52 protein-coding genes and 3 pseudogenes (1 of these 55 running past the window's edge) are annotated in these 57,509 nt (G+C 62.4%); 32 read left to right on the forward strand and 23 right to left on the reverse strand.

From position 1 onward, the window contains the following. Positions 1-266: 266 nt before the first annotated feature. On the reverse strand, positions 267-524 hold the full coding sequence (locus tag V3587_RS23260) for a helix-turn-helix transcriptional regulator (protein WP_283377612.1): 258 nt from the start codon (positions 522-524) through the stop codon (positions 267-269). A 95-nt stretch (positions 525-619) separates the two neighbouring features. On the opposite strand from V3587_RS23260, the gene V3587_RS23265 reads away from it, so the two are divergent. Both V3587_RS23265 and V3587_RS23270 read left to right on the forward strand, forming a co-directional pair. After that, complete coding sequence (locus tag V3587_RS23265; RefSeq protein ID WP_166502868.1) at positions 620-1,207, forward strand: helix-turn-helix domain-containing protein; 588 nt, start codon at positions 620-622, stop codon at positions 1,205-1,207. Continuing rightward, positions 1,188-2,429 (forward strand): tyrosine-type recombinase/integrase, encoded by a 1,242-nt coding sequence (locus V3587_RS23270; protein ID WP_283377611.1) that lies wholly within the window; start codon positions 1,188-1,190, stop codon positions 2,427-2,429. Before V3587_RS23265 ends, V3587_RS23270 begins: the two co-directional genes overlap by 20 nt. 20 nt (positions 2,430-2,449) lie before the next feature. Here the strand turns inward: V3587_RS23270 and V3587_RS23275 are convergent. The 4 genes and pseudogenes from V3587_RS23275 to V3587_RS23290 all read right to left on the reverse strand — a co-directional run. Further along, positions 2,450-2,668 (reverse strand): annotated as a pseudogene (locus tag V3587_RS23275) (sigma factor); the annotation flags it as partial. A gap of 140 nt (positions 2,669-2,808) precedes the next feature. Further along, the gene (locus V3587_RS23280; protein ID WP_283377610.1) at positions 2,809-6,846 is read right to left on the reverse strand and encodes a lipid II flippase MurJ; all 4,038 of its coding nucleotides are present in this window, start codon (positions 6,844-6,846) and stop codon (positions 2,809-2,811) included. Further along, complete coding sequence (locus V3587_RS23285; protein ID WP_058037556.1) at positions 6,843-9,197, reverse strand: DUF6049 family protein; 2,355 nt, start codon at positions 9,195-9,197, stop codon at positions 6,843-6,845. Before V3587_RS23285 ends, V3587_RS23280 begins: the two co-directional genes overlap by 4 nt. Next, positions 9,194-9,766, reverse strand: a complete 573-nt coding sequence (locus V3587_RS23290) for an NUDIX hydrolase (RefSeq protein ID WP_030537486.1) — start codon at positions 9,764-9,766, stop codon at positions 9,194-9,196. The genes V3587_RS23285 and V3587_RS23290 overlap by 4 nt, the downstream gene beginning before the upstream one ends. Before the next feature lie 111 nt (positions 9,767-9,877). Here V3587_RS23290 and V3587_RS23295 point away from each other — a divergent pair, with 111 nt between their 5' ends. Then, positions 9,878-11,329, forward strand: a complete 1,452-nt coding sequence (locus tag V3587_RS23295; protein ID WP_003942535.1) for a CCA tRNA nucleotidyltransferase — start codon at positions 9,878-9,880, stop codon at positions 11,327-11,329. Here the strand turns inward: V3587_RS23295 and V3587_RS23300 are convergent. The 4 genes from V3587_RS23300 to V3587_RS23315 all read right to left on the reverse strand — a co-directional run bounded on the left by V3587_RS23300 (position 11,313) and on the right by V3587_RS23315 (position 15,543). Beyond that, positions 11,313-12,620, reverse strand: a complete 1,308-nt coding sequence (locus V3587_RS23300) for an MFS transporter (protein ID WP_161121371.1) — start codon at positions 12,618-12,620, stop codon at positions 11,313-11,315. The genes V3587_RS23295 and V3587_RS23300 overlap by 17 nt on opposite strands. A 23-nt stretch (positions 12,621-12,643) precedes the next feature. Further along, a complete protein-coding gene (locus V3587_RS23305; RefSeq protein WP_283377609.1) occupies positions 12,644-14,281 on the reverse strand; it encodes an acyl-CoA dehydrogenase family protein in 1,638 nt (545 codons plus the stop codon). Next, on the reverse strand, positions 14,265-14,888 hold the full coding sequence (locus V3587_RS23310; protein WP_283377608.1) for a TetR/AcrR family transcriptional regulator: 624 nt from the start codon (positions 14,886-14,888) through the stop codon (positions 14,265-14,267). Before V3587_RS23310 ends, V3587_RS23305 begins: the two co-directional genes overlap by 17 nt. 88 nt (positions 14,889-14,976) lie before the next feature. Next, entirely contained in the window at positions 14,977-15,543 is a 567-nt protein-coding gene (locus V3587_RS23315) for a TetR/AcrR family transcriptional regulator (protein ID WP_030537483.1), read from the reverse strand. 161 nt (positions 15,544-15,704) lie between these two features. Here V3587_RS23315 and V3587_RS23320 point away from each other — a divergent pair, with 161 nt between their 5' ends. Further along, positions 15,705-17,051, forward strand: a complete 1,347-nt coding sequence (locus V3587_RS23320) for an MFS transporter (protein ID WP_256670284.1) — start codon at positions 15,705-15,707, stop codon at positions 17,049-17,051. Positions 17,052-17,075: 24 nt separating this feature from the next. Here the strand turns inward: V3587_RS23320 and V3587_RS23325 are convergent, their stop codons facing one another. Continuing rightward, complete coding sequence (locus tag V3587_RS23325) at positions 17,076-18,017, reverse strand: NAD-dependent epimerase/dehydratase family protein (RefSeq protein WP_283377607.1); 942 nt, start codon at positions 18,015-18,017, stop codon at positions 17,076-17,078. A gap of 134 nt (positions 18,018-18,151) precedes the next feature. Between V3587_RS23325 and V3587_RS23330 the strand changes: the two genes are divergently transcribed. The 3 genes from V3587_RS23330 to V3587_RS23340 are packed head-to-tail and all read left to right on the forward strand — an operon-like array spanning position 18,152 to position 19,780. Further along, positions 18,152-18,847: a TetR/AcrR family transcriptional regulator gene (locus tag V3587_RS23330; protein ID WP_003942494.1), complete on the forward strand. Its 696-nt coding sequence runs from the start codon at positions 18,152-18,154 to the stop codon at positions 18,845-18,847. Positions 18,848-18,900: 53 nt separating this feature from the next. Next, complete coding sequence (locus V3587_RS23335) at positions 18,901-19,506, forward strand: YqgE/AlgH family protein (RefSeq protein WP_003942572.1); 606 nt, start codon at positions 18,901-18,903, stop codon at positions 19,504-19,506. Between the two features lie 55 nt (positions 19,507-19,561). After that, entirely contained in the window at positions 19,562-19,780 is a 219-nt protein-coding gene (locus V3587_RS23340; RefSeq protein ID WP_058227431.1) for a hypothetical protein, read from the forward strand. Here V3587_RS23340 and V3587_RS23345 read toward each other — a convergent pair. After that, positions 19,773-20,753, reverse strand: a complete 981-nt coding sequence (locus tag V3587_RS23345) for a bile acid:sodium symporter family protein (RefSeq protein WP_003942582.1) — start codon at positions 20,751-20,753, stop codon at positions 19,773-19,775. The genes V3587_RS23340 and V3587_RS23345 overlap by 8 nt on opposite strands. A 4-nt stretch (positions 20,754-20,757) precedes the next feature. Beyond that, complete coding sequence (locus V3587_RS23350) at positions 20,758-21,927, reverse strand: MFS transporter (RefSeq protein WP_058037560.1); 1,170 nt, start codon at positions 21,925-21,927, stop codon at positions 20,758-20,760. 162 nt (positions 21,928-22,089) lie between these two features. Here V3587_RS23350 and V3587_RS23355 point away from each other — a divergent pair, with 162 nt between their 5' ends. Next, a complete protein-coding gene (locus V3587_RS23355) occupies positions 22,090-22,785 on the forward strand; it encodes a FadR/GntR family transcriptional regulator (protein ID WP_030537479.1) in 696 nt (231 codons plus the stop codon). On the opposite strand, the gene V3587_RS23360 is transcribed toward V3587_RS23355, so the two are convergent. Together V3587_RS23360 and V3587_RS23365 are read right to left on the reverse strand one after the other, a co-directional pair. Further along, a complete protein-coding gene (locus V3587_RS23360) occupies positions 22,754-23,713 on the reverse strand; it encodes a DUF1648 domain-containing protein (RefSeq protein WP_283377606.1) in 960 nt (319 codons plus the stop codon). The two genes, V3587_RS23355 and V3587_RS23360, sit on opposite strands and share 32 nt — an antisense overlap. A 5-nt stretch (positions 23,714-23,718) precedes the next feature. Continuing rightward, positions 23,719-24,210, reverse strand: a complete 492-nt coding sequence (locus V3587_RS23365) for an SdpI family protein (RefSeq protein ID WP_081558901.1) — start codon at positions 24,208-24,210, stop codon at positions 23,719-23,721. Positions 24,211-24,311: 101 nt separating this feature from the next. Here V3587_RS23365 and leuS point away from each other — a divergent pair, with 101 nt between their 5' ends. The 3 genes from leuS to V3587_RS23380 all read left to right on the forward strand — a co-directional run bounded on the left by leuS (position 24,312) and on the right by V3587_RS23380 (position 29,509). Then, positions 24,312-27,158: a leucine--tRNA ligase gene (leuS, locus tag V3587_RS23370; protein WP_162114253.1), complete on the forward strand. Its 2,847-nt coding sequence runs from the start codon at positions 24,312-24,314 to the stop codon at positions 27,156-27,158. 422 nt (positions 27,159-27,580) lie between these two features. Next, on the forward strand, positions 27,581-29,086 hold the full coding sequence (locus tag V3587_RS23375) for an MFS transporter (RefSeq protein WP_030537475.1): 1,506 nt from the start codon (positions 27,581-27,583) through the stop codon (positions 29,084-29,086). A gap of 63 nt (positions 29,087-29,149) precedes the next feature. Continuing rightward, positions 29,150-29,509 carry a hypothetical protein gene (locus V3587_RS23380; protein WP_283377605.1) on the forward strand — a complete coding sequence of 120 codons (360 nt, stop codon included), beginning with the start codon at positions 29,150-29,152 and terminating at the stop codon, positions 29,507-29,509. A 748-nt stretch (positions 29,510-30,257) separates the two neighbouring features. On the opposite strand, the gene V3587_RS23385 is transcribed toward V3587_RS23380, so the two are convergent. Continuing rightward, positions 30,258-30,443, reverse strand: a complete 186-nt coding sequence (locus V3587_RS23385; protein ID WP_042451762.1) for a hypothetical protein — start codon at positions 30,441-30,443, stop codon at positions 30,258-30,260. Beyond that, positions 30,440-30,658 carry an antitoxin VbhA family protein gene (locus V3587_RS23390; RefSeq protein ID WP_042451760.1) on the reverse strand — a complete coding sequence of 73 codons (219 nt, stop codon included), beginning with the start codon at positions 30,656-30,658 and terminating at the stop codon, positions 30,440-30,442. Before V3587_RS23390 ends, V3587_RS23385 begins: the two co-directional genes overlap by 4 nt. Before the next feature lie 232 nt (positions 30,659-30,890). On the opposite strand from V3587_RS23390, the gene V3587_RS23395 reads away from it, so the two are divergent. Further along, complete coding sequence (locus V3587_RS23395; protein WP_161121368.1) at positions 30,891-32,111, forward strand: hypothetical protein; 1,221 nt, start codon at positions 30,891-30,893, stop codon at positions 32,109-32,111. 837 nt (positions 32,112-32,948) lie between these two features. Here the strand turns inward: V3587_RS23395 and V3587_RS23400 are convergent. Both V3587_RS23400 and V3587_RS23405 read right to left on the reverse strand, forming a co-directional pair. After that, positions 32,949-33,155, reverse strand: coding sequence for a helix-turn-helix domain-containing protein (locus V3587_RS23400; protein WP_411742245.1), 207 nt, complete (start codon positions 33,153-33,155; stop codon positions 32,949-32,951). Positions 33,156-33,164: 9 nt separating this feature from the next. After that, positions 33,165-33,430: pseudogene (locus V3587_RS23405) on the reverse strand (recombinase family protein); the annotation flags it as partial. Positions 33,431-33,825: 395 nt separating this feature from the next. On the opposite strand from V3587_RS23405, the gene V3587_RS23410 reads away from it, so the two are divergent. From V3587_RS23410 to V3587_RS23430, 5 genes are all read left to right on the forward strand, one after another. After that, positions 33,826-34,485, forward strand: coding sequence for a response regulator transcription factor (locus V3587_RS23410; protein WP_283377601.1), 660 nt, complete (start codon positions 33,826-33,828; stop codon positions 34,483-34,485). Further along, the gene (locus V3587_RS23415; RefSeq protein WP_161121367.1) at positions 34,482-35,684 is read left to right on the forward strand and encodes a sensor histidine kinase; all 1,203 of its coding nucleotides are present in this window, start codon (positions 34,482-34,484) and stop codon (positions 35,682-35,684) included. The genes V3587_RS23410 and V3587_RS23415 overlap by 4 nt, the downstream gene beginning before the upstream one ends. Continuing rightward, complete coding sequence (locus V3587_RS23420; protein ID WP_161121366.1) at positions 35,681-36,715, forward strand: hypothetical protein; 1,035 nt, start codon at positions 35,681-35,683, stop codon at positions 36,713-36,715. The genes V3587_RS23415 and V3587_RS23420 overlap by 4 nt, the downstream gene beginning before the upstream one ends. Positions 36,716-36,934: 219 nt before the next feature. Next, a complete protein-coding gene (locus tag V3587_RS23425) occupies positions 36,935-37,612 on the forward strand; it encodes a hypothetical protein (RefSeq protein ID WP_283377600.1) in 678 nt (225 codons plus the stop codon). Positions 37,613-37,677: 65 nt separating this feature from the next. Further along, the gene (locus tag V3587_RS23430; RefSeq protein WP_317829764.1) at positions 37,678-40,167 is read left to right on the forward strand and encodes an RCC1 domain-containing protein; all 2,490 of its coding nucleotides are present in this window, start codon (positions 37,678-37,680) and stop codon (positions 40,165-40,167) included. Between the two features lie 417 nt (positions 40,168-40,584). On the opposite strand, the gene V3587_RS30710 is transcribed toward V3587_RS23430, so the two are convergent. Next, positions 40,585-40,905: a Pycsar system effector family protein gene (locus V3587_RS30710; RefSeq protein ID WP_442973150.1), complete on the reverse strand. Its 321-nt coding sequence runs from the start codon at positions 40,903-40,905 to the stop codon at positions 40,585-40,587. Here V3587_RS30710 and V3587_RS23435 point away from each other — a divergent pair. The 4 genes and pseudogenes from V3587_RS23435 to V3587_RS23450 all read left to right on the forward strand — a co-directional run. After that, positions 40,900-41,064, forward strand: a pseudogene (locus tag V3587_RS23435) (IS30 family transposase); the annotation flags it as partial. The gene V3587_RS30710 and the pseudogene V3587_RS23435 sit on opposite strands and share 6 nt — an antisense overlap. A 71-nt stretch (positions 41,065-41,135) precedes the next feature. Next, on the forward strand, positions 41,136-41,507 hold the full coding sequence (locus tag V3587_RS23440) for a DUF3024 domain-containing protein (RefSeq protein WP_442973151.1): 372 nt from the start codon (positions 41,136-41,138) through the stop codon (positions 41,505-41,507). Positions 41,508-42,314: 807 nt separating this feature from the next. Continuing rightward, entirely contained in the window at positions 42,315-43,352 is a 1,038-nt protein-coding gene (locus tag V3587_RS23445; RefSeq protein ID WP_283377598.1) for an RCC1 domain-containing protein, read from the forward strand. A gap of 1,475 nt (positions 43,353-44,827) precedes the next feature. Beyond that, entirely contained in the window at positions 44,828-45,058 is a 231-nt protein-coding gene (locus tag V3587_RS23450) for a hypothetical protein (protein ID WP_230793348.1), read from the forward strand. Between the two features lie 251 nt (positions 45,059-45,309). Here V3587_RS23450 and V3587_RS23455 read toward each other — a convergent pair whose 3' ends face one another. Next, complete coding sequence (locus V3587_RS23455) at positions 45,310-45,468, reverse strand: hypothetical protein (RefSeq protein ID WP_283377597.1); 159 nt, start codon at positions 45,466-45,468, stop codon at positions 45,310-45,312. Positions 45,469-45,659: 191 nt separating this feature from the next. Here V3587_RS23455 and V3587_RS23460 point away from each other — a divergent pair, with 191 nt between their 5' ends. The 6 genes from V3587_RS23460 (at position 45,660) to V3587_RS23485 (ending at position 50,633) form a co-directional block, all read left to right on the forward strand. Beyond that, positions 45,660-46,340, forward strand: coding sequence for a hypothetical protein (locus V3587_RS23460; RefSeq protein WP_283377596.1), 681 nt, complete (start codon positions 45,660-45,662; stop codon positions 46,338-46,340). Positions 46,341-46,405: 65 nt separating this feature from the next. Continuing rightward, the gene (locus V3587_RS23465) at positions 46,406-46,780 is read left to right on the forward strand and encodes a nuclear transport factor 2 family protein (RefSeq protein ID WP_003942502.1); all 375 of its coding nucleotides are present in this window, start codon (positions 46,406-46,408) and stop codon (positions 46,778-46,780) included. 1 nt (position 46,781) lies between these two features. Next, entirely contained in the window at positions 46,782-47,738 is a 957-nt protein-coding gene (locus tag V3587_RS23470) for an alpha/beta fold hydrolase (RefSeq protein WP_149357876.1), read from the forward strand. Positions 47,739-47,771: 33 nt separating this feature from the next. After that, the gene (locus V3587_RS23475) at positions 47,772-48,728 is read left to right on the forward strand and encodes an SMP-30/gluconolactonase/LRE family protein (RefSeq protein ID WP_007729077.1); all 957 of its coding nucleotides are present in this window, start codon (positions 47,772-47,774) and stop codon (positions 48,726-48,728) included. A 55-nt stretch (positions 48,729-48,783) separates the two neighbouring features. Beyond that, positions 48,784-49,842 carry a Dyp-type peroxidase gene (locus V3587_RS23480; protein WP_042447536.1) on the forward strand — a complete coding sequence of 353 codons (1,059 nt, stop codon included), beginning with the start codon at positions 48,784-48,786 and terminating at the stop codon, positions 49,840-49,842. Continuing rightward, positions 49,839-50,633, forward strand: coding sequence for a family 1 encapsulin nanocompartment shell protein (locus V3587_RS23485; protein WP_003942478.1), 795 nt, complete (start codon positions 49,839-49,841; stop codon positions 50,631-50,633). Before V3587_RS23480 ends, V3587_RS23485 begins: the two co-directional genes overlap by 4 nt. On the opposite strand, the gene V3587_RS23490 is transcribed toward V3587_RS23485, so the two are convergent. From V3587_RS23490 to V3587_RS23500, 3 genes are read right to left on the reverse strand one after another with little or no spacing between them, the layout of a single operon-like run. Further along, complete coding sequence (locus tag V3587_RS23490) at positions 50,622-50,948, reverse strand: hypothetical protein (protein WP_030537467.1); 327 nt, start codon at positions 50,946-50,948, stop codon at positions 50,622-50,624. The genes V3587_RS23485 and V3587_RS23490 overlap by 12 nt on opposite strands. After that, positions 50,945-51,769, reverse strand: coding sequence for a DUF692 domain-containing protein (locus V3587_RS23495; RefSeq protein ID WP_161121357.1), 825 nt, complete (start codon positions 51,767-51,769; stop codon positions 50,945-50,947). The genes V3587_RS23490 and V3587_RS23495 overlap by 4 nt, the downstream gene beginning before the upstream one ends. Positions 51,770-51,815: 46 nt before the next feature. Then, a complete protein-coding gene (locus tag V3587_RS23500) occupies positions 51,816-52,286 on the reverse strand; it encodes an Lrp/AsnC family transcriptional regulator (RefSeq protein WP_042447206.1) in 471 nt (156 codons plus the stop codon). Between the two features lie 154 nt (positions 52,287-52,440). Between V3587_RS23500 and pdhA the strand changes: the two genes are divergently transcribed. The 5 genes in view from pdhA to V3587_RS23525 are tightly spaced (at most 24 nt apart) and all read left to right on the forward strand, a layout consistent with a single transcriptional unit that may run on beyond the window. Then, complete coding sequence (gene pdhA, locus V3587_RS23505; RefSeq protein WP_007729066.1) at positions 52,441-53,568, forward strand: pyruvate dehydrogenase (acetyl-transferring) E1 component subunit alpha; 1,128 nt, start codon at positions 52,441-52,443, stop codon at positions 53,566-53,568. 2 nt (positions 53,569-53,570) lie between these two features. Beyond that, a complete protein-coding gene (locus tag V3587_RS23510) occupies positions 53,571-54,575 on the forward strand; it encodes an alpha-ketoacid dehydrogenase subunit beta (RefSeq protein ID WP_283377595.1) in 1,005 nt (334 codons plus the stop codon). After that, on the forward strand, positions 54,572-55,795 hold the full coding sequence (locus tag V3587_RS23515; protein WP_054186857.1) for a dihydrolipoamide acetyltransferase family protein: 1,224 nt from the start codon (positions 54,572-54,574) through the stop codon (positions 55,793-55,795). The genes V3587_RS23510 and V3587_RS23515 overlap by 4 nt, the downstream gene beginning before the upstream one ends. Then, on the forward strand, positions 55,795-57,189 hold the full coding sequence (lpdA, locus tag V3587_RS23520; RefSeq protein ID WP_283377594.1) for a dihydrolipoyl dehydrogenase: 1,395 nt from the start codon (positions 55,795-55,797) through the stop codon (positions 57,187-57,189). Before V3587_RS23515 ends, lpdA begins: the two co-directional genes overlap by 1 nt. A 24-nt stretch (positions 57,190-57,213) precedes the next feature. Further along, a protein-coding gene (locus V3587_RS23525) for a Glu/Leu/Phe/Val dehydrogenase dimerization domain-containing protein (RefSeq protein WP_054186858.1) crosses the window boundary here: on the forward strand, positions 57,214-57,509 show its 5' portion. Its footprint extends 808 nt past the window's final position; the window shows 296 of its 1,104 coding nt (coding positions 1-296); it begins with the start codon at positions 57,214-57,216; its stop codon lies beyond the right edge, outside the window.

A 57,509-nucleotide genomic window follows, 5' to 3' on the forward strand; every position in this document is an offset into this window, starting at 1 on the left:
TACCCTCATCATCGAGGGCATCGAAGCGGCTGAGCTCGACATCAACGCTCGTGTGTGGCGCAACTTTTCCGATAGTCCTCACGGCTACCACGGTGTGGACGCTCTCACCTGAGGGCACATCCGAGAGAACCTCGGCAACGGTAGGGATAGTTGGTAAACTCATCAAAGATCTCCTGCTTCGTAAGGGTTGTTGGGGATTTGAACGGCATTGGCTGCAAATGGGACGGCAATCCCGCAGTCGGTGCCGTTTTTACGTTGGCTGGCCACTAAGCGACACCGCCGCGGACACCGTTGGATTCCTGGGCTACGAGCCATTCCTGCAGCTTGGAGAGCTTGTAGACCACTCTCGACTTTCCCTGTACATGCGACTCGGGACCAATGCCCTTAGCGCGGTAGTAGCGAAGCGTGCTGACTGGAATGCCTGTCTTCTCGCTGACCTGTTTGGTGTTGAGGTACTGCTCCATCTGGAAGGCCACGTCCGCGTGAGTTCGGGTTAGTGGACCTGAGAGTTGAACTTCTGTCATTGTTTTTCCTTCTCGTGGCAGATGACTATCCTCCTAAAGGTTTAGCACGCCTCAACGCTGGTCGCAACCTCTCGTTGCTGATAGCGTTTCCTTCTATGGGAAATGACGAAAAGGCAGGCTCGGTCGAGGATTGGTTCGGCCGCCGGGTTCGTGAAGAGAGGGAGTTGCGAGGGTGGACGCAGTTTGAACTCGCGGAAAGACTTAGGCGGCAAGGCATCTCGCTGCATCAGTCGGCGATTGCCAAAATCGAGTTGCGTGACGTAGATCGACCACGAACCATCCGATTAGATGAAGCAAAGGCTCTATCGGAGGCCTTCGGAGTCGACCTCGCTCAGATGCTCCTCGATTCCCCGGGCGCTCGTGCACATCACCTGGCACGAAAAATTCGATACTGGACTGAGGCTCAGGTGGAGGAGTTTCAATTCGCGGAGGATCTAGCACTTGAACTGCGCGATTTACTCTCGGACATCGAGAGGATGAGCGGGGCAGAAGAACGGAAGAGGATCGAGTTCAAGCTTTGCGCAGACGATTTCTTCAAGCTGGCAGACGGCGTTGCGCCCGCGATGAGTCGACTCAGTTCAAAGTTGCGCCACCCGGGACGCCGAATGGGGTTCGACCTCGAACGGTTTGGCGTGAACAAAGACAATGTTGAATCGAACGCCGATGCAGACCCCGAAGCGTAACCGACGTGCCGGCGTCGAGGATCTGTGGCGAGACCTGAAGAAACCTCGTCCACTACTTGACGACGACGGCAATCAACTAGTCAATGACGATGGGACGCCGCAAACGACGCTACGGCCGAAGCTGTACGGCATCGGAAAGCGTTGGCGCGCTAGGTATGTCGATGATAACAGCCGCGAGAGAACGCAACGATTCGATCGCAAAGTTGATGCCCAGAAGTGGCTCGACGACATCGTTGCGAGTCAGGTCACCGGCAATTACATCGACCCTGTGCGCGGTCAGATCACCTTCGGCAGCTTCTATGCCGAGTGGGCGCCGCGTCAGGTTTGGGTGCATCACACGCGTCGTGAGAATGACCGTCTCGACAGAACTGTTCCGTTCCGCGATGTAGCTATGTCCGATTTGCGGGCCAGTCACTTCGAGACGTGGGTCAAGGCAATGCAGGATCAACCATTGGCGCCGTCGACGATCAAGTCTCGGATGATGAATGTGCGAGCCATCCTCAAGGCGGCAATTCGCGACAAGGCGCTGGCCGTCGATCCGAGTCAGGGGGTCAAACTTCCACGCACTCGGCGTGCTGAAGCGGCAATGAGCATTCCGACCAGCGAGCAGGTGGGCCAACTCATCTCGAATGCCGAAGATCGGTTCATGCTCTTCATCGCACTGTGTGCGTTCTCTGGCGCGCGCTCGGGTGAGACGTCAGCCTTTCAGGTCGGGGATTTCGACTTCCTGCGCCGGGAGATTCACGTCGAACGCCAGGTGCAGCGAATCCGGAGCGGCGTTGTGGAGATCCGCCCACCCAAGTACGGCAGCGAGCGCACGGTAGCTGCACCCAAAGAACTGATTGACATGGTGGCCGAGCACATCCGCCTTCATGTTCCGGGTGACGATCCGAAACGCTGGATCTTCGAGGGCCTTAACGGGAACCCAATGGAGCACAACATGGTCGGCGGGCGCTGGCGTAAAGCTAGGGCCGCTGCAGGCGTTACGGAGGTCAAACTGCATTCTCTACGGCACTACTTCGCGTCAGGCCTGATCGCGGCCGGCTGTGATGTGGTGACCGTCCAGCGGGCACTAGGTCACTCGTCCGCGTCGGTCACGCTCGACACCTACAGCCACCTGTGGCCGAAGGCGGAGGACCGTACCCGCAAGGCCGCCAGCGGACTCTTTGATGAGGCGCTCGGCGCTACTGCGTACTCTCTGCGTACCGAAGGGCGCATTTAGGCTGTTGACCTGGTATTCCAGGCATTGACCACGATGGTGTGGAGCCAACTACGCACCGCCGCGTCGCCGCGGAACTTCGCTGCCTTGCGGTGCGCGGAGAGCAGACCCTCCTGGAGTGCGTCTGCCGCGTCCTCGTCCGAGTAGCTCGTACGCCGGGCAACGTGCCATAGATGATCCTGATGCCTGGTCAGTAGTTCACGGAACGCATGCCGATCGCCCTCGACATGAGCAGTCAACAATTCGAAATCCGTCGCCTCGAGATTATTGTTCTCGAAACTTCTGGATTCGAATTTTCCGGCTCCGCCCCCGGTGCCCCCCCGATAACTGTGCACGGGCGGATATTAGCCCAGTCGGTAGGTTTCAGAAGGGCCAAGGGCGATCACTTTGCCGCAGTGAATGCAATCTCCGAGATGGATGTCTGGTTTTGTCCGGATTCGGTGCTGAGCTGGGTAATCCAAACCAGGACATACTGACCCGAGCCGTCCGACGTGACTGGAATGTCGGTCACGCCGTTCTTCAGGACACCCGATCCGATTTCCTTGGTCTGATCCAGCGAAGTATTCGCAGAAGGGGCAGAACGGATTTCAACGACGGTTCCCGGCGAATCAGACGTGATCGCAACGTTCTTCAGGTTGGCGGCATCGGCAAGCGTCACCATCAGGCCGACACCGTTCTTCAGCGATGGGAACGGCTGGAAGTACGAATCCGACGACCATGCGGTGGCCGGATTGCCGTCGATGGCGTTCTTCGCTGTTGCCGGCTGATCCGGCGTTCCCTGGGGTGAGAACACCGTTACGGCCGAGGAAGCTACCGGAACGGTTGCTGCCGCCGGTGCGGGCGCCGGTGAATTGTTCTCGGGCGCAGTGGCTTCGGTGGTCAGTCCGAAACTCTGCTCGCTGAGCGGGGTGTCGTTACTGCCACCCGAGAGGAAACTCGCTACCCACACCACAAGGAGAATCAGGACGATCACGGTGAAGACACCGAGCGCCGTCAGTGCCGCGAGCATCCGCGTCGACTTCTTCTTCTCGGCCTCGATGGCTTCGGGGTCGTTCAGTGCATGACCCGACGCACCCTGTTCGCGGTGGCCGAGACGAAGTGCCGGAATCATTTCCGTCTTGTCGTTGACGACGGACGCCTGATCGAGGATGTGCTGCACGGTGGCAGCAGTGCGGATTCCACTCTCCGACTGCAACGCTCGAACCGCAACGGCCGAGATGTCGAACGGAACCTCCGGACGGACGACGCGAGGCTCGACGATGTTCCCGTCGGCGCCGCGGCCGGCGGGAAGCAAACCACCGACGGGACCGGCGGACGGATCGGCGAGCGGCCAGCGCGCCGTGATGAGCGAGTACAGCATGGCGCCGAGACCGCGGACGTCGCTGGTGGAATCGGCGTCGGCAAGCGTCGCCGGGAACGCCAGTACGGCGTCACCGTTGATGCTGATGCGAACGCGGTCCGGGTGATCGATGGACAGCGCACCGCCGGTGCGGTGAGCAGCTTCGGCAGCCGCCGCGAGGGCGCGGATGGCGCGGGCTGCACCGATCGGCGACGGCGTCGTCTCGGCCATCTCACGCAGCGAGCGGCCGGGAGTCCATTCGGCGACGACGATGCCGCCCGAGCTTCCGCGGACGACGTCGAGGACGCGAGCCAGACCGGGCGAGTTGATTCGTCCCAGGCGCAGAGTGCGTGAGAGAACTGCCTGCGGTCCGGACTGGCTGTCGTCGTCACCGCGCTGATCGGCGTCGACGAACGTCAGGGCTACTTCACGGTCGAGCTTGACGTCGAGAGCTTCCCAGAACTGCAGTCCGCGGGTTCCGCCGTGCGGCGCGAGCAGACGGTAGCGTCCGCCGGCGACAGATGCGCCCGGGATGAGCTTCGGTCCACGGGGCATCGGTCGCTGGGCCGGTCGTGATGCGGATCCGGCGGCAGGTGTGCGAGGTGCAGTGGGCGGTGTCTGAGCGGCAGCCGTCTTCTGAGATTCGGGTGCCTTCTTGTCCGGAGCAGGCGTCTTCGGCGCGGGTGTCTTCGAGACAGGTGCTGAAGGTGTCTTCGACACGGGCGCCGAAGGTGTCTTGGACACACTGACCGGAGGTACCGGCGGAGCGGCCTTCTGCACCGGCGGCTGCGGCTTCTGACCCTGCGGGCTTTGGCCCTGCTGCGGTCGCTGTGCGGGCTGCTGTGACTTCTGACCCTGCTGTGACTTCTGACCCTGCTGTGGCTTCTGGCCGGCAGATGCGGAGGAACTCGTGGATGCAGGTGTGCCCGACGATGCCGTTGACTTCTGTTCGGACGCTTTCACGGCAGAAGTCCCGGCACTCTTGTTGCCGGAAACGTTGTCGTCGCTCACCCTCGCTCCTTCTCCATCGATAGCCCGTCCCCGAATACGCGCGGGTTGCGATCCTGTACGCCCATGACCAGGGTACGGGAGCGCACCCGGTCGTTCTTGCTCGTTTGATTCCGTTCTGATTGCAGGAATCAGCTCGGTGACGTCGTCGTCGGTGTTGTTACGTGTGTCCGGTTCGGCGCGACCTGTCAGTGAACGAATCTTGCGGGAGACCGCAACCGTTACCGACAGGACTTCCGGAACCTTCTTGAAGTAGAGAATCGTGAAGGTGATCGCGAGCATCAGGATGCCGCCGACGGCGACGCGAACCATCGAGCCGGGTCCGCCGAAACGCTCGGTGAGTTGATCGAATCCGAGGACCCGGTCGACCGCGAGCATGGTCAACGACCCGGCTAGCGAGGCGAGTACGACGGACCAGACTGTCTTGCCCACGTTGGCCATCTGCAGGTTTCCGAGGCTGCGGTGCAGGAGGTACCCGCCGATGACGGCGCCGGTGATGTATCCGAGACCGTTGGCCGCACCGAGCAGGATCACGACCTGATCGCTGTTGGATGCGAAGACCGGAGCGAGCGCCGAGAAAGCGATTTTCACTGCAGTGATGCCGAGAACGATCCACGTCGGCGTCCAGGCCTGTTCGCGGGCGTAGAACACTCGAAGTTGGATCAGGACCAGCGCGTACGGAATCAACGTGAATGCCGACCAGCTCACGGCGGTGCCGAGTCGTTCGGCCTGTTCGGGTCCGAAGCGGCCGTAACCGTAGAGCGCTTCACCGACCTGCGGACCCATGAAGGTCAGGAACATGATGATCGGAACCAGCGTGATCATGGTCAGACGCGTTGCGACCGACAGATCGTCCACGACGGCCGGGGTGTCGTCGGCAGCAGCGTTGCGGCTCAGGCGCGGCATGATCGCCGTCAGAACCGTCACTCCGAGCACGCCGTACGGGAGCTGCAGGAGCAACCAGGCCTGGCTGTAGATGGCAGGGCCGGCTTCGTCGGCGTGGGAGGAGATCTTGGTCGCGAAGATCATGCCCATCTGGCTGATCAGGACGTACAAGACGATGGCGACGGCCATGCCGCCGAACTGGCGCAGGCGGTCGTCGAGACCCCACAGCGGCTTGAGCGAGATCTTCTCGCGGCGAAGCGCGGGGATCAGGCTGGCTGCCTGCACGATGACGCCGATGGTGATGCCGATACCGAGGGTGAGCAGCTTTGCATCGCCCATCGAGACCGGATCAAGCGAGATCTCGCCCGGAGTCAGGCGGTAGATCACGAGCACCACGAGGACGACGACGTTGTTGAGTACGGGAGCCCAGGCTCCGGGCTTGAAGATCTGCCTGGTGTTCAGAAACGCTGTGAACAGTGCCGACAGCCCGTAGAACAGGATCGCCGGCAGAAGTAGATACGACAGCGCCGTGGTCAGGTCGGTGCTGACCTTGCCGTCTTCGGACAGGAAGACGTATTTGGTGAGTACGGGTGCTGCCAGGGTCGCGAGCAGCGCGGCCATGCCGAGTAGAACGAGCGACGCCGTGAAGAGGCGTCGGACAAACGCTTCGCCGTGATCGGCGTCCTCCCGCTCGGCGCGAACCAGCACGGGGACGACGATGGCGGTCAGCACGGCGCCCAGAACCAGTTCCGCGATCATGTTCGGAATCTGGCTGGCGACGGTGAACGAGCTGGCGATGGCGGGGCCGAGGACCATCAGGATCATCAACTGCTTGGCGAATCCCGTGATGCGGCTCGTCAGCGTCGCGATCGCGATGGAACCCGTTGCCGCGAGGAGTCGAGAGTTCGTCTCCTTGCGTTCCCCGACCTGGACATGGGCGTCGGTGTCGAACTCGTCCGACGTGGTCGTCTGCCGGTCGGCGAATTCCATCTCGGCTTCGCGGTACCGGGGGTAGTCGCGGATCACCGGGATGGTCATGGTGGGTGCGTCGTCGAAACGTGCGTCCGGGTTGACCGGCTGGATCGGGTAACCGCGCTCCCACGGTGGCATCCGAGGATGCGAGCGGGTCGTGGCACTCTTGCGGGTGATCGCCGAGCGGCGACCCTCCTCGGGTGGATTCCCGGTCATGAGCGTTCGTACCCTTCATCTGCTGGGTCCGGCTGACCCTTGAATCGATGCCACAGCCGTCGCCCTGCCAGGAACAGCAGCAACCCTCCCGCTGTCGCCGTCACGGCGGCCAGGGGACGACCGTACGCATTCGACCGTACGGTCACGCTGGTCGGCGTACCCAATTGGCGGCCATCTGTCGTGGTCAGCGAGAAGTTGACTTCCAGCTTGCGAGAATCGTTCATTTCCGCGGGCACAGTCAACTGTCGGCTACCTCGCGGCGGAAGCTGTTTGGGACCGATGTCACTGATCTGCATCTCGGGTGGGGCTTCCACACGCAGGTCGACGTTGATGGCGATGGGCAGCTCGTTGCGCGCCACCAGCAGGAGCGGACTCTGCCCCGACGCAAGGGTGTAGACGCCGCCCGGCGACACCACACTGACGGCCCGGTACATCCCGTCGACGGCTTCGGTGACGTTGTCGGCGCGGATGGTCGCAGCGCGCTCCGCCCGATTGACCGAAGCGGAGTCGACGTTGCGGCGATCGGCCAAGGTCATCGAACGGAGTAGATCTTCGCGGAGCGGCGCCGTGAATCCCCGGGGGGTGAGCGAAGCCGCCGGATCGTCCACGAGCGAAGCTTCGAGCCCGTCGATACGCGGAAGTTGGGTGGTTGCGGTCTCGACGACGGACGTTTGCGGACCGTCCTGGGTAGCCCGGTCCGGGTAGTCGAGAGTGGCGGCGTCCGTCGCGCCCGGTTGCCTGCCGAGCAGTGCCGGCAGGGCCTGAGGTGAGGCGAGCCCGGACCGGATGAGGGTCGCGAGCATCGAGAGCACCGCCGTGGCGTCGTTGCTGTCGGCGGTCCACAGTTGCGGCGGCGCGAAGATCTGATTGCGCGGCAGCGACGTCGGCGTCAGCGCGGCCCAGGCCATCGCCCCCAGCGCGTCCTGACGCCGGGCGCTGCGCGATTCGATGTCGATGGTCGGCGCGGTGTCGTCGGGGATGTACGACGGGACCTGCGGCTCCGAGCCGGTGGCGGCCAACGCTGCTGCCGCCGAGGTGTCGAAGGCAAGCGCGTCGAGTGAGCCGGTTATCCGCGACGACAGCTGCGGAGCTGCCGAGTCGACGGAAGTGTCAGCCACCATCGCTGTGGTGGGATTCACGCTCAGCACCTCTGCGGTGGCCGAGTCGAGGACACCCGAATCCGGCCAGACGAAATCTCGCAGTGAGGTCACGCCGAGGATGTTGTCGACGATGTCCGCCGGCCGTGTGAGCGCGGTAGCCGTCAACTCCGGATTGGCCACCGAGGTGACCGCGGCGAGATCGGACTGCGCGAACGGAACCGCCGTCGTGCACATCGAGGACGCGAGGGTCTTCACCCGGCCGAGCCACTGGTTGGCGGCGTCGCTGCCGCGGCCTTCGTGCGACGGCCCGGTGGGGTCGGACGAGTTGTCGGCCACGAGGTATCCGCGAGTCATGTTCTCGACGGTGATCAGAAGGTCGGGGTCGATTGCCAGGCAGAGCGCATCCGTGACGCGTCGATCGGTATCGCTCTCGGGCTTGGTGGCGTTCTCCACCGCATCGACCAACGCGTCCAGACGGCCGCCGTCGGAAAGTTCGGTGGCAAGTTCGTCGTCGATCAGGCGTACGGGCTCGTTGACCGCGCCCGGGATTCCGCCGACGAGTCGTGGCGCGTCGGCCAGCGGCCACATGAGCGTGACGCCGATCGGGGCGGACGTGTCGGGGGGAACGACCGCCGTGGCGGACGAACTGGGGGTTCCGGCTGTGGCGTTCGATTCGGCTGCGGCCGGCACACCGAGGACGGGGAGCAGGAAGCGTGCGTCGTCGAGTCGGGCGGCACCGCCGTACTCCGGGGTGCCGTTCACGTTGACGAGCATCGGGTAGACGCCCGGTTCGGTGATGTCGAGAGACAACCCGGTAGTGCTCCGCAACGGCAAGGTGAGCGTGAACTGCTTGGACTGGCCGGTGTCGAGGGTGGTGGCAACGGTGTCGAATTCGCCGACCGTGTCGAAAACGGCCTGGTCGAAGTCGAGTGCTGCGCGCACGTCCGAACTGGAGTCGATCGCGGGAGCGCGTTGCAGCCTCACTCCGACGTCCTCGACGGGACGGTCACCGACGTTCTTCACCGTCCCCTTGACCACGACGTTGCGGTCGCTGGTGGTCGTCACCGTGGTCGGTGCGGTGGAGTCGATGGTCAGCTGCAGAAATTTGGCATCGTTGGTGTTTCGCGCCGGGGCGCGCTCACTGGGCTGGCTGGACGGCGCTGCCCATGCGACGGCCGTCGTTGCAGGCCCGAAACCGACAGCGGCCATCACCAGAGCGGCCACACCGGCCCGCCGCAGTGCCATTCTCATCCGGCGTCCGGTTCCTTCGGGCGCTGTTCTTGCCGTATTTCCGTTCGCGGCATCTCGGCGATCATCTGGGACGCGAGTTCTGCGAGTTTGCGCTCGTCGGCGTATGCGAGGCGCGAGTGCAATTCCGTCAGCGGCACCCAGGCGACTTCGGTGACCTCGATGTCCTCGTCGGAGAGTTCACCGCCGAGAAAGCGGAGGAGGTAGTGGTGCACGGTCTTGTGGACGCGTCGACCTTCGGTCACGAACCAGTAGTCGATGCTGCCCAGCGGTGCCAGGACGGTTCCCTGGATACCGGTTTCTTCTTCGACCTCACGCATCGCGGTCTGCTCAGCGGTCTCACCTTGTTCGATATGGCCCTTCGGTAGCGACCAGAGCAGGCGTCCGCGGCGGTCGGTTCGGCCGATCAGTGCAGCGCAGAGGCGTTCCGGGGGTCCTCCCCAGCCGTCGACGACCAAGCCGCCCGCAGAAGTTTCACGGACGGTTCGCATCAAAGGTTTATCGGGGTTGCCGACGGCAGGTCGACGCCGCGGGTTGCGGCGACTCCTGTTTGTTCGTTCGGCACCAGACACCTCATCGATACTAGTTGGCGTTGCAGCGTTGCCCGGTAACCCGCGCAAAGCGGTCTATCGCGTTCGTATGCGCGTTCTGCTATTTGCGCACCTTAAGTAAGCTCCTTTCACGTGACTGTCCCTACCTCCGACGCTGATCGCCGCCTACGACTGCTTGCCGACGCCACTGCAACGCTCGGCACGTTGTCCGACGTGTTGAACCCGCTCGGTGAGCGTTTTGCTGCGGCCGGTCACGAGCTGTTCCTGGTGGGTGGCAGTGTTCGCGACGCGATCCTCGGCCGCTTCAGTGGCGATCTGGACTTCACGACGGACGCCAGGCCGGAGAAGGTTCAGGCTCTGCTCAAGGGCTGGGTGGACAAGCAGTGGGACACGGGCATCGAGTTCGGGACCATCAGCGCCATCAAGCACGGCCAGGAGATCGAGATCACGACCTTCCGGGCCGACGCTTACGATCGCGTCTCTCGTAATCCGATAGTCGAGTACGGCACGACGTTGGCCGACGATCTGGTGCGCCGCGATTTCACCGTCAACGCGATGGCGATGAAGATCGGCGCGGACGGTTCCTACACGTTTGTCGATCCGCTGAACGGCATGGACGCGCTGTTGGCCGGAGAGCTCGATACGCCGTCGGCGCCGGAAAACTCGTTCAACGACGATCCGCTGCGGATGCTGCGTGCTGCCCGGTTCGTCTCGCAGCTTGGTTTCACGTTGAACAATCGTGTTTTCGAGGCCATCAAGGAGATGGCGTCGCAGATCGAGCGGATCACCGCCGAGCGTGTGCAGGTGGAGCTGAACAAACTGATGCTGGGCATGTACCCGGTGGACGGCATCAACATGATGGTCGACTCCGGACTGGCTGCATACGTGCTGCCCGAGGTTCCGCAGATGAAGCTCGAGATCGACGAGCATCACCAGCACAAGGACGTCTACCAGCACTCCCTCACGGTGCTCCAGCAGGCGATCGATCTCGAAGAAGGCGATCCGGACCTTGTATTGCGTTGGGCAGCACTGCTTCACGATATCGGAAAGCCGGATACCAAGCGTAACGAGCCTGGCGGTGGGGTCAGCTTCCACCACCACGAGGTGGTCGGCGCCAAGCTGGTGCGCAAGCGCATGCGGGCACTGAAGTTCTCGAAGCAGATGGTCGACGACGTCTCACAGCTCGTGTTCCTGCACTTGCGTTTTCACGGCTACGGCAAGGGACAGTGGACCGACTCGGCGGTGCGGCGGTACGTCACCGACGCGGGCGAGCTGCTCCCCCGCTTGCACAAGCTCGTGCGGGCCGATTGCACCACACGCAACAAGCGTCGCGCCGCGCAGCTGCAGGCCACGTACGACGACATCGAAGAGCGGATCGCGCGCATCGCCGAGCAGGAAGACCTTGCTCGGGTGCGTCCGGACCTCGACGGCAACGCCATCATGGAACTGCTCAACATCCCGGCCGGCCCGCAGGTGGGCAAGGCATGGACGTTCCTCAAGGAATTACGTCTGGATCGCGGCCCGCTCGAGCGTGACGAGGCCGAGGCCGAACTGCTGAAGTGGTGGGCTACCCAGCAGGGCTAGTTTCTCGTTTCTTGCGGTTGATCAGCACCGCTGACAATCCGGCGGCATAGACACCCGCACCGGCAACGGCCAGGCCGACGCTCTTGCCGTCGGGTGCGATCACCGTCGACGCTGCCGCGATCGCACCGATGAACGCGACGTTGAACACGGTGTCCTGCAGGGCGAATACCTGACCACGACGGTCGTCGTCGATGTCGATCTGCATGGCCGCGTCGCCGCTGAGTTTCACGGACTGGCCGGCGATGCCGAGCAGGAAAGCGGCAATCAGCAGCGACCCCTGAGTCAGCGTGGTCACGAAGACGAGCTGGACGAGAACCGCGCACACCAGGGCGTAGGTGATCGTCCGTGAGCGACCGATCCGCGGGATGAGGAACGGTGTGATCAATGCCGCGATCAGCATTCCGATTGCCGTGGCGCCGACGGCGACACCGAATCCGGCCATCCCTCCGGGTAATTGGGAGCCGTTCGAGGTGTCGCGTAGGACCAGCACCATGATGAGGGTGTTGATGCCGAAGCAGATGCGGTGCGCTCCGATTCCGATCATCGCCGTGGTGACGCCGGGCGCCTCCCAGACAGCGGTTGCCCCGGTGCGCAGTCCGGCCGTCACCGAACGGACGGCACTGGCGCGGACCACTTCGTCGGCGACCGGACCAAGTGAGCGGGCGGTGAACCTGGCCGCGGCGAGGGCCGCGATCATCGATCCCAGTGCTGCGATGGCCACGGCGGCACCTGACGCTCGATCCCCCGCGCCGATCATGCCGATGATCGCCACCGCTGCCGAAGCACCAAGAGCGGCTACCACCGAACCAGCCGTTGTGAGAACGGAATTGGTTGCCACCAGCCACGATTGTCGGACGACCTTCGGCAGGGCTGCGGATACGCCTGCCCCGACAAAGCGGCTGACCCCGATCGCAGCAAGCGCACACGTCAACAACAGAGTGTCACCGCCGCCGGCGACCAGCAGCACCGCGGTGGTCAGGATGAAGAGCCCGCGGAGCACGCTCGCCCACAGGAGCACCAGGCGGCGGTCCCAACGATCCAGCAGAGCGCCGGCAAAGGGGCCGATCACCGAATAGGGAAGGAGCAGTACGGCAAAGCCGGCCGCTATCGCCACCGGATCGGTTTCGCGTTCCGGGTTGAAGAGGATTGCGCCGCCGAGCGCGGCCTGGAACATTCCGTCGCCGAACTGGCTGGAAAAGCGGACGAGCGCCAGCCTTCCGAGGCCGGGTGATTCACGCAGGGTGTGCAGTACGCGCTGCCAGGCCTCGCGGCGGTTCGAGGCTCGGTTCATAAGCGGAAACTGTAGTGGGTGGGTCAGGCGCCGATCTTGACGGTGGCCCGCTCGAGGATCGGCGCGACGTCGACGCCCCTCGGCAGCGTTCCGAACACACTCCCCCAGCTGTTTCCGAGCCGACTCGCGCAGAACGCGTCGGCCACCGCGGGGTGCCCGTAGCGGAGCAACAGCGAGGCCTGCAGCGCGAGCGCCATGTCGCCGACGATCTTTCGTGCCCGGTATTCGATGTCGTCGAAATCGCCGAAAGCCGCCTGGAGATCCCGCACGGCCTGATCGAAGTGGCCGTCCACTCCACTGGCTCGTTTCAGCTCGTCGAAGAACACCTGCAGTGTTTCGGGTTGCTTGGCCATCGCCCGCAGTGTGTCGAGCGCCGCGACGTTGCCGGAACCCTCCCACACCGAAAGCAGCGGAGCCTCGCGATAGAGGCGCGGCATCCGGGATTCCTCCCCGTATCCGTTTCCGCCCAGACACTCGAGTGCCTCGGCAGCGTGGATCGGTCCGCGCTTGCAGACGAAGTACTTACTCACGGCCAACGAAATGCGTCGTAGTGCGCTGGCGTGGGCATCGCCTGCGGTTGCGCGGTCGGTCAGAGCGGCCAGCCACATCGCGACGGTGGTCGACGCTTCCGATTCCACCGCCAGATCTGCCAGAACGTTTCGCATCAAGGGTTGGTCGATCAGGTTGGCGCCGAAAGCACTTCGATGATTCGCGTGGTGAACTGCCTGCATGGTGCCGACGCGCATGCCGGTGGCCGTGCCGATCGTGCAGTCCAACCGGGTCATGTTGACCATCTCGATGATGGTGCGCACGCCCCGGCCTTCCTCGCCGACCATCCATGCGAGAGCGTCGCGGTACTCGACCTCACTACTCGCGTTGGAATGATTGCCCAACTTGTCCTTCAGACGCTGCAGGAACATGTTGTTGAGCGAGCCGTCCGGCAGGACCCGAGGCAGGAAGAAGCACGACAGACCGCCCGGCGCCTGGGCGAGGACGAGGAACACGTCCGACATCGGCGCGGAGGTGAACCACTTGTGGCCCGTCAGCAGGTAGCTGCCGTCGGATTGTGGCACTGCCCTTGTGGTTCCGGCACGAACATCCGAACCGCCCTGTTTTTCCGTCATCGACATACCGGCGATCAATCCGGGTTTGGTGAGGGGAGCTTTCAGCGCCGAATCGTAGTGCCGCGTGGTCAGGAGGGGTTCGTACTGCGCGGCCAGATCCGCGTTGTGCCGCAGCGCGGGGATCACGGCGTACGTCATGGAGATGGGACAGCCGTGGCCGGCATCGGTTTGACCCCACACGGCCATCTTCGCGGCGCGGACGAGGTGTGCGTGTCGATTCGGGTCAACCCACGGAGCGCCGTGCAGTCCCAATTCCACTGCGGTGCTCATGAGTTGGTGATAGGCGGGGTCGTAACGGACCTCGTCGATGCGGTTGCCGTAGCGGTCGTGGGTTCTCAGAACAGGTGGGTGCTCCTCGGCCAGATCGCCCCACTCCTGGGCCTGAGCACTGCCGGCGCGGATCCCGACGCGATGAACCTCTTCGAGTGCATCCGATGCGCCTTCACGGTGGAGTGCCTCGAGGATCGGCGCGTATTCGGCTGCGTCGTAATCGATCAGGGGCGGAACCTGATTGGTGACTTCATGCGTGGGTGTCATCGAAGCTCCCTAACGATCGAAGGGTGAGGGCGAGAATGGCGTCGATCGCAGCGGGATCGGTGGTGCCTCCGCGCAGTGGAAGGATCAGGGCCTCGCCGATTGCCCCGACGATGCACGCTGCCGTCAGAGTGGCGTCCTGTGGCGGTATCTCACCGGTGTCGACTGCCGAACGAATTGCGGTGGCCAGGCAATCGCGGAACGATTCGCGAAACATGAGACGCTGTTCGTCGACGAGTGGGTCCACCGGTTCCACCAGCAGGGCATAGGCGAGAACCGGTGCGCGCATGGCACGTTCGGCGAAGGTCCGAACAGACGCTGATACCGCGGAGCGGTGGTTGCCTTCCAGACTTCGGGCATTGTCTCCGGCGTCCCGAGCTGCGGATACCTCACGGCTGCAGACTGATTGGAACACTTCGGCGAACAATTCGCCCTTGCCGTCGAAATGTCGATACAGCGTCCCGGTGCCGACGCCGGCGTTCTTGGCCACCGCGGCGATGGAACATCCCGCATAGCCGTGGGTTGCCACTGCCGTCGTGGCGGCCTCGAGCAGCCGGGCGCGTTGTGCGTCCAATCTTTCCTGTACTGCCGGAGTGCGGCGATAGGCCATGTGAAGAAGTGAACACCCGTTCCGTTCTTGCGTCAAGAGTTGACTGGAGCAGAACGGCGACATGGCCTACTGGAGCATCGTTGAACTTTTACACGCAAACCCCGTGGGTGAGCATTTCGATCAGCCCGTCGGCCGCCTTTCGAAACGGTTCTTCGGATTGGGCAGCACGAGCGAGGACGTAAGCACCTTGCCGCACTGCGAGAATGGTGGTGGCGAGAGCTTCGATGTTCGCATCGGGACGGATTTCACCGTTGCTGCGCCCGTCTTCGAGTGTGGATGCGATGTTCTGTTGAATCCACACGAACATGGTCTGGATCGGTGCTCGCAACTCGTCGTTGGATGCGACCTCGGAGTCTTGGACCAATCTCCCGAGCCGACACCCGCGGAGGACGTGTTCGTCGATCGTGAGGAAGGCAGCGATCTTGTCGACGGTCGTCTCGCCGGAGCTGAGTCGTTCGGTGATTTGCGCTTGTAGTTCGCGCCCCATGAGATGCTCTGCGGCCACCGCCAGGTCCGCTTTCCCCTGGAAGTGGTGGTACATGCTGCCTTGCCCGACGTCAGCCATTTTCTGCACGGCACGTGGGCTTGTTCCGGAGTAGCCACGCTCCCACAACAGTTCTTGCATGCTTGCGATCAGCCGTTCCGCGCTACCCATACAGACATTGTACCTATGGGTATGTACAGTCTCTGTGAAAGCTGTTGTACTTGCAGGTACAGAAATTCCGGAGACGGGGGCCTCCTATGGGCACGAGCAACATCTCTGCTGACAGCTCGGTCGGTGACGCAGTCTCCGGCGGCACGAAACATACTGCACCAGTGAGTGCTTCAAGGGTTCAGGCACTGGCGCTGACTGCGGTTTGTCTTGGATTCTTCATGATCCTGTTGGACGGGAGCGCTCTCAACATCGCGTTACCGGCAATCGAACGCGACATCGGTGGCTCCATTGCCGCTTTGCAATGGTTGGTGAACATCTACACGGTTCCTCTGGCCAGCCTGTTGCTCACAGCGGGAGTTCTGGCGGACCGAGTCGGTTCCCGCAGTGTCTTCCTGTGGTCGTTGGGCGGCTTCACGGCGGCTTCTCTGTTGTGCGCAATAAGCCCGAACCTGGGGTTGCTGATGGCATTTCGTTGCCTGCAAGGTATTGCTGCTGCCGGGCTTCTTCCAACGACACTGGCGATCATTGCACGCACCTATCCGGATCCGATCGCGCGTGCCAAGGCAATCACGATGTGGGGTGCAACGGGCGGAATCGCATTGGTAGCAGGGCCGATCGGAGGAGGCCTGCTCACCGAGTTCATCGGTTGGCGCTCGATCTTCTTCGTCAATGTCCCCATCGGCGTTCTAGCCCTCTGGCTGTGCTGGCGGCATGTCCGTGAAACCGCGACGCGCGATGCGGAATCCTATGACGTTCCCGGGCAGGTCCTCGGCATCGCCGGACTTGCCCTTCTGGTAGCCGGTTTGATCGAAGGCGGCTCCCGCGGGTGGGGTGATCCGTTGGCGCTGGCGTTGCTACTCGGATGTGTGCCAACGCTCGTCGGGTTCTTCGTCGTCGAGGGCCGGACCCGGCATCCGGTTCTGCCGCTGTCGATCTTCCGTAAGCCGGCGTTCTCTGCATCCATAGCGAACGGATTCGCCTTCCAATTCGGGGCCTACGGCATGCAATTCATGCTCGCGATATTCATCCAGTCCTACTGGGGCTCTTCAGCGCTGCGGACAGGACTGTTCTTTCTGCCGTTTGCAGTGTTGTGGACGTTCGGAACGCTGGTCCTCAATCGCGTGTGGGCAGGTCGCGGTATGTGCTGGCTCCTGACTGTCGGTGCTTCCACTGCTGCGATCGGCGCGCTCCTGTGCACCGCGATCGGGGACAGCGATACCTGGCCTGTGGTGATGGCGGGGACCGCCCTCGTCGGTCTCGGGTGTGGTGTGTTCGGCCCCAGCTGCAATGGAACGGCCATGGCAGTGATCGACAAATCGTTCGCCGGACTTGCCTCGGGGGTACTGAATACCTCCCGTCAAACGGGCATGGCGATCGGCGTCGCGGCCCTGGGCATCGCTCTGAGTGCGTCGAACTCCGTTGGTGGGGTACGCATCGGGATGATCTTCGTTGCAGCGTGTTTCGTGGCCATCGCCGCTCTCAGTCGACGCTATCTCACGCAGATCTGAGTGATGCCCGGCCCACCTGCAGGTTCAGGCAGCAGCGGCGCGAGCCTGTTCCGCGCGCCACCACGCGACGGTCTCTTCGGCGGCCTGATCGAGCGGCGTCGGCGAGAGTCCGAGCAGCACTTCGCTGGCACTCGAGTCCATGACGAACGGCTTGGTGAACTGGTAGTTCATCTCCGCGAGTTCGCGGCTGTCGGTGTTGATCTTGCCGACGGCGTCGAGCACCCAGGCGGGCAGGACACCCACCTTGGCGGGGGATGCCCCGGCGGCGCGGGCGAAGGCCTCGGCGATCTTGCGCTGAGTGAGCGCGGGGCCGGTGGGTGCGTGGAGGACGGAGTTCCAAAGTTCGGGGTTGTGTGCCGCCGCGATCATCGCTGCTGCGAGATCGGGGATGTAGGTGAAGGAGTGCGGCTGATCTGCGGAACCGATGACACGAATCTTCTTACCTGCCATGACTTTCGGAACCACGCGCTCGCCGGCGTGGGCAGTGCGGACGCGGGGACCGAAGAAGTCCGAGGCGACGACGCTGACGGTGGGTGTTGCAGAGGCCTCGCGAGCACGCAGCAGCGCGGTGCGCACTCCGCGCTTGCCGCCGGTGGCGTTGCGTGGATCGGATTCGGTCATCAGGGTGTCGGAGTTGTAGGCGTAGAGGCTTTCGGGGAAGAGCACGACGGCACCGATGGATGCGGCCGCGTCGAGCACAACCTTCTCGGCCGCCGGGAGTTCCCGCTCCCAATCGGCTGCGTTGTAAGCAGCGTGGATGCAGTGGTAGATGGCCGTGGCGCCCTCGCTGACCGAGCGCAGGGCCTCGGCATCCGAGACGTCGACGCGTCGGCGGTCGATCAGCGGGTGCTCGGGCCCGCTGCCGGACCTGGTCAGGAGCCGGACGTTGATTCCCTGCTCGGCGAGCTGTAGTGCGACGGCGGATCCGACGGGTCCTGCTCCGGTGACGATTTCGAGGTTCGACATGGTGTGCTCCTTCTTGTTTCGAGTGAACTGAGAGCACTGCTCTCGTTTTCAAGAATGCACCTGCACCCGAGCGCTGTCAAGAGCAGTGCTCTCTTTTGTTGATGCTGCTCTCGGGAATGGGGCAAGATGGACTCATGGTTGGAACTCCCCGTGAGCGGGCGCGCGAACAGACGCTGCAGGACATCACCCGTATCGGACGCGAGCATCTCGCTGCCGTCGGCGCTGCCGCTTTGTCCCTGCGTGCCGTCGCGCGTGACCTGGGAGTCGTGTCCTCAGCGGTATACCGCTATGTCGCCAGTCGGGACGAACTGCTGACCTTGCTGGTGGTCGACGGGTACACGGAACTGGGCGCGGAAGTGGACGCCGCCGTGAATGCGGTTGCAGCAGAAGATTTTCGCGGACAGTTCATTGCTCTCGGGCGCGCCGTTCGGAGCTGGGCGATCCGGGAGCCGGCCCGCTACGGTCTGTTGTTCGGCAGCCCCGTCCCCGGCTACGACGCTCCGGGCGAGCAGACCACCGGCCCCGGCACCCTCGTCGTGACCCGGCTGATCGGGATCATCGACGCCGCCCATCGCGCGGGTTCACTGACGGTGCGAGAGGGTCCGGGCCTGAGTGACACGTTGGCAGCGGACCTCGAGGGAGTGCGGAATGAACTGGGTACCGACCTGCCGCCGGATGCCGCCGTGCGCGCAACTCTCGTCTGGGTATCGCTGTTCGGTTCGGTGAACTTCGAGGTGTTCGGGCAGTACGGAAGCGATACGTTCACCGACGCGAGCGAGATTTTCGAGCGGCATTTGGCACTACTTGCCGATGTGGCGGGTCTGACCTGAACACGCTTGTGTCTCGTTCCTCCGCGCGCAGTTGTCGGTGAGATGATGTCCTTGTGGCGCACGCAGAAGAACCCGAGGATCGAATGGCCTGGATAGAACCGGAGGTTCGTCCGGGCAGTTTGTTGGTGTCGTCGACCGATCTCACGGAACCCGCATTTCGCCGCACCGTCATCTACATGATCGAGCACAACGACGCCGGGAGCCTGGGCGTCGTCGTCAATCGGCCGAGTGAGACGGCCGTGCAGAACGTGTTGCCGCAGTGGTCACCGCTGACCGCGCATCCTTCGGCCCTGTACATCGGTGGACCCGTCAAGCGTGACTCGGCGCTTTGCCTGGGCATCGCTCGCAACGGTGCGCGGATCGACGGCGTCGCCGGCCTGCGGCGGGTGGACGGCAAGGTAGTCATGGTGGATCTGGACTCGGACCCGGAGGTCATTGCTCCTCTGGTCGAAGGGATCCGCATTTTTGCCGGGTACTCGGGTTGGACTCTGGGCCAGCTGGATTCGGAGCTCGAGCGTGAAGACTGGATGGTGATCAGCTCGCTGCCGTCGGATGTGCTGACGCCGCCCCGAGTCGATGTCTGGGCACGGGTGCTACGACGCCAGCCGCTACCCGTGGCGATGCTGGCCAGCCACCCCATCGAGGTGGAACGAAACTGACTTGTCGGAGGTCGATGATATTCCTGTGTCATCGTTTTCGAGAGAGGTGGCAGCAATGATCGCTGAGCGTCAGATCCAGTGCGCGGATTGTGTTTCGGATGTCGATCACTGCCACGATTCTTTGCTGCGGCATGCCGACGGATCACTCGAATGCACCGGCGCGAACTGCGTCGACTTGGCATCGGTCCGCCATGCGCTGTCCATCGATTGTGCTGAACTGCAGGGCGGTTGTGGCTGCGTCGACGCGACCCGAGGCGAGTTGCTCGCTAGCTGACGCTGACCGGATCCCGATTCGCGAAGCGTTGCGCCATCGCAGCACACACGATCAGTTGGATCTGATGGAAGATCATCAGCGGCAACACGATCAGGCCGACGGGCTGGCCCGCGAACAGTACAGCCGCCATCGGTAGTCCCGTTGCCAAGGACTTCTTCGACCCGCAGAAGATGATGACGATCTGATCGGGAAGATCGAACCCGAGCTTGCGCCCCGCGAGAGTGGTCACGCCGAGAACCAGCGCGAGAATCAGGCAGCACACGATTGTGAGGATCACGATCTGCCAGATCGTGATGGTGCTCCAGATCCCCTCTTTCATGCTTTCGCTGAAGGCGGCGAAGACAACGAGGAGGATCGATCCGCGATCGACGTACTTGGTGGGTTCGGCGTACTTCTGCAGCCATCCGATCACCAGCGGGCGGATCAGCTGACCGACGATGAACGGGATCAGCAACTGCACGACGATGTCGAGGATCGACGAGAAGTCGACCGTCGCCTGGCCGGTGGTGTTCATCAGCAGAACCACCAGCAGCGGTGTGACGAAGACGCCGATCAGGTTGGAGAACGACGCACTGACGATCGCGCCCGCGACGTTCCCCTTGGCGATCGAGGTGAACGCGATCGAAGACTGAACCGTCGACGGAACCAGGCACATGTAGAGGATGCCGGTGTAGAGCTCGTCGCTGATCAGCGTCGGTGACAGGAATCGCAGTGCTAGGCCGATCAGTGGGAACAGCACGAACGTCGCGGCGAGGACGACGGTGTGCAGTCGCCAGTGCTTGACGCCCTTCCAGGCTTCCTGCGGCGAGAGTCGTGCGCCGTAGAGCAGGAACAAGAAGCCGATGGCGATCTTGGTGGCCCAGTTCAGAATGCTCTCCGCGGTACCCGATACCGGGAACACACTTCCGAGCACGCCGGCGATGATGATGCCGAGGATGAACCCGTCTATGTAGAACCTGCTGAGAAACTTCACCTGGCTAAGGATAACGGCGAGCTTCAGCGGGCTCTCGAGCCCCACGAAGGTTGAAGCCCATCACCGCCAGGCACAGCAGCGTCCCGATGATCGACAGCTCGATGATGGCCGTCTGCATTCCCTGGAGGGTGATGGCGATACCCGCGATGATCGACGGGATCGCCAGTCCCGCGTAGCTGACGGTGAAGAACGCGGCCAGAACTCCGCCGTGGCTCTCGCGGGCGTGGGTCCGGGCGGCGGCGTTGACGCGCTTCATGCCGCCGGCAAACGCCAGACCGTGCCCGGCGCCGACCACGACGGTGATGACGCCCAGCAGTGCCAGGCTCGGGACGAGGTCGACCACGAGGAGGCCGATCATTCCCAGAGCGAGGATTCCCAGGCCGGCGGTGACGGACGTGCGCGGGTCCATGCGGCTTCCGCCGAGTTGCGCGACCACCGAGCAGATCATCACCAGTGCGGCCGCCCCGCCGCCGAGTAGAAGGTTGTCGATGTTCAGCAGGCTGGTCATCCACGACGGGACCACCGACTGGAAGAGCCCGACCGCGCCCCACGACAGCGCGACGGCGAGCGAGCTGAGCCAGAAAGTCTCGCGAATAGTGGCGGGAACATGTGGCATTTGGAAGAACCGCTTCGGGCGTGTGACGTCCCCGATCCGCGGAAGTAGCAGCAACACGATCAGTGCCGGGATGAACGCGACGAGGAAGATCAGATACGGCAACCGCAGCGGTTGTGGAAGGTACTGGGCGATTGCACCGGACACGAGTGGTCCGAGCGCACCGCCCAACGCGCCCGTCACCGTCGATACGAGCGCTGCTCGTCGGTGATCGAACTTCGGTTCCTGCTCCACCAATGCGGCGCTGCCCGCCGCACTGGCCGCGCCCACCGCGATTCCCTGGGCAATCCGGCCGACGAACAACCACACCGTCGCGTCGGCAAATGCCAGAACGAGCGTGCCGACGACGCTCAGAGCGAGTGCAGTAAGGAGCACGGTGCGTCGGCCGAGGGCGTCGGACAGCGGTCCGAAGAACAGCAATGCCGGAACGAGGCCGGCGACGTAGACGCCGTAGATCAGCGTCTGGATGGTGGGCGTGAATCCGAACTCGGTCCGGTACAGCCCGTAGACGGAGGTGGGCATGTTCGCGCCCAAGAGGATCACGGTGAGGACGTAGCCCACGCCGTAGAAGTGTCGATTGGTGCGGCGTGTGCGTTCTTCGGTGGCGACAGCTGTGGCGGACGTGGGAAGCCCCTCCTGAAGACAGAGTGCGAAAATACATGGGTCGTCCTACGTATCGTAGGTGAGTGGAATGATCGCCGCTAATGCTGTGAGGATGAGCTGATGACCGTTGTTCGCAAAGAGTCCGCGTACGAGCAATCCCTCGACTGGATGCGCACGCAGATCTCCGACGGCGTCTGGACAGTGGGCAATCGTGTTCCGACCGAGCCGGAGCTGATGAGTGTTCTCGGCGTCGGCCGGAACACCGTGCGCGAAGCGATCAAGACATTGACCTCGACGGGAGTTCTCGAGATCCGTCGCGGATCAGGGACCTTCGTGCGCGCTCGGACCGACATCGGCGGACTGCTCGGCAAACACGCGTCCGTCGACGAGATGAAATACGTCTTCGAAGTGCGTCGTGCGCTCGAGATGGAAGCGGTCCGGTTGGCGTGTGAGCGTCGCAGCGACGACGACGTTCGGATACTTCGTGAACTGGCCGCCAAGCGTGATGTCCCAGCGGAGAACTTCGTCGACGTCGATCTCGCGTTTCACATTGCCGTTGTCGATGCCGCCCACAATCCCGTGCTGAAAGATCTGTTTGCCGGAATCCTCGAAACAGTTCGAGCCACCTACGAGGTGACCGAAGGGGTGCATCCGCCGTCGCTGACGTCTTCGCATCATCAGGGAGTTGCCGAAGCCATCGCCGAACGCGATGTCACCAAAGCCAGGGCTGCGGCGTGTGGGTATCTCGAGAAGACTCAGGAAGCGATCGGTTCAGGCTCGGCGGTTACCGAGTCCGGGCGTCGGCCAATCGATTGAGTGACCCCGCGATGTCTTCGGCTTCGGGTGTCGTGATCGTGAGTCGGTCGCCACAAGCGAACGTGATGACCACCGCTGGTCCGGTGCGGGTGACGACGCCGTAGTTACGACGACCCTTGGTCTTGAGTCCCCAGCCGCCGAAGTCCGCGAACGGTTTGATCTCCGCGACGTCGGCTCCGACGACTTCCTCGATGCCGTAGGTCATCGCAGCCATCCCCATGTTGATCACCCGGATTTCCCGTTCGTCGACGATCACCCGGAAGCGAACCAGGCTGACGACGAGCAGTCCGAGTGCCCCGAAGATGAACAGCGGCCAGAGTGACCGCATCGCCAACGCCATGATGACTCCGGGCGCCAGAGTGATCGCAGTGAGGATCACCGACCCCTTGGTGCTGAATCCGACGTCGTCGGAGATGGGGAGAGCGCAGCGGCTTCGCGGCAACCCGGCCGAGGGTTCGATCGTGGCAAGAGTGCGGACGCGGTAGTCACGCAGGAAGGAGGCGCCGATCCACCCCAGCACCCCGCCGATGACAAAGCCGACACCGAGAGACCACAGCGGGAGTGACGTCGTGGATGGATCGGTGACATCGAGTTGGGTGTAGAGCAAAGCGAAGTTCACTGTCGTGATGAGCCCGACCACGCTCAGCCCGACAACCAACATGAATCGGCGCATCATCAGCATCGCGGGAGCAAGAGCAGCAATCGCACTCAGGCCGCCACCGAAGAGCAGCGTCAGAAGTGCAATGGTCCAGGCGTTGGCCGACGGGGTGGAGAAGCCGTCCGGCGAGGTGGTGGTCCAGTGAGTCGCGATCTGTTCCGGGAGGCGGGGCTCCCAAATTTTTGTCAGGACGAAGCCGAAGACCGCACACAACAGCGGAACGACTAGCCCGAATACGACCCCGGCCGGGTCGACCACGCGATGTTTCACGTGAATCAATGAGCCGGCTGGCAAGCATCCTTGAGCGCGCAGGCACCGCAGGAAGCGGTGCCGCAAGCGGCAGCGTTCGCCTTGGCCTCGGAGGTCTCCGCCACCGGCTCGGCGACAGGCTCGGAGTGTCCGCCGCAGTTGCAGTCGTTACCGCATCCGCTCTGCTGCGGGAGTGCGGCGGCAGCGCGGGCGCCGATGCCGCCACCGAAACCGGCAGTGAGGACGGCGACGACGACGGCGATGATCGCGACGGCAATGCCGAAGACTCCGCCGATGGTCAGTGCTGCGACTCCGCCGATGACCAACATTCCAGCGGCCGCGAGCATGGTCGGACCGGCCACCTTGTTGGCGAGGGCGAACGACTCCTCGCTCCGCAGGGAATCCTCGGTGCGGACACCGGCCCAGCGGTTGCGCGGGAGTTTGCCGATCAGTCCGGCGACAGCAACTCCACCGACGGCGACAGCGAGCACGAATAGCACCACAGCGACAACGATCACCCATATAGGATAGGCGCGAGTGGAGTTGATGGTATGCCCGGGTCGTGCAGGCTCTACCCTGGTTATCGGTATTTCCGTCAGCCAAGTAGATAGCGACCACAGTGACCGAGTCTCCGCAGTCCCCCGATTCACCAGCCGACGCAACTCCGCAGCACCGCTACACCGCGGAGCTCGCCGGCCAGATCGAGCAGCACTGGCAGGACCGCTGGAGTGAGGAAGGCACGTTCAACGCGCCCAATCCGGTCGGTCCGCTCTCCTCGCCCGACGGTGTTCCCGCCGACAAGCTCTTCGTGCAGGACATGTTCCCGTACCCCTCGGGTTCGGGTCTGCACGTCGGTCACCCGCTCGGATACATCGCTACGGACGTCTTCGCGCGCTTCCATCGCATGCAGGGCCGCAATGTCCTGCACACCCTCGGTTACGACGCCTTCGGTCTCCCGGCCGAGCAGTACGCCGTGCAGACGGGTACCCACCCACGGACCACCACCGAGTCCAACATCGCCAACATGAAGCGCCAGCTGCGACGCCTGGGTCTGGGCCACGACGAGCGTCGTAGTCTCGCGACGACGGATGTCGACTTCTACCACTGGACGCAGTGGATCTTCCTGCAGATCCACGGCGCCTGGTACGACAAGGCTGCCGGCAAGGCGCGTCGTATCTCCGAGTTGGAAGCCGAGTTCGATTCCGGTGAGCGCGCTCTGGAAGACGGACGCGAGTGGGCTTCGTTGGACGTGGCCGCGAAGGCCAAGGTTCTGGACTCGTACCGCCTTGTCTACCAGTCGGATTCGATGGTCAACTGGTGCCCCGGTTTGGGTACCGTCCTGGCCAACGAGGAAGTCACCGCCGACGGTCGTAGTGACCGCGGAAACTTCCCAGTCTTCCGTAAGCATCTCCAGCAGTGGATGATGCGCATCACCGCGTACTCCGACCGCCTGGTCGACGACCTCGAGTACCTGGATTGGCCGGACAAGGTCAAGGCCATGCAGCGCAACTGGATCGGACGCTCGTACGGTGCCGAAGTTACCTTTGCTGCAGGCGAGTACGGCGTCGATGTGTTCACTACCCGTCCGGACACGCTGTTCGGCGCCACCTACGTGACGCTGGCTCCTGAGCACGACTTGGTGGACAAGCTCGTCGCGGACGAGTGGCCCGAAGGTGTCGACGCGCGCTGGACTGGCGGTGCCACGACTCCGGCGGAAGCTGTTGCTGCATACCGTAAGTCGATTGCCGCCAAGACCGACCTGGAGCGCCAGGAAAACAAGGAGAAGACGGGCGTCTTCCTCGGTTCCTACGCCGTCAATCCGGTCAACGGACACAAGGTTCCGATCTTCATCGCCGACTACGTTCTGACGGGTTACGGCACCGGTGCGATCATGGCAGTTCCGGGACACGATCACCGTGACTGGGAGTTCGCGAACGCGTTCGGTCTGGATATTCTCGAAGTTATTGCCGGTGGCAATGTTTCGGAGGCTGCGTACTCCGGTGACGGCCCGCTGGTGAACTCCGACTACCTCGACGGTTTGGACGTAGCCGAGGCCAAGGCGACCGTCATCAGTCGCCTCGAGGAGAGCGGCCAGGGCAAGGGCACCATCCAGTACAAGCTGCGCGACTGGCTTTTCGCGCGTCAGCGTTACTGGGGTGAGCCTTTCCCGATCGTCTACGACGCGGACGGCAACGCACACGCTCTGCCGGATTCGGCTCTGCCCGTGGTGCTTCCGGAGGTCGAGGACTACGCACCCGTGTCCTTCGATCCGGACGACGCCAACTCCGAGCCCTCTCCCCCGCTGAACAAGGCGACCGACTGGGTCAACGTCGAGCTCGATCTCGGTGACGGTCTGCAGACCTACCATCGCGACACCAACGTCATGCCGCAGTGGGCAGGTAGCTCGTGGTACCAGCTGCGCTACATCGACCCCACCAACCAGGACGCCTTCTGCGACCCGCAGAACGAGGCGTACTGGACGGGCCCGCGTCCGGAACTGCACGGCCCCAACGATCCCGGTGGAGTCGACCTGTACGTCGGCGGCGTCGAGCACGCAGTGCTGCACCTGCTGTACTCGCGCTTCTGGCACAAGGTTCTGTTCGACCTGGGCTACGTGTCCTCGAGCGAGCCGTACCGCCGCCTGTACAACCAGGGCTACATCCAGGCATTCGCGTACACCGATGCCCGCGGCGTCTACGTGCCGGCAGAAGAGGTCGTCGAGCGGGACGGCAAGTTCTTCTACGAGGGTGCCGAGGTCAACCGCGAGTACGGCAAGATGGGCAAGAGTCTGAAGAATGCCGTTGCGCCGGACGAGATCTGCGCCGAGTTCGGTGCAGACACCCTCCGTGTGTACGAGATGTCGATGGGTCCGCTGGACACCTCGCGTCCGTGGGCTACCAAGGACGTCGTCGGTGCTGCGCGATTCCTGCAGCGAGTGTGGCGCGTCGTCATCGACGAGGAGACCGGCAAGCCCCGTGTCACCGACGAAGCTCCTGGTGAAGAGACTTTGCGTGCGCTCAACAAGGCGATTTCCGGTGTCATCGAGGATTACACGGCGCTGCGCGACAACACGGCCGCCGCGAAGCTGATCGAGTACAACAACCACCTCACCAAGGCGTTCCCGGGCGGTGCGCCGCGTGCTGCTGTCGAGCCGCTGGTGCTGATGCTCGCTCCCCTGGCGCCGCACCTCGCGGAAGAGCTGTGGTCGCGTCTGGGTCACACGGAATCCCTTGCGCACGGACCCTTCCCGGCAGTCGAGGAGAAGTGGCTCGTCGAGGATACCGTCGAGTACCCGATCCAGGTCAACGGCAAGGTTCGTAGCCGCATCAGCGTCCCGGCGGATGCCGATCGCAAGGCTGTCGAAGAGATTGCGCTGGCCGACGAGAAGATCGTCGCTCTGCTCGAGGGCAACGCACCCCGCAAGGTGATCGTTGTGCCGGGCAAGATGGTCAACATAGTTCTGTAGGGCCTTCGGCCCCTGTGCGCCGTTTTGGTAGTTACCGCTACCGAAACGGCGCACAGTCGTTTCTGGGGATGATTCCCGACGTTGACACCGAGGGGGAACCTCAAAGGCGGGATCGTCAAGTACGGGTTTCGGTATTTCGAAGATGGGAATGGCTCCACGTTCAAGTTCGAACCGAAAATCGTTGCCGTTGCTCATAATCCAAAGCCAGGTTCGAGTTTGTGACGCCAATCAGTCGTTGTCCTGAATGTCCCGCTCCACGGAACATTTGGTAGCGCGTGTTCGATGTGAGGGCTGTGATGCACGTAACACGTTGCCGAGAGCGGTAGCTGTCGTTCCACTGCACTTCCCCGCAAGGCCCCCGTCGGCGGTATTCGACAGGGGGTCAATCGAATTTGTAGGTGTCCCGAAAGGATCTTCCAGCCATGGCGTCTCACGTCCACAGCTCCGGTTCGTCTCCTAGTGCGCCCGAACCGACATCGATACCGGAGCGTTGGACTCCGCGACTGGTGTTCTCTCTGGCGTCGATCGTTCTACTTCTCGAGATGCTCGCGGTGAGCTACATGATGATTTCCACTGCGCTGCCGGCCATCTCGGCGCATTATCAAACGACGCAGGGAGCTTGGCTGCTCACGTCGTTCTTGCTGCTGGGGGCGGTCGCGTCTCCTCTGCTCGGAAAGCTCGCCGACATGTACGGCAAGCGAAAAGTCCTGCTCTTGGCGGTCGCCGGCGCAGCGGTCGGATCCTTCATTTCGGCGGTTGCGCCGAGCTATGCCGTCCTGATTCTGGGCCGGTCATTGACGGGTCTTCTCGTTCCCTGCCTCTTCCTGAGCTACTCCCTCATTCGAGATGTCTTCCCGCCGAAAACTGTTGCGCTGGCAGTCAGTATCGCGACTTCCGGTATGGGTCTGATCGCGATTCCGGCCCCGTTCGTCTCCGGTTGGTTGATCGACAACCACGGGTTCCGGAGCATCTTCTGGTTCTTTGTCGTCGGGCTGGTTCTCCTCGGCGGCATGATCTTCGCTTCGACGGCGGAATCGACTGTCCGACTTCGCTCTTCGCTGGACCTGATCGGCGCGGTACTGCTCGGATCGGGCATCGCCGGAATTCTGATCGGCGTCAGCTTCGGACCGACCTGGGGCTGGAAGAACGGTTCGACACTGGCCTACCTGATCGGCGGCGTCGCACTGTTGGTGGCTTGGGTTGCCTCCGCCCGAGCCATCCGAGAGCCCCTGATCGACCTGCGCTACTTCGGCAAGCGTTCGGTGATGCTCACTGCCGTCGGTGCCGGGTTCTGCTACGGCGCGTCGGGAGTCTTCACGATTCTGCTGCCGATGATGGTGATGACCCCAGCAGTTCTCGGCCTGGGATACGGATTCGGCGTCACGGCAGAGGGATTCGCGATCTTCCAGGCGCCGCTTGGCGGCATGGTGGTGGTCGGTGGTTTGATCGTGGGCTTCCTCGTGGGGCGCAACATCCGGCCCCGTCTGCTGATGATCATCGGAATGATCCTCATGGCAGTCGGATTCACGTTGACGGCAACCATTCACGACAACAAGCCTCTGCTCATCATCTTTGCCGGAATCTTCGGTGTCGGTATGGGTATGGGCTACGCCTCCATCCCGAACCTGCTCATCGAGGCAGTGCCGCCGCAGTTGCAGGCAACCACGGCGAGCATGGTTGCGGTCTTCCAGAGCATCTTCCCCGCAGTGCTTCCCGTCATCGCCTTCACGGTCTTGAACTCGCACATCGCGATGGCGATGGAGGGCGCTGTCTTCTACACCGACGAGGGCATGCGTATCGCGTTCCTGATCGGTGCTGCTGCAGCAGTTCTCGGCGCGATCGCAGCCGTGTTCCTGCCGCGAAACATCGTCCAGATCGGCGCAGAAGACGGTGTGCAGCAGGAGACGTCCCTCCTCCCTGCTCACTGATCGGAAATGCTGCGCGTGTAGATCCGGGCTGACAGGATTGGGTGTAACGACGAAAGGACTCCCATGACGTTCGCGGATCTGGACGGCGATGAACTGTGGAGTTACCTGACGGAGCGTTCAGGATTGCCCGGCCCGCGCGCGAACCTTGGGCTCATGCTCGAGTTCGCGCGCGGCGCCGATGACGACGACATCCTGCTGGCGGCGGAGTCCGAGGACGAATACATCCGCTGCTGTGGGATCGTCGGGCTCGGATTCATCCTTGTTCGTTCACGCGACAAGGCTGTTCTGAACAGTCTGACGGAGGCAACCACCAGTGCGTCGTGGCGTGCACGTGAAGCTGCCGCGATGGCCGTTCAGGCGATAGGTGACACGGATCCGGAATTATCGGCGGTGCAGGGAAAGCCAGGCGGGCGGTACGCGTGAAGTCGCCGAGTTCACCGCCTTCGGCGGACTCCGCCGAAACCTGCGGCCGGGTGTCGGTGAGCGCTTTGTCCAGCAATACTTCCAGGCGGTCTGCTCGGGTGGTGGATTGCTTGTAGAAGCGTGCGTGAACGAATTTTGTTCGCAGTGACCGGTTTTCGGTGAACTGCGTGACGTCGAGTTCGTACCCGGCGTGGCGGGCGAGTTCGGAGAAGAACACGAATTGTGTTCTGGTGTTCCTTCTCTGAAGCTGTGGATGGTGTTGATTTCTCCCCAGTGTTCGGCGAGGCCGGATAGGAATTCTTCGCGGTCTCGGCCGCGCAGGCGATCGTGTTGGCGAGTCGACGAAATTGGAGGTTGGCGGCATCGGCAATGGCCGGGGCTGGGTAGTAGCCGTAGTTCACCATGGGCGCGAGGATCGCTGGCGGGTAATAGACGAAGGCGGGTCCGGCCTTTTGCGCATCTCGCTGAGCGGGCCCGTGCGTTCTTATACGGCCCAGTCGTACACGTCCTGAAAGAGTGCTCGGTGGATGGCTTTGAGTTAGTTGTGTCGAATGAACCGCGAATGGGGTCGAGTTTGCAGCGACCAGGCGCACAGACGCGGCGCGCTCTTCGAACAGTCGGAGTTTGTCGGGATCGGTGGTTCCGTAAGGTCGGTTGCGCTGGTCAGATTGTTGCGTAGAACAGTTGTTCCGGCGATGTAATAGTCATCCCAGGAACGAAACCATGGAGTTTTCCGCGGGAAGGGACGTCAGTACCCCAGTTCGCGGCGAAACGCGGCGACTTCTCCTTCCGGGGTGCGAGTTTTGGAAGCGACCCGGCGAGCGGCCGCTTCATCGGCCGGGGTGAAAGTTCCGCCGGCCAGGCGAATTCCCGCTGCGGCGAACTTGACGGAATCTTCGATGTCGCGAGAGGCGGATTTGCGTGCTGCGGTCATGGGCGCTGCTCCTTGCGTTCGTTCAATGCTGCGGCGAGGGCAAGTTCGACGGCTTCGTCGCCGGTGATTTCTCCGCGTAGTTGTCGGCGTCCGATGGCGATGTCCGCGGCGGTGGGCTCCATGTCCGCCATGCGGTGACCGGCTGTGGCGGCGGCGATCGCGCGGTCGATCTGGGCTTCCGTCAGGCGTGGTTGCGGGTTGGATGCGGTGCTCACCGGTGCTCCTTCGCCGTCGCAGGGGACAGTGCGGTCACACAGAAGGGATCTATTCCCTATATAACCTGATCATTGCTATTTTCCTGCGGCATCCGGGACTCACGGAGGCAGTCGGAACCGGTTCCCTGGCTGTTCTGGCGGAGCTCGTACGGGCGATGTCAGTGGAGCAAGGCAGAATGCCATGAGAAGAACGTGAATATGCATTCGCATGGGCGGGTGGAAGGAGTCGCACGTGGGTGACCTGTCGCCGATCGAGCCGGACGGGCTGGGCATCGAGGACTCGATGGAGCTGATGGTCATCGACGACGAGCTCGGTACCGCGCTTGTCGGTACCGAAGATGCCATTGCGGCCTTTGCGCTCGAGTGGGACACAGCGCTCTCACCTGTCCCGATCGACTCCGGCACAATGTTGCCGAAGATGGCCAGTCAGGCATTTGGGGGCCGCGCGGTCGGAGCCGCATACGCGGTTGGCAAGCGATACCACGAGCTGTTCGCTCGGCCGAAATCCGGGGCAACCGTCACTTATCACAAGATGGTGCGTAATCCACAAAGCGGCAAGATCATCTCCAACGCGCGGATCGCGAACCCTGGCGCGATGGTGGCGGGGGTAGGACCGCAGATGGTTGCGATCGCCGCGTTAGAAGCGGCGATCAGCGCCCAGTTCGACCAGGTCCATGAGCACCTGGACGTGATCGAAGACAAGGTGGACGAGCTACTCCGATTGGCCGAGGCTCATCGGATCGGGGACGTGTACGGACAGCACCGTCTCCTCTCGGCCAAAGTGCGGGACTTGGCGTCGGGGCATGCATTGACCAACACAGATTGGTCATCGATCGCCTCGCTGGGGGCAGATTTGGAAGTCGGGATTGAGAGACTTCGGGTCCATGCCGTCAAACAGTTGGAAACGCTGGACGGACGCGCTGGCCCAGGCAAGCGATCCGAGCAGCTTGAGCAGCTGTTGAACAAGAACAGACTCGGAGAGACCCTGCAACTGCTGGTCGTAGCCCAAAAATCACTGTTTCAGTGGCACAAGCTCAGGCTGGAACAGGTGCGAAACACTGAGCCGCAGCACGTGGACCAAACCATCACCAGCGCGCGCACAACCCTCCGCGAGCAGCATGAGGCCGACATACAGCTAGTTGCGCGGATGCGAGAGGTCTTGGAAATTAATGCCGTGCTGCGCCTGAACGAAGCGCATCACAAGATTGCCGCCCGCGGTCTTGGCCGGCACCGCGACGCGTTGCGCGAAATTCTGGATCACTTCATCCAGGCTCGGAACCTGCAGATTACGCAGTGGGACAGCCCGGAACACGCGCGGATCGCCGATGTATTGGTCGCGGCAAAGGACCGGACGTCTGAAGTATTGACGTCCGGGCGACGGCAGTTGGCACGAGGTGCCGCCAACGTCGCCGCGTGGGCCGAGCCCGAACCCAAGGAACCCAAGGACTCCTGACAGCGACCATGCGAAACGTACGGGAAGAGCTCAGCTCCTCGATCTAGCTACGTAGGAGTTCCGTGCGGCGAGTCCGCCGGGACAGTCTCATGAACGTCCCGCTCGATGTTCAGGCACGTACTTCCAGCCCAGTTGGCCATCGACCGACGAACATCGATCGTCGCCGGAATCGGAGTCGCGCTGCTCTTCGGAGCACAACCTGCCGTTGCTTATCGCGATCGACGTGGTATTAACGGGGGCCTTACGAGATCCTGTCCGGCCGGCCCGTTTTTTCAGTAGCGCGTTCGGCACGGCCGTCGAGGTAGCTGGGTAGAGTAGCCAGACTTGGTGTTTCACAAGCCGTTTCCGCTGGCCCGGGCGATCCCTAAGGCGCCTTCGAAGGGGCGCGGAACCGGAGCCGTCCCGCGGAGTAGCGGCGTGTCGCCCCCGGAAGCGTAGAGATTTCCCCGACGATTTATCGGCCATCCCAGACCCCAGCCGCTTCCCGCCTCTCGAGCGCACTGCTCCTGTGCGCAGCGCCTGCACCGTAACGCGCCACTATCAGGCGCGATGAACGAAGTAAGCCAGGGAAGGAAATATGCATGATCGGACGCCTACCTGATTTTCCCGAAGAAGTTCTGTTCTGGTACGCATTCTTGCTGCCACTGGCCGCCTGGTGGAATCCACTCTGAGGAGACGAAACGATGATCGGATACTTACCTGACCTGTTTGTCATGCCTCCCGTCTGGGGGTGGACCAGCACAGCCTGGAACGCATTTGCCACATGGTGGAATCAGTTCTGACTTCGCTTAATCACCATCGACTCCGGCGAATTATCGACGTCGAACATGCCATGAATCAAACCATCCGTTGGTTTTCACTGTGATACCAAGGGACAGTAGTGCGGGGAACATTCAACATCGCCGCGATCTGCGCGTCCGTCTTCTCCCCCGCGTCGTAGAGTCGCTGGGCGAGTGCGATTTGATCGTCGTTGAGCTTCGACGGACGGCCGCCCCATCTGCCGCGCACCCGCGCAACGGCCAAGCCGTCCCGAGTGTTGGCCACGATCAATTCACGGTGGAGTTCCTCAAGGACGGACAGCATTCCGAACATCGCTCGCCCTTCCGCTGTGGCGGTGTCGATGCCCTGCTCGAGACTTTCAATCCGATCTCGCGCTCGCGTAACTCGGCGCCGAGAGTGATCAGATGTAACGCCGATCGCCCCAACCGATCCAGTCGGGTGATCACCAACGTGTCACCGCTACATAGTCGGGTCAGCACCGCATCAAGTTGCGGACGTGAGGCTTTCGCGCCGCCCGCGTGACCGGTGTGAATGTTCACGGCTGTGAATTTTCACGGCGTCGACATCCGCCTGAGTCAGGGCATCGACCTGTGGAGCAGGGTTCTAATCTGCGCTTGGAACCCTTGCGTAACCGAACCGCATCTGTCGGGAACTGCACTAATTTAAAGTTTTTCGACAGATATGGAGTCGTCGGCATCTACCAGAATCAGGCCGGGGAGAGCACATTCGGAGTCTCCCCGTGTATGTGCCGATCAGGGCACTGGACGTTCGCTTGTCTTCTCGCACGCTGCTTTGTACAGACCTCGATGACGATCCGCAAGGATCATGTATCCGGTGATCGAACACTAACGCAGTACCGATGTGCTGAAATATCGATGATGCACAGGGGTAGCTGGGATCGGTTCAGCGCCCTCGACAGAGGACGGCTGATGTGGTGAGAGATTCCGATGTGAAGCAGATCGGCGTGGTCGAAGATCACTCCGCAGTGGTCCTGGGGTTGCAGGCTATGTTGGCCGAACATCCCGATCTGGAAATCGCGGCGTCGGCCCCCACAGTCACAGAGCTGCTGGATCAACAGATTTCGTTGGATTTCGTGCTGCTAGATCTGAGGTTGGCGGATGGTTCCTCCCCGACTGCGAATATCGACCGACTGCGGGCTGCGAATTTGGAAGCGTTGGTGTTCACCGGCGCGGAAAATCCCTACCTGGTCAGATTGGCTGCGAAGGCGGGTGTGCTGGGTGTTATCCGTAAGTCAGCGCCGACCGAGCAGGTTGTTGACGCCATCGCTGCCGCCGCCGCCGGCCACCCTGTGGCGACCACCGAATGGGCCGCCGCGATCGACGGCGATCCCGACCTACCCGCCGTCGGGCTCAGCTCGCGACAACGAGACGTCCTCACCTTGTACGCGTCCGGAGAGAAAGCCGATCGCGTAGCGCGGATGACCGGGCTGACTCCGAATACAGTCAACGACTACCTCGCACGGATCCGCACAAAATACGCCGACGCCGGCCGGCCGGCGCGAACGAAAACAGACCTCTACAAGCGCGCCGTCGAAGACGGCTGGCTTCCGGTTCCAGAGCATCCGATCCGATGACCCGTCAGTCGCTTCGCCCTCCACAGAATGCCGTTCGGACGGAAGACACCGACCGGATCTTGCGAATGTTCGCCAGGTTCACCAGCATCGGATACATCGCATACCTGGTGATCTTGTGGCCATCGATCACCGAACTCGCTCCGCGAATGGCTCCGTGGTGGACGCCGATCATGGTCGTTGCCGTGTTCGGGTCCGGACTCATCCCCGGCGCGCTGTCGTTTCGAACCGAGACGCAGGCGATGCGCGCCGCCGCTGCCTTAGCGGCGACGGTGTTTCTTATCGCGGTGGCCACCTGGCCGGCAGCATGGAACGGACCGGACCTCCCCGCCAATGATGGCGTGTGGCTGGCCGCGTTCCCCGGTCTGGCAAGCCTCGCCGCTGTACTTGTCTGGTCGACACCGGCCGCATTCGTTCACCTGGCGATCGGGTGCACGGGTGTACAGCTGATCAACCTCGTAGCCCGCGACGGCGCGCAATCAGGGATGTTGGTCCCGGAGATCGCCTTCGCGATCATGTTCTGCACCTTGTTCGTCGGCGGCGCCGCGATGGCACTACGCACCGGGCGGGTACTCGATGCCACCACCGACGAGACATACGCCGCGGCAGCTGACGCTGCCGCCCAACGTGCTCGTATCGTCGAGCGTGAACGTTTCGACGCGCTCATCCATGACAGCGTGCTCTCAACGCTTCTGGCTGCCTCACATGGGCAGCCGCATTCACTTCTCCGCGACCTCTCCGAAACAACGCTGGCGGAACTCGACGATCTCCGTATCGGAAGCGAACCAGCACAACCGTTCTCACTCGAACACGCACTTGTCCATCTGAGGACCGCGGCCACCGACGCCGACGCCCAGGCCAGGTTCGAAGTCATTGACACCGATACCGAGCCGCTGCCGTTCCTGCCTGCCGAGTGTGTTCGCGCACTGGGGTCGGCATTGTCCGAGGCCCTGCGCAACTCTCGCCTGCACGCCGGACCTGATGCACTGCGAACGGTCACCACGGCAGTGACCAGGACCGGCGTCCGAATCGAGGTCGCTGACAACGGGTCCGGCTTCGTTGCTTCCGACGTCGCGCCGCACCGACTCGGCATCACCGTCAGCATCCTCGGCCGCATGCGCGCCGTCCCCGGCGGATCGGCACACGTGGATACCAGCCCCGGCGTCGGCACGACAGTACATCTAGGGTGGGAATCCGAATGACTCACCACTACAACGATGTTCACGATGTTCGAGAGTTGCTCGGTCTGCGCACCATCGCAGCGAAAACCGTCGTCACCGCGTTCGTGGCGACGTTCGCTCTGGTCGCCTGGTCCACGAATCCACCCGGAGGTGGATGGTTCGAGTTCGCAGCCTGGATCGTCGTCAGTATCGGCGCAGTGGGCCTCATCGGGGTTCCGGGCGATCCGCTTGCGGCTCCGGCTACCACGTACCTGACGCTGTCCGGGCCGATCGCGGTCAATCTGATCTTTGTCGTCGTCCCCGTTCCAATCGACGGGCTCCTTCAGTTGTGGCCCCTGGCAGCGTCGACGGCGATCTACACCTACATGTGTGTCCGAGGCCGCACCGTGTGGGCGTGGATCGGTATGGCGGCCGTTCTTGCCAGCTGCATGCTCTGGGCGGAGCGGACCGGTCAAAGCGCCGCCTACGGGCTGTCGATGTCAGCGATCAACCTCGCACCGCTACTAATGGCGACCTTCTTCGCCTGGACCATCCGGCCCGCCGCACGCGAGATCTTCGCCCTCCGCCGACAAGCGACGCTGCGCATCGCCGCCGAAGCAGCCGACACCGCCGTTCTCGACGAACGCGACGCCCAACTCACACGCCTGGACGACCTCGCCCGGCCCCTCCTCGAACGCATCACCCACGCCGACCCACTGACCGGCCAGGAACGCCTCGACTGCCAACTCCTCGAAGCGCACCTTCGCGACACCTTGCGAGCGTCGATCCTCGCCGTCCCCCACATCGCCGCCGAAGCGCGTGCTGCCCGCACACGCGGCGTCGAGGTCATCCTGCTCGACGACCACGCCCTCGACACCGCACCCGAAGAAGTACGAGACCGCGTCATCGCCGCCGCCGCGGACGCACTCATCCGAGCACGATCCGGGACACTCACGATCCGGATCCTCCCACCCGGGCGTGGCATTCTCGCCACCATCGTCCACAGCACCCGCGACGACATCGTCCGAGTCGAATACGACCCGGGCGGTCAACCGCTCGCCCCACGTATCTGATCAGGTCTGCTTGCTCATAGCGGCTGTGCCACCATTTTTGGGGTCTGTGCGCCATCGATCCATTCGACTACTTTTGACTCATTCCAGGTGGATCGACTGGTCGGTTTCAGCTGGTGCAGATGACAACCCGCTCCCTCACACGCTGACGCCTAGCTCCCGCTGACAAACACACCTCGAGAAGCGCACGTCGGCCAACACTCCTCCCGAAAGGACTTCACCATGCGCAAAGTCTGCGCTGTCGCAGGATTCACCGCTCTACTCGTCTCCGCAGGAACCGGGGCCGCAGCAGCGGATCCCTTCCTCACCGGACCCGAATCCGATATTTACACCATCACCACCACCGAAACCGCGGCGACCATCACGCTCACCGCACCCTCTTACCAAGTGTGCAACGCAGGTCTGATCGTCCCCGGCTCACCCTCCGACCTCAATGCGCAGGCCGAAGGCAACCTGCCTGTAAACCCACCATCAGGTCCGGGATGGACAGGAGGGTACGAGTTCCTCGCACATGACCCGGCACTGTTCGAGACCCCGAGATTTGCAGGAGTACGCGACCTGGGGTACACCAGCCCAAGAGTCAACACGATCCCGCTGTCCACAGGCACGTACACGATCATCGGAAAATGCACCCCCTACGACGAGAACGGCAACTACGCCGGCGACGACGTCACCCACTTCGCATCGTTCACCGTCGGCGGTACCGAAGAACCTGGGGGACCTACTGACCCAAGCAATCCCCCCACGGCGGCGGTAGCTCCGGCTCCCTCGGATCCTTGTTCGGCTCGTGACCCAACGGATCGACTAGACCAGATCACATCCACACAGTATGTCTCGAGACAGGTGATGCGTCTCGATCACTGGACTTCCGTTGTCTTGCAAATGGTTCAACGGTTCTGAGGCGCCGACCGGTATGAACGAATTCTCCAGTCTCACGAACGACACCCGACCCGAAGGTACCTGTTATGTTGCGTCGCACAGTTTTCGATCATCGGTTGTCGTGGCTGGTTTCGGCGGTGATTGCGATACTCGTGGTGTCCGGGATCGTGGTGCCGTCGGGTGTGGCGGCGCGAGCGAACGCTGATCCGGTCACCACATCGACGACATCTACCGCGCCGCCCTCAACCACCCTCGTTGCCGGCGTCGACCACACGTGTGCACTCATGTCCGGCGGCACCGCTAAATGCTGGGGAGACAACGAATTCGGGCAACTCGGGGACGGTACCACCACCGATCGGTTGACACCGGTCGGGGTGGTCGGCATCTCCGGTGCCCTCGCACTCACTGCCGGTGGCAACCATACGTGTGCGGTGATGCCCGGCGGCACCGCTAAATGCTGGGGATACAACGAATTCGGGCAACTCGGGGACGGAACCACCACCGATCGGTTGACACCGGTCGGGGTGGTCGGCATCTCCGGTGCCCTCGCACTCACCGCCGGCTACGGCAATACGTGTGCGGTGATGCCCGGCGGCACCGCTAAATGCTGGGGATACAACTCGTTCGGCCAGCTCGGGGACGGCACCACCACCGATCGGTTGACACCGGTCGAGGTGGTTGGCATCTCCGGTGCCCTCGCACTCACCACCGGCAGCAACCATACGTGTGCGCTGATGACCGGCGGCACCGCTAAATGCTGGGGCCACAACTCGTACGGACGGCTCGGGGACGGCACCACCACCGATCGGTTGACACCGGTCGAGGTGGTCGGCATCTCCGGCGCTACCGCCCTCACCGCCAGCTACAGCAATACGTGTGCGCTCCTGTCCAGCGGCAATGCCAAATGCTGGGGATACAACTCGTCCGGCCAGCTCGGGGACGGCACCACCAACAACCAGTCGACACCGGCCGACGTGATCGGCGTCTCCGGCGCAACCGCCCTCGTTGCCGGCGTCTACTACCACACGTGTGCGCTGATGCCCGGCGGCACCGCTAAATGCTGGGGCCACAACGGGTGGGGTGGGCTCGGAGACGGCACCGCCACCGATCGGTTGACACCTGTGGACGTGACCGGTCTGTCCGGCGCTACCGCCCTCACCGCCGGTTACGGCAGCACGTGTGCGCTCCTGTCCAGCGGCAACGCCAAATGCTGGGGATACAACTCGTCCGGCCAGCTCGGGGACGGCACCACCACCGATCGTCGAACACCGGTCGACGTGGTCGGCCTGACAGGCATCGTCGATCCGGGTGTGCCGGGGAATCCTGATCCGGAACCGGTGTGTAAGAGTACGTATTTCGTCGGGGTCCGTGGCTCGGGTGAAGGCCCGCAATACCCACAAGACAGGACATTGGAACAGTACGAACAGTCACCCGGCGCCCCGACCTACAACACACCCAACACCGGCTTAGGCGGTCCGGTCGGCGACGTGCACACCGAGTTCCTGTCGCAGGTAGCGTCGAATGCACCCAGCCTCACACCCGTTCAGCTCCGAACCATCGCGTACCCTGCGATACCCGTCGACCTCGGAAACCCCAACTACTACTTGAATGAATACGCGCGATCGGTCAAAGTCGGGGCAAACCAGTTAGCCAGCGCACTGGCACACATCACCAGTGAATGCCGCGACGCACACGTGGCGTTGGTCGGGTACTCGCAAGGCGCAGACGTGATCAATACCGCGATGGCCGCCGCACACAAAACCGGGAACACCACCACCTTCGCTCAGGTCGAAAAGATCGTCGTCATCGGCGACCCCGCACACCGCCCGAACCGAGTCGAAAATGTCGGCAACTGGTGGACACTGGGCTCAGCGAACGGACACGGCGCCACCTCGGCCTTCGCCGATCCCGCCACCTTCGCATTCAAAGACGCCCACCCAGGACTGGTGTCCTCGATCTGCGTGATCGGAGACATCATCTGCGATGCCAGCTCCGCGCAAGCGCACCTCCACTTTGCCGGTGTCGGCCCCCACCAAATGTACTCAGCACTGACCATGCAATGCCCGGTAGTGAAGGATTCATCAGGCGGACCGGCATGGCAGTACACCACCACCTGCGGAGCACAAATCCTGCTCGACGGACTCGGATACAGCCCGACCACCCAGCAGGGCGGACTCCACGCAGACCAGATGGTTGCCCAGGTCGGGACTCACATTATGGCCTCGATCGTCGCAGCGGTCGGAATCAAATCGAAACTCAAGAAGCTGACAGGCTGGTTCAAGTCCGATCCGATCGAGATCGGCACCTTCGACGTCGATGATCAAGGCACTACCGTCGTCAAATTCGATATTCCCGACGTACCAGCCGGCCAACACCATCTCGAGCTGGTCGGAGATGACGGCCGGATGTACCGCATCCCCATCTACGTCACCGACCAACCACTCACCGACCAGAGCCCGCTGATGTTCATCGTGGACGGAACAACTCCCACCATCCCTCCCACCACCGAACCCGGCAACCCCGACGGAAACGGCGGCGGATCATCAGGAAGCCTGGGCAGTTTGTTCGGCAGCTGAACCACGCAACGCACAGATGAAACCTCAACACGTGAGGAAAAGTGAGGCCCCGAGGTGATTTCTCACCTCGGGGCTACACCCTTAACGACCGAAGAACAGTGCCCGAGCCGGCTTACGCAGTCGCAACACACACCCGACGAGTGTTCCCCGGTGACAGCGGCATCAATGCGGCCGCGGGTCGAGCTCAAATATTCGGTAATCCTGCAACAAAGCGTCAAACACTACCTCCTTTGCCGGAAACTGTATTCCGACCGGTTATTCGACATAGATTTTCGACACGAGTTATCGACAAACCCCAACAGGTCTGACCTGCACACCATCAATCATCGACCGGGCGACGAAAACCGATCGGTTTTCGACAATTGGTAGTGGGATCGGCGTTCCCTATCCAACCGCGCACCTTCAAAGACGGAAGACTTATTTCCGCAGCGGGAGCTGGCGTACGTACAGCCCGCGACTTCGGTAGCGCCAGAGAACCGCGAGAGCTAGAAACAGAGCTGCGCCTCCAGAGACGTAGAGAGTCCACTGCAGTAGGCGGTGCTTCCACCAATTAGGACGACTCATATTGAGTAAGTGTTCGGCGAGCTGCTCATTTTCATCGTCAGAGGACCACGCACGGAATCGGGCTGCCAGAGCGCTCGTTTGGCTATTCCAGTGCCTCAGGTGACCAAAGTAAATCAAGTGATCTCGGTAGTCCTTCTTGTGTTCTCGGCTCAAGCCGAGAGATGGTCGTGGCAACGCGGGACGAACGAGAATACGTACGGCTTGCTGCGTCAGTACCTGTGCAAGAACGCTGACCTGCGCAGTTTCAGTCAAGATGACTTGGACACGATCTCGGCCAGGCTCAACGATCGACCTTGTCGTGTGCTCGATTGGGACAGTCCACGCCGGCGATAGGAACGGGTACTCGGTTCCTGCGCAACCGGATAGCGAAGCCGGCCGCCGATGACGGTTGGCATGATGGGGGCATGACTGCCACCGGACTTCCCGAACTCGATGTCGCGCGGGTCGTGAAGTATTGCGCAAGTAGGGTTCCCGACCGTCTGTGTCATGAGATTCGGGTCGAAGGCGACATTGCACCCCGTCATCTGACGATCTGCGAATGCCAGCCGCCGTGGCGAGAGGACCTCGGCCCTGAGTGGACGCGTTTCCCGATCGCCCGGCTGCATTTCACGAAGAAAACCGGGTTGTGGAGTTTGTATTGGGGGGACCGGACCTCAAGTTTCATCGCTACCAGTTCTTGGAGCCGAGTCCGCATGTTCAGGATTTGCTCGATCACACTGACAGCGGTGGGGACCCGATCTTCTGGGGCTGATCGGTTATCGTGGGTGATGCGTTGACCTGTTGAGACCAAGATCCATTTCGGAAAGATGTGAAAGATTCTTGGTGAGCCGGCACTACGAATGTTCCGAAACTCATGTCCAATATCGATGGTTCACTGTGTGGATTCCAAAAAGTTGTGGAACATAGCTACTTTCCGGATACGCGAAGATCTCGACTCCGCATCTTCGACCGAGCAGGCCTTCCCTTCACTTCAAGAATCACCTCGATCGCTTCGAACCGTCTTTTTTGGGAGCTCCACCGACTTCAATAACTAGGTGGAGCGCTTGGCGATGGCAAGCTCGGTCTCGACTTCTGCGATACGACGGCGAGTTCAGCGCCTTCGATCGAGCTCAGCCCCCGACTTCTGGCCGGTATCGATGAGCCCTTGGTTCCGCCTGTAGGCGGTCCGCTCGGTGACATCGAGAAATGAGGCGACTTCGGCGACCGTGCGACCTGACTTCAACAGGGCGAGGACTTTTCGGGCGGAATTCGGATGGATAGCGTCGGGGCATGGTGGACCTCTCTCGAGTGCATCAACGCCTGAAGTAAACAAACGAACTCCCGGAAAACTCGGGGAACATCAAAGTCTCCGGAAACTCCGGTGCGATTCAAAATGAGCCAGCGGTCCAGGATAAGTTGGAAGAGCCGAAAAAGATCCAGCTTTGTGTCATCTAATCGAATGAATTTAGTCTTAAAACCTTCCGCGTCGCGTAAGCCTTCATGTATCAATTGATCACATCTGTCGAACGAGGATATTGCACCCGCCCGGACTGGCGATCCCTGGTCCGCGTTCGCCCTCCAACACGAACGAAGGAAGCCGCCGCATGCCTACCCCATTGCTCGAACACCCCACGCGGGTCGGAGGTCGGTCCCGTCTCCTACGCGCTGTCCTGGCCGGTCTCACCGCCACCGGCATCGCTGTTGCCGTTGTCGCCCCCGCCGCTGCTGCCCCGGTCGGGGTCCCGGTCTCACCCGGCGGCCAGGCCATCGGGTGGGGATACAACGACCTCGGGCAGAGCGCGGTGCCCACCGCGCCCGCCGGGCAGACCCACACCGCTATCGCCGCCGGCTACTCCCATTCCCTTATTCTGACCGCTGACGGCCACATCAAATCTTGGGGGTACAACGGCTTCGGGCAGGTCAGCAGCACACCGACCGGCAGCGGCTACACCGCCATAGCCGCCGGTGATGATCATTCCCTCGCGCTGACCGCCGACGGCCACATCAAATCCTGGGGAAGCCTCGATAACGGGCAGGTCAGCAGCACACCGACCGACGGCGGCTACACCGCCATAGCCGCCGGCGCCTTACATGCCCTTGCACTGACCGCCGACGGCCACATCAAATCCTGGGGAGACAACGGCTTCGGGCAGCTCAACGGCACACCGACCGACGGCGGCTACACCGCCATCGCAACAGGCGTCGGTGCCTTACATTCCCTTGCGCTGACCGCCGACGGCCACATCAAATCCTGGGGAAACAACGATTACGGGCAGGTCAGCGGCACACCGACCGACGGCGGCTACACCGCCATCGCCGCTAGCGGCGACTATTCCTTCGCGCTGACCGCCGACGGCCACATCAAATCCTGGGGAAACAACAAATACGAGCAGGTCAGCGGCACACCGACCGACGGCGGCTACACCGCTATCGCCAGCGGCAACGGCCATGCACTTGCACTGACCGCCGACGGCCACATCAAATCCTGGGGAAACAACGATTACGGGCAGCTCAACGGCACACCGACCGACGGCGGCTACACCGCCATCGCCGCCGGCGCCTTACACTCGCTCGCCGTGGGTGCGCTGACAACACCGCCGTCGACCAGCCCTCTCGGATCATTCGAGGGCTTCGGGTCCTGACTTCGATACCCTGACCCACCGGGTCTCACCGCACCACCGAAACGTGGCCGCTCACCCACAGGGGTGAGCGGCCACCCTCGTTTACTCGCCGACGAAACACCTGGCAATGGCGAGAAGGTTTCCGGTAGTCCGGTTTTTCGATGGTCAAACGCATACCGAAACCCGCAGCAAGTCATTCTGCAGGTGACTCCGTGCCACATAGTTCTGTAAGAAACGTGCCAATGATTCCGAGAGCCACAGGTATTGATTTTTGGTGATCTGGAACGAAGTATGTCCCGAGCATTGTGTCCGGAAGTGATCAGTGACCTTATGGATTATCGTCAAGTTGCGGAGCGTCGCTACTTTTAGCTACGCACGGGTCTCTGCCTGCGCCGTCGGGCGCAAGGACCTCTTCGCTCAGGGCTCCTGTGCGTTTTCGCTCTCCCGATCCACAGTCCCCCAGGTCTCGGAGACGACACACCGAGGGTGTCTATGCGTCGGACTTCGGTTTCGCGATCCACAACTTCGAAAGTTCGCTGAGTGGCTTCCTGCGGGTTTCGGTGTACGTTTTGACCATCGCCGAGACGGACGATTCCCATCCCAACGACGGAGACTCGCCTACTCTGCTGCCGCCGAGTTCAATACCTGCAACAAATAGCTTTCCGGAATCGACGAATTCACATCGTTTCGATTCGCTAGCCGGCCACGGATAGAAACCCGCATGGTGTACGTACCCGGACCGTCAGAGGTGATGGGTTGTTCGACACCGCTCGTGTACGAAAACGAATTCATGTCATACACGTACATCGGACCGTCGGCGGTCGAGAATTCGAGATCGAACGACTCATCCCAACCCTCTTCGTCAACTGGTGGCGATTGCACCTAACTGACGGTGACCTCCACGTGGGTTCCGTACTGATTTCCGAGTGAATTATGACAACGCCGTCATCGGCGGATGCACCTATGCGCAAGTCGTCGGCCGAGAATACTGAGTATGGCAATTGCGGCATGCCCGTAGGGCCTTCCGGCCAAGTCGCGATCGGCCCGGCGATCATCAGGGGTTTCAACAGAACCCGACTGGGTGTAACGGTTATCAGACGACTCGATTTCGTTTTCACGAGGCGAACAGGCCGTCAGTGCTCCGGCCAACATCAAGATCGTCCAGGCAGTACCCAACGAGATTCTCATGCTTTCGAGCTTGCCGTGTCGGAGCACACAAGAAATCCGATAATCCTTCAATAGACGAGCATCTCTCAGATCGCCCCTGCGAGTTCGGGTGTGCGATTTGACCATCGTAATACCGGACGATTGCAAACACACTCCTGCATGCGATTCACCTGGGGAAATTTCGGCGCGTTCCGTTCATTTCTACCGTCCGTTGAAAGAATCCTGTATGGCATCGAAGGACCTTCACGAAACGCGGGCGACTGGCGGATAAGCATGTTGCGCAGTCGATCGACGGGAAGATCTACGAACCCGCCGATCCGATGGGCACGATGTTCATCGGCGTCCTCGGATTGATGGTCGAATTCGAGTCAGACCTGATCCGGTCGAGGACGCGGGATGCGGCGGCGGTTGCCGGAAAGATGAAGGGCCGTCAGCACAAGCTCACGCCGGAAGAGTGCGCGTACCTGTTGCAGACTTACGGGACTGGACAGTTCAAGATCGAAACACTCTGCAGAAACACGGTCTCTCGAATTCCATTGTGGTTTCGCATTCTGGCATGAAATGCGGTCGACCGGGTGTGCGTGCAGGTGCGATACGACGAGGTCCTCGATGCGGGAGGTGATGTCGATGTCTTCGTGCAGTGCAGCGGCGCCGTGAGCGGCTCCGATGATGCTCGCCACAGGGGCCGGGCGAGTCGGCGCACAGTGGGAGTGTCATTGAATTCGGATGAGGTGATGACATTTTCGGCGATGCCAGTGATGGCTGGGTTTTGCGCGCTCAGCACTTCCGCGTATCCGGTCCTTGGCGTTACTCATGCCGCATCCTCGGTTCCGATTTCCGAAAGCTCTTCTACTGCATCGCCGTAGAGGGTGGTCGCTGCGTTTTCGATCAGGAGGCTGAATGCCTGAGCGAACTGCTCGCGCCGGCCGACTGTCGCCTTGAGCATGTGATCGCCTAACTCAGTGATCATTTCGCGGAACACTTCGGCGGAACTGGCGTTTCGGCGCGATCGCAGCCGTGTTCCTGCCGCGAAACATCGTCCAGATCGGCGCAGAAGACGGTGTGCAGCAGGAGACGTCCCTCCTCCCTGCTCACTGATCGGAAATGCTGCGCGTGTAGATCCGGGCTGACAGGATTGGGTGTAACGACGAAAGGACTCCCATGACGTTCGCGGATCTGGACGGCGATGAACTGTGGAGTTACCTGACGGAGCGTTCAGGATTGCCCGGCCCGCGCGCGAACCTTGGGCTCATGCTCGAGTTCGCGCGCGGCGCCGATGACGACGACATCCTGCTGGCGGCGGAGTCCGAGGACGAATACATCCGCTGCTGTGGGATCGTCGGGCTCGGATTCATCCTTGTTCGTTCACGCGACAAGGCTGTTCTGAACAGTCTGACGGAGGCAACCACCAGTGCGTCGTGGCGTGCACGTGAAGCTGCCGCGATGGCCGTTCAGGCGATAGGCGACACGGATCCGCAATTATTGCGGGCGATCATCGAGCAGTGGTCACGCTCCGCTCATCCATTGACGCTGCGCGCAGCGGCTGCGGGGATCTGCGAGCCACGGTTGCTGAAGGACAAGACCAACGCTGCGCTGGCCGTTCAGGTGTGCCGAGACGCTACCGAGTGGATCGTCTCGCAACCGGCTGATTCCCGTCGTGACGCCGACACATGGACTCTCCGGCAGACGCTCGGATACTGCTGGAGTGTCGCGGTTGCGGCGGATCCGGAGAATGCCCTGCCGGCATTCGTCTCCCTGGGGGCGTCGGACGACACCGATGTCGTCTGGATCGTGCGGGAGAACCGGAAGAAGGCTCGCCTGCGCAAGGTGCTCGAAAGCTGACCCGTGGAACAGAGTCGTAGGTTATCCTCAGAATTAGAACCTGTTCTAACTACGAGGGGTAGACCATGGCACCGTCCGCAGAGGTAATCCGCAAGACCGTCGACGCCTACATCGAGACCGTTGCGACGGGCACTGCTGCCCAGGTTGTGGCCCTGTACGCAGAGGGTGCAACGGTCGAAGACCCGGTTGGTACCGACGTGCGCACCACCCGCGAGTCCATTCTCGAGTTCTACTCCGTGATCGAGAATTTCGACCAGGAAGCTCACCTTCAGACCCTCCGCATCGCCGGAAACGAAGCGGCATTCCACTTCTCGCTGATCACCAAGCTCGGCGAGCAGACCCTGACCATCGCACCCATCGACGTCATGACCTTCGACGACGACGGAAAGATCCTGTCGATGCGCGCATTCTGGAACCAGGAAGACATGATCACCGCCTGACATGACGGTCAAGACGATCGACGTCGACGGATTCTGTTGGCAGATCGACGATTCCGGTTCCGGGACAGCTGTGGTCATGTGCCACGGCTTTCCCGGCCTCGGATACAGCTATCGCCATCAGTCGGCAGCGTTGGCGGAAGCGGGTTTTCGGTCGATTGCACTCGACATGCCCGGTTACGGCGGCACTACCCGCCCCGACGCGATCGAGGACTACACCAACGACGCCGTCGCGAACCGGCTGATCGACCTACTCGACGCTCTCGGAATCGACAAAGCGGTGTTCGTCGGACACGATTTCGGCGCTCCGGCCGCGTGGACGACAGCGCTTCGTCACCCCGATCGCGTTGCGGGACTGGTCTCCTTGGCGGTTCCCTATGCGCCGGACAGATTCCCGGCCAAGCCCTCGGCCATCTACGCCGCCTTGGCGCGCAAGCACTTTCTGCACATTCACTATTTTCAGGAACCGGGTGTCGCGGAGCGCGAACTCGACGCCCGTCCACGTGAATTCCTTCAGCGGCTCTTCCACGCCTTGTCCGGGGCTTACCGGTACCTCGATGTGTGGAAGAACCCCTCCGAAGGAAACGGCTATCTCGACGTACTTCCCGAGGCGCCGGCGTTGCCGTGGTCGTGGCTCACCGAGGATGATTTGGATGTCTATGTAAAGGCCTTTACTGCAACAGGTTTCACCGGTGGCTTGAACTGGTACCGAGCGTATGACGCCAATTGGGAACGCAGCGCGGATCTGGACGGCGCGCACGTCGAGGTCCCGACGCTCTTCGTTGCGGGCGCGGAAGACCCGGTCATCGCGATGAGCGGTCCCAAGGCACTGGACCGAATGAAGGACACTGTCCCCGACCTGCGGGGTGTACATCTCCTCGGCGGTGCGGGGCACTTCGTACAACAAGAACGCGCTGTCGAGGTCAATGAACTTTTGATCTCTTTCCTTCGGAGTCTCTAGGCGAAATCGGACAGAGGGTCTAGCGTTGCGCAGATGCGCACCAGGATCTTCGATCGCGGTATTCGTGTTGGTATCACCGGTGCTCTTGTTGCCGGTTCGCTTCTGGCTCTGGGCGTGTCCGGTGCCGCCGCCGCTCCGCCTTGCCCTGGATCGTCACCCGCCATACTCAGCGCCCAGATTCCGGGTGCTGCCCTCGAGGGTGTCACGGTGGACGGGCAAGGGCGCCTGTATACGACCGACCTGGTGAGTGGGCGGATCTTCCGCGTCGACGGGCCTGGTCAGGCCGCAGTTCCGATCGCGACGGTTCCCGGCGGTGCGGGCGCACTCGCGTGGAGCCCGGACGGTTCACTGCTGGTGGGTACCGGAGCAAACGCCGGCGTGCTGATCGGCGATCTGACGCGTGCTGCGTCGGTCGCGCGGGTGGACGTGAACTCGGGTGCCGTGACGCCGATAGCCGGTGGTCTGAGCGCTGCAAACGGCCTTGCCGTCGCGCACGACGGGACGATTTACGCCACCAACGATTTCGGTTCGCTGATCGGAAAGGTCAGCCCGAATGGTTCCGTCGACCCGGCGTGGGCAACCTTCCCGAGTGCAAACGGCGCTGCCCTGAGCGCCGATAATCGCTGGCTCTACGTTTCGCGCACGTTCGCAAACCCGGGTGTCAGCCGCATCTCCGTGGACAATCCGGGATATTCGGAGTCGTTGGTCGATCTCGGTGGTTTCGAAACCTTCTCTGCCCCAGATGGTTTGACCTTGGACTCGCGAGATCGCGCAATTGTTCCCACGGACATCAGTGGTGAGGTGTGGCGGATCGACGGACCCGGCCAGTACTGCTCGCTCACCAGCGGACTGCAAGCGTCGAGTGTGTTGACCTACGGGCGTGGCAATTCCGGTTTCGCGGCCGGGCATCTCTACCGCGCCGGGTTCGACGGAAAGATCTTCGAGATTCCGGCCGGCTTCGACGCGGGCGCCCAGGCCGCAACCCCCTGACGCGACTTACCCACTACTGATGCCGGGACTGCCGGAATCGTCCATACTGGTCTGCATGGCGGAAACGAGTGAGATCGACGAGGCCGAAGTGGCCCTTCCCGCGATACCGCAGCCGTTGCTGACCCCGCTCACGGAAGCTGCGATCTTCCTGGTTTTCACCATCGACGAGGGTGGTGAGCAGGCAGTTCACGACGTTCTGGCGGATATTTCCGGGCTGCAGCGCTCGATCGGATTCCGGGTTCCCGCCGGTGGCTTGGCTGCCGTCGTCGGCATCGGTTCGGATGCGTGGGATCGACTTTTCGACGGTCCACGGCCGGCGGAATTGCATCCGTTCGTCGAGTTGACCGGTGACAAACACCACGCCCCGCGCACGCCGGGCGATCTGTTGTTTCACATCCGGGCCCGTCAGATGGACCTGTGCTTCGAGTTCGCCACGGTCGTGACCAACAGGTTGGCCGGGGCCGCGTCGGTGATCGACGAGGTCCACGGGTTCAAGTATTTCGAGCAACGCGACCTCATGGGTTTTGTCGACGGTACCGAGAACCCGTCCGGGCAGGCCGCTTACGTCGCGGTCACCGTCGGTGACGAGGATCCGGATTTCGCAGGCAGCAGTTACGTCATCGTCCAGAAGTACCTCCACGACATGTCGGAGTGGAACTCCCTGCCCGTCGAGGAGCAGGAGAACGTCATCGGACGCTCCAAGCTCGAAGATCTCGAGATGGACGACGACACCAAGCCGGCCAACTCCCACACCGCACTCACCGTCATCGAGGACGAATCCGGTGAGCAGATCCAGATTCTGCGGGACAACATGCCGTTCGGCCACGTCGGCTCCGCTGAGATGGGTACCTATTTCATCGGTTACTCGGCGTCGCCGACGGTCACCGAGCAGATGCTCACCAACATGTTCATCGGGAATCCCGTCGGCAATTACGACCGCATTCTCGATTTCTCCACCGCCGTCACCGGAATCAATTTCTTCGTTCCGACGGCGGACTTTCTCGACGATCCCCCAGACTTGCCGACCAGGCTCGTTCCCGAAGCGACGTTCACAGCGCCCATCTCTGACGGTTCTCTCGGAATCGGCAGCCTCAAAAGGAGTGCCCAGCAATGACAAACCTGCACCGCGACCTAGCACCCATTTCGGCAGCAGCCTGGGCCGAGATCGAAGAAGAGGCGAGCCGTACCTTCAAGCGTCACGTCGCCGGTCGTCGTGTCGTGGATGTGGAGGGACCGTCGGGTGACGATCTCGCGGCCATCCCACTCGGGCATCAGGTGCCGATCAATCCCTTGGCCGACGGCGTCATCGCACATGCTCGTCAGTCCCAGCCGATCATCGAACTGCGGGTCCCTTTCACCGTCAGCCGTCAGGCCATCGACGACGTCGAACGCGGCGCCAAGGACTCCGACTGGCAGCCCGTCAAGGACGCGGCCAAGCAGATCGCGTTCGCCGAGGACCGCGCTATCTTCGAGGGATACCCCGCAGCCAGCATCACCGGCGTGCGGGCCAGCGGTTCCAACCCGGAACTGAAGCTCCCCATCGACGCCAAGGACTACCCGGAAGCCATCAGCCAGGCGATCACGTCGCTGCGCTTGGCCGGTGTCAACGGACCGTACTCACTGCTCCTGAATGCAGATGCGTTCACCGCGATCAACGAGACCTCCGATCACGGCTACCCCATCCGCGAGCACCTGCGACGCGTACTCGACGGCGAGATCATCTGGGCCCCGGCCATCGACGGCGCTTTCCTGCTGTCGACGCGTGGCGGTGACTACGAACTGCATCTGGGCCAGGACCTGTCCATCGGCTATCTCTCGCACGATGCGAACTCCGTCGAGCTGTACTTCCAGGAATCGATGACGTTCCTCATGTACACCAGCGAAGCTGTTGTCTCACTTGCGTGAGAGCTTTCGAAACCTCTGATACCAGGGCGGGCGAGGCAGTTCGCCGATGTCCTGGAGATGGGCGACAAAGGCCTGGGCATCCGAACGCGAAGACGTCTTCGGCCGTCCGCCCGCCCACGCTGTGAACAACTGAAGATAACGATCGCCGAGAGTGTGGCGCACGACCGGAAGGTGGTGCGCCACTTCTCCTGCGCGCTTTCGGAGCAGTGCCGCCGAGACAACGGCGGCTTCGTCTTTGTCGAAGCCTTCGGGCAGTTCGCCACCCGCCACCAGTGCGCGAATCAGCGCCTCTTGACGCTCACCGAGCGTGCTCATGTGCGTGACCAATCGGTGCCCGCGGTGATGCGATCCAGACCAGCTGCGTCGGCGATGGCATCGAGCTCGTCGAGCAATTCCAGTGCCGGCGGATAGTTTCCGTCGCGCTCGAGCATGATCGCGGGATGGTGACCGGCGGCGGTGAACTGCGCAAGGAGTTCCAGCACGGCTTCGGGCACCGGGTCGGTGTGCGTGTCGTGGTATTTTCCGTCGCCGAGACTGCCACCGGCGATGTGGCAGTAGGCGATTCGTTCGAGTGGCAGCCGGCTCAGCTCGGTCCAGGGATCACGCCCGCGATTGAGAGCGTTGGCGTAGACGTTCGCGATGTCGAGAACCAGCAGGGCTCCGGTGCGCTCGACGATCTCCGCGAGAAACTCCCCTTCGGTCAACTCGTCGTCCGGCCAGTCGAACAGGGCGGCAACGTTTTCGACGGCGAACGGCACCGGTAGACCGTCCTGAGTCCGGGTGATGTTGCGTACCAGGGCGTCGACGGCTTCGTAGGTGCGCGGAAGTGGGAGCAGGTGGCCGGCCTCGATGCCGCCTGCACGCACGAATGCGATGTGCTCGCTCGCCAAGGGAGCGCCCAGTAGCTGGGATGCACGCGCAAGGTGATCGATCCGTGCCTGATCTACCGCCTCGGCCCCGCCAAGTGAGAGCGAGATTCCGTGCGGGATCACCGGAACTCCCAGCGAGCCGAGGTGCGGCGGTATCTCGTTTCCGACGGATTCGGCAATGACTTCGCAGAATGCCAGGCCGTCGAGTTGCGCGATGATTCCGGAGACCTCGGGGCGCCAACCGATTCCCAGGCCGTGCAGGGTCATTCGAGTCACCTCCCGTGTGCAACTGCTAACGGCGACTATAGACGGATCAGGCGGGCAGCCAGTTGGGTCCCGGACCGTTGCCTTCTTCGAAGATCAGCCACGTTTTGGTCGAGAGAACCCCGTCGAGTCCCTGGAGTTCTTCGAGAACGGTGTGGCGTAGTTCCTGGTTGTCCGGGGCACGGACCAGCACCAGAACGTCGAAGTCGCCGCCGAGGAGGGAGAAGTGCTCGACAAACGGCAGGGCCTTCAAGGACGCCGCCAGACCTCGCCACGAGTGCTGCCGGATCGAGAGTGCCACGTACGCCGAGGAGCCGAGTCCGGCCTTCTCATGGGCGATCCGCGTCGTGAATCCGGTGATGATTCCGGCGTCCTCGAGCCTTTCGATGCGGACGTAGGCGTGAGCGCGGGATATGTGCGCCTTCTCGGCCAGTGCACGCATGGAGATGCGACTGTCTGCGACCAGTTCGGCGATGATGCGACGGTCGATCGCATCGAGAGCGTGCGGTTCGGTGGCCATCTGTCCATTCCTGGTTCGGTAGTCGAGTCGGTTGATGGACATATTGCTGCCCGAATCCTCATGATAGGCCGTTTGTCTTGAATCCTCGACGCTTGCTGCCATTACGTCGCCGAAGTGCGAATACTGATGGACACAACGTCTTCTGGAGGTAGAAGTGACACTTGTCGAGCCCTTGGGGGAACTGCGGTATCAGAAGTTCCTGCCGGCCGATTCTGCGGTGCAGTACCTCGACCCTGCCGGAGAACTGACGCGCAGCGAGGCCCGCTACGCAAAACCGAGCGACGATCGCCTGATCGCGATGTATCGAAAGATGTTCCTGGGCAGGCGTTTCGACCAGCAGGCTACGGCACTGACCAAACAGGGGCGCCTGGCCGTGTATCCGTCCTCGCGAGGGCAGGAGGCATGTCAGATCGCGGCAGCGATGAGTCTGGAGCCGAGTGACTGGCTCTTCCCCACCTACCGGGATTCGATGGCGTTGGCCGCCAGGGGTGTCGATCCGGTGCAGATTCTGAGCATGCTCGCCGGCGACTGGCACTGCGGATACGACCCGGTCGCGCTGCGCAGTGCGCCGCAGTGCACCCCGCTGGCAACGCAATTGCTGCATGCAGCGGGGGTGGCCTACGGGGAGTCTCGACGGGGCTTGAACACCGTCGCCTTGGCGCTCTGTGGTGACGGCGCCACCAGTGAGGGCGATTTCCACGAGGCGCTGAACTTCGCCGCCGTCTTCAAAGCGCCGGTGATCTTTCTGGTGCAGAACAACGGATTTGCGATCAGCGTGCCACTGTCGCGCCAAAGCGCAGCACCGACGTTGGCGCACAAGGGCGTCGGCTACGGGATCGGCAGCGAGCAGGTAGACGGCAACGATCCCGTCGCGATGATGGCCGTCATGGACGAGGCAGCGCGCTTCGTTCGCAGCGGAAACGGACCGGTGATCGTCGAGGCACACACTTATCGCATCGACGCACATACCAATGCCGACGACGCCACCCGCTACCGCGACAGCGCCGAGGTGGAAGCCTGGCTCGGGCGAGATCCGTTGCCGCGTCTCGAAAAGTATCTGCGCGCACACGATCTGATCGACGACGCATTCGTGGAGTCACTGACCGCGGAGGCCGAGGCAGAGGCCGCCACACTGCGCGCCGGCATGAATGTCGACCGCCCGCACGATCCGCTCGATCTGTTCCGGTACGTCTTCGCCGAGCAGACACCGCAGTTGCGTGAGCAACAAGCGCAACTCGAGACCGAACTTGCTGCCGAAGCCGCTGACACAGGGGGACACTGACCATGCCCATGCTCACGATGGCTCAGGCCCTCAACACCGCGCTACGCGACTCTCTGGCTGCGGACGACAACGTTGTCGTCTTCGGTGAGGACGTCGGCACCCTGGGCGGCGTTTTCCGCGTCACCGACGGCCTCACCCGCGACTTCGGCGACGACCGATGCTTCGACACTCCCCTCGCCGAGTCCGGCATCATCGGATTCGCAATCGGCATGGCCATGGCCGGTTTTCGTCCGGTCGTGGAAATGCAGTTCGACGCGTTTGCCTATCCGGCGTTCGAGCAGATCGCCTCCCATGTGGCGAAGATCCGCAACCGCACCAAGGGCGCGCTGTCGATTCCGATAGTCATTCGTGTTCCTTTTGCCGGCGGTATCGGCGGGGTGGAGCATCACTGTGATTCCAGTGAGGGCTACTACGCGCACACACCCGGACTGAAGGTTGTGGCGCCGTCCACGGTGGAAGATGCGTACTCGCTGCTACGTTCGGCAATCGAGGACCCCGACCCCGTGATCTTCCTCGAGCCCAAGAAGCTGTACTTCGCGCGAGCAGATGTCGAACTGACCGCACGTGAGCCGATCGGTCGCGCCGTCGTCCGTCGCCCCGGTCGTGACGCGACGCTCATCGCCTACGGTCCGTCCGTGGATGTTGCACTGAGGTCCGCCGAGGCCGCTGCAGCCGAGGGCCGGGACATCGAGGTGATCGACATCCGCTCGATAGTGCCGTTCGACGACGAGACGGTCATCGCATCGGTGCGAAAGACCGGACGCTGCATCGTCATCCAGGAAGCGCAGGGTTTTGCCGGTGTGGGTGCAGAAATTGCTGCCCGCGTGCAGGAACGGTGTTTCCACCATCTCCATGCCCCGGTGCTCCGGGTCAGCGGCTTCGACATCCCCTACCCCGCTCCCAAGCTCGAGCGTCACCACCTGCCCAGCGTCGACCGTGTCCTGGACGCCGTCGACCGTCTGCAGTGGAACGACACTCCCGACACCCGTTGGGCGGTGACGGCATGAGCAATCAGGTTTTCATGCTCCCCGATCTGGGTGAAGGTCTGGCGGAGGCCGACATCGCGGAGTGGCACGTCAAGGTCGGCGACGTGGTCACCATCGATCAGATCGTCGTCGAGGTGGAAACTGCGAAAGCTGCTGTGGATGTGCCCATCCCGTTCGCCGGGACCGTGATCGAACTGCACGGCAAGGGCGGAGACACCCTGAAGGTGGGCACTCCGTTGATCACTGTGAGTGGTGGCGAGAGTGTCGACGCGGTCGTTTCGGCCAACCACGAGCGCTACCGCGAAGAGGAACGCGCCGGTTCGGGCAACGTCCTGATCGGCTACGGCACCAGCGAGGATGCTCCTCTGCGCCGCCGCAGAGCTGCTCCGTCGGTACGTGTGATCTCGCCGATTGTTCGTAAACTGGCCTCTGACAACAGTATCGACCTAGCCACGATTTCCGGATCGGGCGCTGGCGGAGTCATCACGCGCGCCGACGTCGAGGCCGGGGCAAACTTCGGCCCGGAAACGGAAACGTCACACGTGACCGACCAAAGAATTCCGATCAAGGGGCTACGCAAGGTAGTTGCCGACAAGCTGTCCACCAGCCGCCGCGAGATCCCTGACGCGACAACCTGGGTCGACGTCGACGCCACCGAACTGTTGGCGGCGCGAGCCGAGATCAACAAGTCACTGCCCGATTCCGACAAGATCAGCCTGATGGCGCTCCTGGCTCGGCTGACCACCGCCGCATTGGCGCAGTACCCCGAACTGAACTCGTCGGTCGACACGGCTCGAGGTGAGATCGTCCGACACGCCCGCACCCACTTGGGCATCGCCGCGCAGACACCGAAAGGATTGATGGTACCGGTCATTCGTAATGCCGATTCGCTGAGCACTGCCGAACTCGCACAGGCACTTCGGGTGACCACCGACCTTGCCCGCGACGGCAAGCTCGAACCCGCCCGCCTGACCGGCGGCACGTTCACGCTCAACAACTACGGGGTATTCGGGGTCGACGGATCGACTCCGATTATCAATCACCCCGAGGCGGCAATTCTGGGGATCGGACGCATCATCGACAAGCCGTGGGTCGTGAACGGCGAGTTGACCGTTCGTAAGGTCACTCAGATCTCGTTGAGCTTCGACCACCGCGTCTGTGACGGGGGCGAGGCCGGCGGATTCCTGAGGCTGTTCGGTGACTACATCGAGAACCCGATCCGCGTCCTGGGAAGGCTCTGATGACCAAGGCTCCGATGAGAACTGCAGAACCCCACAGCGACGTCGTGATCCTCGGTGGAGGATCGGGCGGCTATGCCTGCGCCATCCGCGCCGCCCAACTCGGATTGTCGGTCACGCTGATCGAAGCGGACAAGGTCGGCGGAACGTGCCTGCACCGCGGATGCATCCCGACCAAGGCGCTGCTGCATTCCGCCGAGGTGGCCGACTCGGCACGCACCAGCGAGCAATTCGGAGTCCGGGCATCTTTTGCCGGCATCGACGTCGCGCAGGTGCACGACTACAAGAACGGGACAGTCGAGCGGCTGTACAGCGGTCTGCAAGGCTTGTTGGCGCAACACAAGATCACCATCGTCAACGGATACGGGACGTACGTCGGTGGGCGAAGCATCGACGTCGACGGAACCCGCTACACCGGAACATCACTCGTTCTGGCCACCGGCTCGTATCCGCGGGAACTCCCCGGCATCGAACTCGGCCGACGGATCGTCACCAGCGACCAGGCACTCGAACTCGACCGGGTGCCCACCAGCGCAACGGTACTCGGTGGCGGTGGCATCGGCGTCGAGTTCGCAAGCCTCTGGCGCTCGTTCGGCGCCGAAGTAACGATCGTCGAGGCACTCCCCCGACTGATCGCCGCCGAGGATCCGTGGTCGTCGAAGCAGCTGGAGCGGGCATACCGGAAACGTGGAATCGTCTGTAAGACAGACACAAAGGTCAATTCCGCGAAAGAAGCAGCCGATTCCGTCCGCATCGAACTTAGCGACGGAACGAAACTCGACACCGACCTACTGTTGGTCGCCGTCGGCCGCGGACCTCGCACGGACGGTAACGGTTTCGAAGAAAACGGAATCAGCCTCGACAAGGGATTTGTCGTCACCGACGAACGCCTCCGTACGTCCGTGGACGGTGTGTACGCGGTCGGCGACATCGTGCCCGGTCTTGCGTTGGCGCACCGAGGTTTCCAACAAGGAATCTTTGTGGCCGAACAGATTGCCGGCAAGGATCCGATACCGGTCGCCGAACACCTGATTCCTCGCGTGACGTACTCACATCCCGAAGTTGCATCGGTCGGGCTCGGCGAAGAGGTGGCGCGCACGCAGTACGCCGACGTCTCCACCGTCATCTACGACCTGGCAGGTAACGGCAAGAGTCAGATCCTGCGAACTACCGGCGGAATCAAAGTGATTCGAAGCGGAACGAAAGGCCCTGTTGTCGGAGTTCACCTGGTGGGAGACCGCGTCGGCGAACTGATCGGTGAGGCGCAGTTGGCCGTTGCCTGGGAAGCACTTCCCGATGAAGTGGGGCGTTTCATCCACGCGCACCCCAGTCAGAACGAAGCGTTGGGCGAGGCCATGCTCGCACTCGCGGGAACACCACTGCACGCCCACAACTGACCCGGAGACAGAAAAGGAGATTCAATGAGTATCGACGACGAACTGCGCTGGGACGGTGAACTGACCGTCACTCGCCATGATCGGGAGACCGGCACGACTTTCGTGATTCGAATCGACTCCACCCGTCTGGGACCGGCGTCGGGTGGCACGCGGGCCGCTCACTATCCCTCGATCGGCCACGCTCTGGCGGACGCCGGGAAGCTCGCCGGTGCAATGACTTTGAAGATGGCTGTCTCCGACCTGCCGATGGGTGGCGGGAAGTCGGTGATCGCACTGCCAGCACCGCGCAATCAGATCGACGCCGCAACCTGGTCTCGTAT

Source organism: Rhodococcus sp. IEGM 1306 (assembly GCF_036541985.1).
Taxonomy (GTDB): Bacteria; Actinomycetota; Actinomycetes; order Mycobacteriales; family Mycobacteriaceae; genus Rhodococcus_F; species Rhodococcus_F qingshengii.

Bases quoted from the DNA above. Each gene is read 5' to 3' on its own strand.
- V3587_RS23260 (WP_283377612.1), bottom strand. From the start codon at position 524: ATGACAGAAGTTCAACTCTCAGGTCCACTAACCCGAACTCACGCGGAC.
- V3587_RS23265 (WP_166502868.1), top strand. From the start codon at position 620: ATGGGAAATGACGAAAAGGCAGGCTCGGTCGAGGATTGGTTCGGCCGC.
- V3587_RS23270 (WP_283377611.1), top strand. From the start codon at position 1,188: ATGCAGACCCCGAAGCGTAACCGACGTGCCGGCGTCGAGGATCTGTGG.
- V3587_RS23280 (WP_283377610.1), bottom strand. From the start codon at position 6,846: ATGACCGGGAATCCACCCGAGGAGGGTCGCCGCTCGGCGATCACCCGC.
- V3587_RS23285 (WP_058037556.1), bottom strand. From the start codon at position 9,197: ATGAGAATGGCACTGCGGCGGGCCGGTGTGGCCGCTCTGGTGATGGCC.
- V3587_RS23300 (WP_161121371.1), bottom strand. From the start codon at position 12,620: ATGAACCGAGCCTCGAACCGCCGCGAGGCCTGGCAGCGCGTACTGCAC.
- V3587_RS23305 (WP_283377609.1), bottom strand. From the start codon at position 14,281: ATGACACCCACGCATGAAGTCACCAATCAGGTTCCGCCCCTGATCGAT.
- V3587_RS23310 (WP_283377608.1), bottom strand. From the start codon at position 14,888: ATGGCCTATCGCCGCACTCCGGCAGTACAGGAAAGATTGGACGCACAA.
- V3587_RS23315 (WP_030537483.1), bottom strand. From the start codon at position 15,543: ATGGGTAGCGCGGAACGGCTGATCGCAAGCATGCAAGAACTGTTGTGG.
- V3587_RS23325 (WP_283377607.1), bottom strand. From the start codon at position 18,017: ATGTCGAACCTCGAAATCGTCACCGGAGCAGGACCCGTCGGATCCGCC.
- V3587_RS23330 (WP_003942494.1), top strand. From the start codon at position 18,152: ATGGTTGGAACTCCCCGTGAGCGGGCGCGCGAACAGACGCTGCAGGAC.
- V3587_RS23340 (WP_058227431.1), top strand. From the start codon at position 19,562: ATGATCGCTGAGCGTCAGATCCAGTGCGCGGATTGTGTTTCGGATGTC.
- V3587_RS23355 (WP_030537479.1), top strand. From the start codon at position 22,090: ATGACCGTTGTTCGCAAAGAGTCCGCGTACGAGCAATCCCTCGACTGG.
- V3587_RS23375 (WP_030537475.1), top strand. From the start codon at position 27,581: ATGGCGTCTCACGTCCACAGCTCCGGTTCGTCTCCTAGTGCGCCCGAA.
- V3587_RS23380 (WP_283377605.1), top strand. From the start codon at position 29,150: ATGACGTTCGCGGATCTGGACGGCGATGAACTGTGGAGTTACCTGACG.
- V3587_RS23385 (WP_042451762.1), bottom strand. From the start codon at position 30,443: ATGACCGCAGCACGCAAATCCGCCTCTCGCGACATCGAAGATTCCGTC.
- V3587_RS23415 (WP_161121367.1), top strand. From the start codon at position 34,482: ATGACCCGTCAGTCGCTTCGCCCTCCACAGAATGCCGTTCGGACGGAA.
- V3587_RS23420 (WP_161121366.1), top strand. From the start codon at position 35,681: ATGACTCACCACTACAACGATGTTCACGATGTTCGAGAGTTGCTCGGT.
- V3587_RS23425 (WP_283377600.1), top strand. From the start codon at position 36,935: ATGCGCAAAGTCTGCGCTGTCGCAGGATTCACCGCTCTACTCGTCTCC.
- V3587_RS23430 (WP_317829764.1), top strand. From the start codon at position 37,678: ATGTTGCGTCGCACAGTTTTCGATCATCGGTTGTCGTGGCTGGTTTCG.
- V3587_RS23440 (WP_442973151.1), top strand. From the start codon at position 41,136: ATGACTGCCACCGGACTTCCCGAACTCGATGTCGCGCGGGTCGTGAAG.
- V3587_RS23445 (WP_283377598.1), top strand. From the start codon at position 42,315: ATGCCTACCCCATTGCTCGAACACCCCACGCGGGTCGGAGGTCGGTCC.
- V3587_RS23450 (WP_230793348.1), top strand. From the start codon at position 44,828: ATGTTCATCGGCGTCCTCGGATTGATGGTCGAATTCGAGTCAGACCTG.
- V3587_RS23455 (WP_283377597.1), bottom strand. From the start codon at position 45,468: ATGATCACTGAGTTAGGCGATCACATGCTCAAGGCGACAGTCGGCCGG.
- V3587_RS23460 (WP_283377596.1), top strand. From the start codon at position 45,660: ATGACGTTCGCGGATCTGGACGGCGATGAACTGTGGAGTTACCTGACG.
- V3587_RS23465 (WP_003942502.1), top strand. From the start codon at position 46,406: ATGGCACCGTCCGCAGAGGTAATCCGCAAGACCGTCGACGCCTACATC.
- V3587_RS23470 (WP_149357876.1), top strand. From the start codon at position 46,782: ATGACGGTCAAGACGATCGACGTCGACGGATTCTGTTGGCAGATCGAC.
- V3587_RS23475 (WP_007729077.1), top strand. From the start codon at position 47,772: ATGCGCACCAGGATCTTCGATCGCGGTATTCGTGTTGGTATCACCGGT.
- V3587_RS23480 (WP_042447536.1), top strand. From the start codon at position 48,784: ATGGCGGAAACGAGTGAGATCGACGAGGCCGAAGTGGCCCTTCCCGCG.
- V3587_RS23485 (WP_003942478.1), top strand. From the start codon at position 49,839: ATGACAAACCTGCACCGCGACCTAGCACCCATTTCGGCAGCAGCCTGG.
- V3587_RS23490 (WP_030537467.1), bottom strand. From the start codon at position 50,948: ATGAGCACGCTCGGTGAGCGTCAAGAGGCGCTGATTCGCGCACTGGTG.
- V3587_RS23495 (WP_161121357.1), bottom strand. From the start codon at position 51,769: ATGACCCTGCACGGCCTGGGAATCGGTTGGCGCCCCGAGGTCTCCGGA.
- V3587_RS23500 (WP_042447206.1), bottom strand. From the start codon at position 52,286: ATGGCCACCGAACCGCACGCTCTCGATGCGATCGACCGTCGCATCATC.
- V3587_RS23510 (WP_283377595.1), top strand. From the start codon at position 53,571: ATGCCCATGCTCACGATGGCTCAGGCCCTCAACACCGCGCTACGCGAC.
- V3587_RS23515 (WP_054186857.1), top strand. From the start codon at position 54,572: ATGAGCAATCAGGTTTTCATGCTCCCCGATCTGGGTGAAGGTCTGGCG.
- lpdA (WP_283377594.1), top strand. From the start codon at position 55,795: ATGACCAAGGCTCCGATGAGAACTGCAGAACCCCACAGCGACGTCGTG.